This window comes from Arthrobacter sp. R4, from assembly GCF_051365025.1.
Classification (GTDB): Bacteria; Actinomycetota; Actinomycetes; order Actinomycetales; family Micrococcaceae; genus Arthrobacter.
This window is the reverse complement of the sequence record NZ_JBLWIJ010000013.1, coordinates 223900-279528: the sequence shown is the minus strand read 5'-3', so window position 1 is coordinate 279528 and position 55629 is coordinate 223900. Positions and strand designations below refer to the sequence as shown.

The following is a 55629-nucleotide window of genomic DNA, read 5'->3' as shown; positions in this document are numbered from 1 at the left end:
AACCCGGGTTCAGCTCGGCCACGTCGAAATGCAGGAGCTTTCCGCTGTCCGCCACCTGCCGGCACACCGCGCTGATCACCGGCAGGGGCACTCCGTAGGCGGCGGGCGCGCTCACCCCGGGAGCCACCGACGCCGGCAGCACGTCAAGGTCGATGGTCAGGTACAGCACGTCCACGCTGTCCAGGAACCGCGCAACGAAAGCCCCTACCCGTTCGCCGGAGCAGTCCTCATCCAGCAGGTACTCCACACCCAACCGCTCCGCCGTGCCGAAAAGCGCCCGGGTGTTGTTCGGCTCGGAGATCCCGACGACGGCATAGCGGAAGTCGCGCCCCGCGGCAGCTTCCGCCCGGGCCATTTGGAGGAACGGCGTGCCGGAGCTGGGCAGCGGTTCGTCCCGGAGGTCGAAGTGGGCGTCCAGGTTCAGGACGCCCAGCCGCCGGCCGCCACGCACTGCGTCGGAGCCGGCCACCCCCAGATAGCTTGCAAAGGCGGTTTCGTGCCCGCCGCCCAGCACCACGGTGAGCCTGCCGGCGTCGATCATGGCGGCAATAACTTGCCCGGCACGGGCCTGGCCGGTCTCCAGCGCGCCCTCCGCTACCACCACGTCCCCGGCATCGGACACCGCACGGTCCAGGTGGAAGGCCAGCGGTGCCAAGGCAGTTCGGATTGCTGCGGGGGCGAGGGCTGCGCCGGTCCTGCCCTTGTTGCGCAGCACGCCTTCATCGCTCGCGAATCCGAGGAGGACGGCGGGTCGCAGGGCATCGGCCGGCCGCCGGACCTCTGCTGGCGAAAGCGAGGCCGCAGGGTTAACCGAACCATCGGCGTCGCCCTGCATATACGGCGATACCGCCTGCCACCATCGCCGATGTTCGCCGCCGTCGCCGTCGAACCGCCCTGTCCAGGGCTGCGGGGGGACGTCGACGGTGAGTGCGGGGAGTGCCATGTTTCAAGCTCACCGCATGCCAACTGCGAAAGCGAGCCGGACCGCCGTCGTAATGTCTGTAATTCCGGAATTGAGGTTTACCGGGGCCCCGGAACCAGCGATGCCGGCTGCTGTGGCGGCGGGGTGTGGCGGCGGGGGTGCGGCGGTACTGGGGCTAAAGTGGAGCAACCCCTCCACGGGTGCCCCTGTCCGCGGACAGGGGCCGTGGCAGTTACACCGAGTGCAACGAAGCAGGCCGGAACACCATGTTTGAAGCGCCCAGCATCCTCTTCGCCGCGGCAGGCGCCGCGGTTTTTGTTGCCGCAATCCTCCCCAAGGTCCTGCGCAACGCGCCTTTCTCCATGCCTATGGTGTTCCTCGGCGCCGGGATGGCGGCCTTCTCCCTGATACCGGGCCTGCCCGATCCGGATCCGATCGTGCACAGCGATCTTGCCCTGCACCTCTCGGAGATCTGCGTCATCATCTCCCTGATGGGCGCGGGCCTGGCCCTGGACCGGCCCATAGGGCGCCGGAAGTGGTCCACCACGTGGCGGCTCCTCGGGATAGCCATGCCGCTGTGCATCATTGCCCTGACCTTGCTGGGGCTGTGGTTCCTGGGGCTGGGGCTGGGCGCTGCCCTGCTGGTGGCTTCCGCCCTGGCACCCACGGACCCGGTGCTGGCCTCCGAAGTGCAGGTGGGTGAACCGGCTGACGCACAGGAAGAAGAGGACAAGGAGGACGAGGTCCGCTTCGGGCTGACGTCCGAGGCCGGCCTGAACGACGGGCTGGCGTTCCCGTTTGTGTACCTCGCCATCGCCATCAGCGTGGTGGGCGCGTCGCCGTCGGCCTGGTTCCCGCAGTGGATTGGCGTGGATGTGGCCTGGCGGCTGGGCGTGGGGGTCCTCATGGGTTTCCTCATCGGGAAAATGCTGGCCCTGCTGTTTTTCTCGGCCAGCAAGGAAAGCATGCGGCTGGCAAACCACTCCGAAGGGTTCGTGGCCCTGGCGGCAACGTTCCTGGCCTACGGCTTGACCGAGATGGTGGAGGGTTATGGTTTCATCGCCGTCTTTGTCTGCGCTGTGACCATCCGGTCCGCGGAGCATACCCACGGCTACCACCGCGTGCTTCACTCCTATGTGGAGCAGCTCGAACGGCTCATGACCGTGGTGATCCTTGTCCTGCTCGGCGGTGCGATTGCCCGTGGACTCCTGGCGGGCATCGGCTGGACGGAGTTCCTGGTCGCGTTGGCGTTCCTGCTCTTGGTGCGGCCGGCAGCCGGCTGGGTCGGGTTGCTGGGTGGAAAGACCGGCCCGCGGGAGCGCATTGCCCTCTCCTTCTTCGGGATCCGGGGCATCGGCTCCCTGTACTACCTCGCGTATGCCCTGGGCAAAGGGCAGTTCTCGGAGCAGGCCGAGTGGCTGTGGTCCTTTGTGGGGCTTGTGGTGGCCCTGTCCATCGTGATCCATGGGGCCACCACCTCGCCGCTCATGAACCGGCTGGACCGCCTCCGCGAGCGAAAGGCCGTCGCGGAGTCCGGCGATGAGGGCAAGGCCCCCACTACGCCGGTCTGAGCGTTGGCTGCCTAGGGGCCCGCCCGTGAAGCCGCGTTGAACTACATTCCCAGCGCGGCCTCAATCGGTCCTACCGCGAAGAACAGCAGGAAGGCGCCGGCCACCGCCCACATGAGCGGGTGGACATCCTTGGCCCGTCCCTGCACGACGCGGATCAGGACGTAACCGATGAAGCCGGCGCCCAAACCGTTGGCGATCGAGTACGTGAACGGCATCAGGGTGATCGTCAGGAAGGCCGGGAGGGCAATGCCCCAGTCCTGCCAGTCGATCTTTCCCACTTGGGACACCATCATGAAGCCAACAACCACCAGGGCCGGAGCCACGGCTTCGAAAGGCACCAGGTTGATCAAGGGCGTGAAGAACATGGCCACCAGGAACAGCAGGCCGGTGACGATGGAAGCAATACCGGTTCGGGCGCCTTCACCAATGCCTGCGCCGGCCTCCACGAAGATCTGGTTCGAGGAGACCGAGGCGCCGCCGCCGACGATTGCGCCGAGGGCGTCAACCTGCAGGACACGGTCGACGTCGGGGATGTTGCCGTGTTCGTCCACCGTGCCGGCCTCGTTGGCAAGGCCCACCATGGTGCCCATCGCGTCGAAGAAGATGCTGAGCAGTATCACGAAGGCCAGGAGGGTGGCGGCCACGAAGCCCAAGTGCTCAAAGGCGCCGAACGGGTTGGCCTTGCCAATCAGCGAGAGGTCCGGGGCGGCCCATCCCGAGAAAGCGGGAGCAACCAGGGACCAGCCCTGAGGGTTGAACGGCTTGTCCGGGGCGACGCTGGGGCCGATGTGCAGTGTCAGCTCCAGGATTACGGAGATGACGGTGGAGGCGATGATGCCGATCAGGATGGCCCCCTTGACCTTCCGCACCACCAGGGCGATGGTGAGGACCAGGCCGAACACAAACACTGCCGTTGGCCAGCCCAGGAGCTTGCCGTCGAAGCCCAGGCCCACGGGGACCGTGGTTCCGGCGACGTCGGGGATACGGCGGACAAAGCCGGCGTTCACCAGGCCAATCAGGGCAATGAACAGGCCGATGCCCACCACAATGGCGGTTTTGATGCCGTCCGGAACGGCCTTGAACACAGCGGTCCGGAAGCCGGTGAGGACCAGGATCAGCATGGTGACGCCGGAAAGCACCACCAGGCCCATCATGTCCGGCCAGGTCAGGCCCGGGTTGGTGGCCACGGTGACGGCCACGAAGGCGTTGACGCCCAGGCCGGTGGCCAAGGCGAACGGGTGCTTTGCCCAGGCCCCCATGAGGATGGTGAGGATGCCGGCCACAAAGGCGGTCACGGCAGCCACGGCAGGGAAGCCGAGGGAGTTGCCGCTGGAGTCGGCGCCGGAGAGAATCAGCGGGTTCAGCACCACGATGTAGCTCATGGCGAAGAAGGTGGCGAACCCGCCGCGGATCTCGCGGGAGAGGTTGGACCCCCGCTCGGTGATCTTGAAGTACCGGTCCAGTGCAGAGCCTTGCTTAAGCATTAGTCCTCCGGGGGAGTCTGTGGGGATAGTTGAATCCTATGGGCCGTCAGGGCGGCCGGCCGGCAAATTCGCCTAGTCTGTAAGGAAGCCAACACAAGGGAGCAGTCCAAGCATGCGTTCCATCCGCCGCCAGTTTCTGAGCGCCGCGCTCGGTTCGTTCGTCCTCGCCGCCCTGATTCTGGGACTGGCCGGACCGGCCTCAGCCCACGACGCCGCTGAATCCAGCAGCCCCGCCCAAGGCGCTACCGTGGCCACGCCACCGGAAACCGTTTCGGTCACCTTCAACAACAATCCCCTGGGCATTGGCTCGCAGTTCTCCGTGAAGGACGCGGCAGGTGCTGAGTGGGCGGACGGCGCCGTCGAGATCGTCGACAACGTGGCCTCCCAAAAGCTCAAGGCGGGCGCTCCGGCCGGAGCCTACACGGTGAGCTGGAGGGTGGTCAGTTCGGATTCCCACCCCATTGAGGGGACGTTCGGGTTCACCGCCACGGCGGCTGCCGCCGGTGCGGCACCGGGAGCAGGATCGACGTCGGCCCCTGCCGTCCCCGGCATGGCTTCAGCGCAGCCGGGCATCACCGCGAACCCGTTGCCCGCCCAGGACGCATCCGAGCCGTTCCCCTGGAGCCTGGTGATCTTCGCAGCCGTGGCCGTGGGCCTTCTGGCGGCCATCGGCATCCTCGCCAAACGGCGCCTGTCCGCGGGCGGCGACGAAGAAGACAGCCCATAGCGGGCGGATTGCCGCCGGCCCGCCAGACGGGGTTCCCCGTGCGGGTGAGTCAGCGCAGGCTCGGTGAGTCAGCGCAGGCCCTAGGCGGGGAGGACTGCGAAAGTGCCGGTGAGCATGGTGGGTGCGTTCTCCGGGTGGACTTTCGAGGAGATCGCTTGGCCCACGGTCTTTGCCTGGCGCAGGACTTCTTTGGGCGACGGCGTGATCAGGTCGCCCACTCCCACCAGGTAGATGCCGATAGCCCGCATCGCGGCCACCAGGTTGCGTCCCACGGCAATACCGAAATCGCTCAGCATGCGGCGCAGTTGGCTGTGGGCGCAACGGGTGAGGACGATGTGGTCGGCAAGAAGGATGCCGGTGGGCGTGCGTACCTCCCACATGTGCGATGCCGCCCCTTCGGCCGTTGCCTCGTCGGCCATGGCCCCCTGGACCGGCGCCGGGCGGACCATGCTCAGCTGGACGGCGCGGGTGGTGTTGCGGACGTCCACTTGGTGGCTGGCCGCATAATTGCGCAGATGGCGGAGGATTTCGTTCCGCTCCCGAAGGGAGACGGAGTCTGCTGCGTCGCAGCGTTGCAGCGAAGCGGTATTGGCCGGTTGTCCGGCGCCCAGGATGTCGAGCCCGTCCACCACGATTGAGTGCACACCCCTACGGCGCAGTTCGGCGGCCACGGCCAAGCCTGAGAGGCCAGTGCCGATAATCACCGTGGTGGTCTGTTCGGTCCCGCCATTCACAGGCATGCTTGACACTACAGTTTCCTCCTTCGAAGGTGTGGGCAAACGCAGGCATCATCGCCATGCTCTCGCTCCGTTACCCCCAAAGTCCGGTCGCAATAGCTGGCCCGGGACGTTCTGACATAGAGCATCCCGGACCAGCAGTGCCTCGAAGACTACAGAACAAAAAGCTCCATGGATAGCCCAACCGCAAACATTCTTTTCGCGTCGAACCAGGTTTTGAATACGCTTTCCGCCGGCAGCGAAACCGGGTGTGGATAACTTCCCGTTGCAGCCCTGCACATGCTTGCTAAGAGCCTGTGGACCGAGAATAGTGAGAAGTGGAGGCAGGCTTTCCGGATCGGGTGCGTCGCTGTCCGGCAGGTGCACGCGGAACGGCCTGCTTCTGGCAGAATAGCCGCAACATCAGGCAGTATCGCGAGGAGGCGGCCCCCATGGGCGCACAAGAGATGCATCCGGACCCGGCACGGGACAACGGCGAGAGTTCCACCGCTCCTTTGGGAATCGTGGTGGGCGTTGACGGATCGGATCATGGCCAGTGTGCCCTTGTCTGGGCGGCCCGCGAAGCTGAGCGCCGTCGCCGCCCCCTGCATATCGTCACCGCGTACTCCGTGCCGATCTTCGCTGCGTCCGGACTCGACGGCGGTTACGCCACCGTGGACGATTCGGTGATCCGTGAAGGGGCTGAAGCGATCGTCAAGCAGGCCTTGGACAAGGTGTCCGGCTACAACATCGATGTTGATGCTTCGGTTGAAAACGGCGACGCTTCCGGCGTGCTGCTGGAGATGTCCGAGTCTGCTGAGCTGTTGGTTTTCGGGACCCGCGGCCGGGGCGGTTTTGTGGGCCGCCTTCTCGGGTCCGTGAGCAGCGCGCTTCCGGCGCACGCCAAGTGCCCCACCGTGACGGTTCCGCTGATCTGCTCCGACCGGCTGGGGGAGACCACCGAGGACAAAAGGATCAAAGCCGAACAGGCCAAGTCGGGCCACCAGCCCGTGGAGAACGTGGTGGTAGTGGGCGTTGACGGATCCGAGCAGGCACGTGTCGCCGTTTTGGAAGCGGCGTCCCAGGCCGAACGCCTCGGCGCAACACTGCGTGTGGTGTGCGCGGTTCCCCAGTACAGCGGCTCGCTCGCCTGGGTCCCGGCGCCGATGGACCGCAAGGCCCTCTTCGCCGATATCCGGGTCCAGCTGGATGCCGGGATGGCGTGGCTCAAGAGCCACTACCCACACCTGCCCGTGGAATCCGAGCTGAAGGACGGCTCGCCCGTGGATGTCCTCGTGGAAGCCAGCAGGCACGTGGAACTTATCGTGGTGGGAACCCGCGGACGCGGCGGCTTTACCGGAATGCTCCTGGGCTCAACCTCCGACGGCGTACTGCACCACGCGAAGGGGCCCGTCCTTGTTGTCCCGGACCGGGAGGATCCGCGGCTCGCCGACAGGGCAAGCTTCGGTCCCATCCTCGGCGCAGCCTGACGCCCTGCCCACCGCCCAAGTCAGCCGCCAGGTCGGCGGCCTAAGCCAGCGTTCTAAAGCACCGCGTTAAGCCATAGTCCAAAGACACCGCTCGAAAGCTCCGTCTCCAGACTCACGTGCAGGCCTCACGATCAGGAGGCATGGAAATGCCAGACCCCCATGGCCCGGTTCTGGGACTGGAGCATGTTCGTTCCGCGATGGTGGCACTTGTCGGTGGAAAGGCCGCAAACCTTGGTGAGCTGATGTCCGCCGGGCTGCCCGTACCGGACGGCTTCTGCCTCACCACCGAGGCGTACCGCCTGGCAACGGCCCGCGGCGGGCAGGGCCTGCAGGGGGACGGGCAACAGGAACAGTCCGCCGGGCGGTCCCTGGCCAGCGTCCACCAGGCGCTGAACGAGCAGGCTCGGAACCGCCGTGCACGGAACGGCCAGGCCGGGAACGGCACCGCCCATGGCGACCTGCCGGTACTCGCCGCGCTGGCAGGGCGTGCACGGGACCTGATCGGAGAAAACCCGGTGCCCCGTGACATAGCCGCCGCCATTGGGGAGGCGTACGCGGCGCTGGGAGAGAACGTGCCTGTTGCAGTCAGGTCCTCGGCCACCGCCGAGGACCTTCCTTCCGCCAGCTTCGCCGGCCAGCAGGATACCTACCTCAACGTGGTGGGGGCCGCCGCCGTCGTGGAAGCCGTCCGGAACTGCTGGGCCTCGCTCTGGACCGACCGCGCCGTCAGCTACCGCGCCGAACTGGGCATAGACGCCTCCACCGTGGCGCTCGCCGTGGTGGTGCAGCGGATGGTGGACGCCACCACGGCAGGGGTGATGTTTACCGCCAACCCACTGACGGGCCGGCGGCAGCAGGCAGTCATCGATGCCAGCCCGGGCCTCGGCGAAGCCGTGGTCTCCGGCTCGGTCAACCCGGACCACTTTGTGGTGGACCCCGGTACGGGGCAGGTCCTCGAGCGGCGCCTGGGGGACAAACGCCTGGTGGTGCGCCCGCTGCCCGGCGGCGGAACTGAAACCCTGGACGTGCCCAACGCGGGAACGGACGCCTGCCTGACCGACAGCCAGGCGGCCGACCTTGCCCGGCTAGGCCTGCGGGTCGAGCAGCATTTCGGCTTCCCGCAGGACACGGAGTGGGCCATCGACCACGATGGCAAGCTGTGGCTCACGCAGTCGCGGCCCATCACCACCCTTTATCCGCTGCCGGAGAGGGCAGCTGCCCGGGCCGGAACCCGCGTGTACCTGTGTTTCAGCCTGGCCCAGGGCCTTACCCGCCCCATCACGCCGATGGGGCTGGCCGCTTTCAGGCTGATCGCCTCGTCGGTGGCGCGGGCCGCCCGCTTTGACGTGCCGGATCCCCGCAACGGTCCGCCACCGTATGTGGAAGCCGGGCAACGCATTTACTTCGACCTGACCACGGTGGCCCGCAGCACCACTGGCCGGCGGATCGTTCCCCGGGTGTTTGACGTGATGGAGGCCCGATCAGCCGCGGTGCTACGGCGCGTGTTCGAGGACCCCAGGTTTTCGGTGACCAACAGGACACCGATCGGCCTGCTCCGGCACGTGGTTCCGGCGGCAGTGCACGCCCGGGCACCTGAGACGCTCCTCCGTGCCCTGTTCAGGCCAGAAGCCGCACTCAGGCGGGTGAACAGTTTTTCCCGCGAGTTCGGGAAATCCCTGGAGCTCGGGCCCGGGGCCACGCCTGCGGAGCGACTCGAACACGCCGAATTCCTCCTCGGCAACCGCCTCTTCCCGATTGTGCCGGCAGTGCTTCCCCTCCCGGCCCTGGGGTTCGCCATGCTGGGACTGACCGGAAAGCTGCTGGGCGGCCACCGGTGGGACGATCTCCAGAAGGTGCTGCGGGGGCTGCCCAACAACGTGACCACCGAGATGGACCTGGAGCTCTGGCGGCTCGCCACGGTAGTCAGGGACGACGGCGGATCCTCCGCCGTGCTCAGGAACCAGGCGCCTACGGCGCTGGCAGAACAATACAACGCCGGCCAGCTGCCGGCCGTCCTGCAAACCGGCCTTGCCCGTTTTATGGACAGATACGGCCAACGGGCGGTGGCGGAGATCGACGTCGGTATGCCGCGTTGGTCCGATGACCCCACGCACATCCTTGGGGTGCTGGCCAACTACCTCCGGCTGGAGGATTCCTCGCTGGCACCGGACGTGCAGTTCAGCGCCGCCGAGGAGCAGGCGAAGGAAACCGTGGAGCGCCTGGTGGGAGAAGCCAGGAGCCGCGGCCGGCTCCGCGGCATGGTGGTGCGTGCAGCGCTGCGGCGCGCCAGGCTTTTCGCTGGCCTGCGCGAACTGCCCAAGTACCAGATCGTGGTAGGCCTCGCCGAGGTGCGCCACCAGCTTCAGCAGGTGGGGGCGGCACTCGCCGCAGCCGGAAGCATCGCCGATCCCGACGACATTTTCTTCCTGGATTTCAGCGAGGCACGCCAAGGGCTCAACGGACGAAAGACGGGAGCGGCCGGCGGTGACAACGCTGCCGACGCGCAGGACCTGCGCAGCCTCGTGAGACGGCGGAGGGAAGCTTACGCCCTCGAACTGGAACGCCGCCACGTGCCCCGGGTCCTCCTTTCGGACGGTACTGAACCGGAGGCCGTGCCGTCGGGCGGTCAGGGCGCCGCACCAGCGGTGCCCGGGACGCTCAGCGGCAGCCCGGCGTCCGCGGGCACCGTCAGCTCAACCGCGCGGGTCATCCTGGATCCGGTGGGCGCCCATCTGGAACCGGGGGAGATCCTCGTGGCGCCGTCCACGGACCCCGGCTGGACGCCTTTGTTCCTGACCGCGGGCGGCCTGGTGATGGAAATGGGCGGCCCCAATTCGCACGGTGCCGTGGTGGCGCGGGAGTATGGGATCCCGGCCGTGGTGGGTGTCCCGGACGCCACCATCCTGCTGTCCAATGGGCAGAAAATAACGGTGGATGGCGCTGCCGGAACCGTGGTCCCCGGGTAGCCATTGCGCCAAAGACGGGTAGTGTACGGGGCCGTTGGCAGGCGTAACCTGAACCTATGGGCTCCAAGGATGGGGTGTGGTTTGAATGAACCGCGCATGGTTGCGGTGGGTGCCCGCCGCCGCAGTGCCGGCCGTCATTGCCGCCGGAGTGCTGGCGGGTTCTATCCCCGCACGCGCAGGGGACCCGCTGCCTGAGAAAACTGCGGCGCAGGTGCTGGCTCTGCTCGGCGAACACCAGACAAAAACCCTTTCCGGCACCGTAGAGCAAACCTCCGAGCTCGGCTTGCCGGAACTGCCGGAGACCGGTCCGTCGTCCGGACCAGCGGCGGCCGGGGGAGTAGCCTCGATCGCCGAACTGCTGACCGGCCAGCACACCGCGAGGGTATATCTGGACGGTCCTGCGAAGGTCCGGATCCAGCTCGTGGACCGACTCGCGGAGCGCGACGTCATCCGCAGGGACAGCGAGGTCTGGTTCTACAACTCAAGGGACAACTCGGCCGCGCACCTGACGCTTCCGGCCTTCGCCCGGGACCTGCCCCTGCCGGCACCGCCGCCCGAACCGAAGCCGTTGCCCGAACCGCAGGTTGACCCTGCACCGCCGGCCCAGGACCCCGCCGCCCCGAAGCCACCCAGCCCACCGGACAGCGGCACTGCACCTGACATGCCTGTGCCGATGCCGGAGTACTCCGTTCCGACGCCGGAGGAGATAGCTACCAGGCTGCTTGCCGCTGTGGACAGCACTACCCAGGTCACCGTAGGAACGGACGTCGAAGTCGCCGGACGGGCGGCCTACAACCTAGTGCTCGAGCCCCGGACGCAGGGGACCCTCGTGGGACAGGTTGCGATCGCCGTCGATGGTGAAACGGGACTGCCGCTGAAGGTATCGGTGACGGCACGTGGCCACACGGAACCTGCCTTCCAAGCCGGATTCACCAGCCTGTCCCTGGCCGCACCAGAGGATTCGCTCTTCAACTTCGTCCCGCCGCCCGGTGCCACGGTCAAGGAACTTCAGCTGCCGCTTCCCGGCGCGCGGCCCTGGCCGGTCACATCGGGATTCCCGGGATCACCTGGCACGGTTATCACCCCTGACGCGCTTCTGGAGGCCGCCCCCACCCATGCCATGCCTGACGTGGCCCGTCCCACCCTGACCGGCACCGGCTGGGAGACCGTGATCGGGTTCCCGGCGCCACCAACCGGGCAAGGATCCGCGTTGAGTGAATCCTTGCTGGCGGATCCGTTCCTGTCCCAGGCCGCCGTCGTCGTTCCCGGTGGAAGGCTGCTGTCCACCACTTTGGTCAACGTGCTGATTGCCGACGACGGGCGCATCTTCGTGGGTATGGTTCCGCCGGAGCGGCTGCAGGCCGCAGCGGGCGCCGTGGCCAAGTGACAGCCGCTGAGGGCGGCACCGCAACAGGGGCAGGGGCAACCGGGGCGGGGGCCGGAAAAGGCACAGCCGGGTTGACCATCGAAACGCAGGGCCTGACCAAGCGGTTCGGCCATCAGGTCGCAGTGGACGGCGTGAATCTGGCGGTGCCCCAAGGTTCAGTGTTTGGTTTCCTGGGGCCGAACGGTTCCGGAAAAACCACCACCATCCGCATGATGCTCGGCCTCGCGGCGGCGTCGGCCGGCACCGTCAGCGTCCTGGGGCTCGACATGCCGAACCGGCTTCATGAAGTCCTGCCGCGCGTCGGAGCCCTAGTGGAGGGGCCGGCGTTTTATCCCTTCCTGTCCGGGGCCGCGAACCTGCACCGGCTGGACGCCGCGAGCCGCCACGCGCGCCCTGCCACGCGCAGGGCCCGGGTGGGTGAGGCGCTGGAGCGGGTTGGCCTGTCACATGCTGCCGGCAAACGGGTCCATGCCTACTCGCTCGGCATGAAGCAGCGCCTCGGGATAGCGAACGCCCTGCTGTCCCCGCGCGAACTCCTGGTTTTGGACGAGCCCACCAACGGGCTGGACCCGCAGGGCACCCGGGAAGTGCGGAACCTGGTCCGCTCGCTGGCCGCCGACGGCGCCACCGTGTTCGTTTCCAGCCACCTCCTGGCCGAAGTGGAACAAATTTGTACGCACGCCGCCATCATGAGTACCGGCCGCCTCGTTGCCCAGGGCCCGCTCTCGGAACTTCGGCAGGCTGGCGAAGCCAGGATCCGCCTGTTAACGCCCGACGCCGGGACCGCCTTTGGTGTCCTGGCTCGGCTGGGGATGACTCCCGTGGCTGGCAGCCCCGAAGCCGACGGGGAGGTGGTCACCGCAACGACGTCGGTCACGGCAGGCCGAACGTTCACGGCAGGGCCCGGTGGTGACGGGCCCGGTGCAGAAGTGTCCGGTGCAGAAGTGCCCGGCGCAGAAGTGCCCGGCGCAGAAGTGTCCGGTGCTGAGTTGTCCGGTGCGCTGGCACCGGAGGAGATCGTTGCCCGGCTGGTGGAGGCCGGGGTGCGGGTGCGCGGATTTTCGGTTGAGCGCGAGAGCCTCGAAGACCGTTTCGTGGCGCTGACGGGGGAGGGGTTTGACGTTGCCCAGTAGCGTGCCCGGCGAGTTGCCCAACAGGCTGCCGCGGCGACAGTCCGGCGGTCAGGTCCGCGGAGTCTCTGAGGGCCTCACCGCACCGGACCGCGCCGCGTCCAGCATCCCACTCCTGGGTTCCGAACTGGGTGTCCTCTTCAGGCGCCGCCGAACCTGGGCCCTGCTCCTGGCACTGGCCGCGATTCCGGTGCTGATCGCCGTCGCGGTCCGGATCTCATCCAGCGTCCCGGCGGGCCGGGGGCCCGCCTTCCTGGACCGGATTGCCCAGAACGGACTCTTTGTGGCGGTCACTGCGATGCTGGTGTCCGTCCCGTTGTTCCTTCCCCTCACCGTGGGGGTGGTTGCCGGGGATACCATCGCCGGGGAGGCGAGCCTGGGTACGCTCCGGTACTTGCTGGTGGCACCGGCTGGCCGAGTGCGGCTTTTGCTGGTGAAGTATGCCGGCGCGCTGGCTTTTTGCCTGGCGGCGCCTGTCACGGTTGCGTTGGCCGGGGCAGCCATTGGTGCATCGCTGTTTCCCATTGGGCCGGTCACCCTGCTGTCCGGCGACGTGGTCCAGCCGCCGGAAGCTGCCCTCCGCCTGGTACTGATCGCGGCGTACCTGGCGGTGTCGCTGGCAGGGCTGTCAGCGATCGGCCTTTTCCTGTCCACGCTGACGGTTGTCCCGGTGGGGGCGATGGCCGCCACGGTGGTCCTGTCAGTGGTGTCCCAGGTCCTGGACCAGTTGCCCCAGCTGGAATGGCTGCATCCATGGCTGTTCAGCCATTACTGGCTTGGATTTGGGGACCTGCTGCGGCAGCCGGTGCTGTGGGATTCCTTTGCCAGCAATGCGCTGCTGCAGGCAGGCTACGTGGCCGTGTTCGGTGCGCTCGCGTACGGCAGGTTCGTCACCAAGGACGTCCTGTCCTGAGGTTCGCTGCCCAGTGTGCCAAGCCGGTGCGGCCAGCACATGTCGCGTCGGTAACCCGTGGCGTCAGTAGCGGGCTGCGTACGGGTACAACTGCATGGCGGCCATACTGCTCAGTGAGGTGACGCCGATCCCTTCCTGGGGGTTGAGCGCCTGCACCACCTGGCCGTTTCCGAGGTAGATGGCTACGTGATAGAAGTTCGGCGCGGAGCCCCACACGAGCAGGTCACCGCGCTGGGCCTGCGAAATCGGGACATGGACCGGCGCCGAAGCGTACTGCTGCGCGGCCGTGCGTGGGAGGTACTTGCCGGCCGCGGCGAAAGACGTCTGGACCAGGCCTGAGCAGTCAAAGCCGTACGGGCCGGTGCCGCCCCATTGGTAGTAGAACGGTGCACCAACCTTGGTCATGGCCACCGAGATGGCGGTTTCGTTGGAGCCGCTTTGTGAGGGCGCTGGTGCGGGAGCAGGTGCCGGCGCTGGAGCGGGCGCTGGTGCTGGTGCGGGAGCAGGTGCCGGCGCTGGTGCGGGAGCGGGCGCTGCGGGCGCTGGAGCAGGTGCGGGCGCTGCGGGTGCGGCCGGTATGTTGCCTGCTGAGCCCTGTCGGGCAGGAGCCTGCTCAGCCGCAGCCTGTTCGGCGGCAGCCCGGTCGGCCTCGGCGCTGAGGGCAGCGAGCCTTGCCTCCTCACGCTGCCGGTCCAGTGCGTCAACCCGGGCCGATTCGAGGGCCACCGTAGTGTTTCGCAACTGGGCAAGCTGGTCCACCAGGACCGTCCGCTGTGCGGCTGCATCGGCCACAGTCTTGGCTTGGGCGGCGTTGGCCTGTTCGGCCTCGGTCTTGCGGGCCTCGGCGTTCCGGGCTGCATCGTCTGCTGCCCTGTTGGCGTCCTGGGCCGCTTCCGTCAGCGACGTGGCCGCCGACGCCGCGTTCGCCGCGGATTCGAACGCACGGCTCCGGCTTGCCGAGATGGCTTCAAGGGTCGCAGCTTGCCCCAGGACGTCCCCGCCGCCCGTGACGAAGGTGGTCAGGGCAGGGTTCATGCCGCCGTTGCGGTAGAGGTCCCCGGCCAGTTGCCCCACCTGCTTGCGGGTCTTGTCTTGCTCCAGCCCCGCGGACTTCGCCCGGGCGGTGGCGGCTTCGGCGGTTGCTTGCCGCGACTGAAGTTCCACGAGCGCGTCGCTGTAGGTGTTGTTTGCCTGCATCGCTGCGGCGAAGGTGACCGCCTGGGCACGGGCGGCGTCGGCCAGGAGGCGCTCAATGGCGGTGACCTGGTCCGCCGTCGCGCTTTCACTGGCTTTTGCCGCGGCGATGTCTTCAGGAGACGGGACCTCCGGCGTTCCCGGCACCCGGGCAGCCGGCAACGCGGCCGCAGGCAGCGCAACCGTATGGGCCGGCGGTGCAGGGACAGCCTGGGCCGGAGCTGGGATGCCTGCAAGAAGTACGATGGCGAGGCCAAGCAGGGCGGTCTTCGGACCGGATCCGGGTGAAGCCATTCGCAGAACCTCGCAGCATCGTTGGGCTGGGGAGCGAGGCCTGGTGGACGGCACCCAGTGCCCCTCTGCCGATCCCTCAGCATTCAGAGGCTACGTGAGCCATTGCACTTTGGCAACACTGGTCACATCAATAACATAAACAACAAGCGCGGCCTGCGAGTGCATTTCGTGGCGGCGTGTCGTGGATGATGCCGGTTGTCCACATGGGGAGTTCACGCCATGTCCTACCGCGGCACCGGGACCGTAGCATTGGTGGCAGGACGAGTAACGGGGGGAACTGGGCATGGAACCGACATGGGGAATCGAGGGTCCTGACTTTTTGGGGTGGTACCTGACGGCGGGGTGTTTGCTGGCAGCTTCCGTCTTTCTGCTTCGGCTGTTCACCGGCGGGCTTCTTCCCCTCTACCGGAAGGTAGATCCGCATACCCTCGCGCCGCTGGATCTGGCCTACCTTAGCGGCGGTCCGTTCCATGCTGTTTCCGTCAGCCATTGGGTCTGGACCCACCAAAGCAGCGGGCAGCCTTCCACGGAGGAACGTCGCTTCCTGGACGCCAACTGGCAAGATCCCCTGCTCCAGGCTGTCGCCGGGACAGCCAGATACCCCGGGTCCACGCCCAAATCATGCATGGCGGAGGCGTCTGTCCAGGGCCAGCTTCGCGACCGCCACCGGCGTCTTGCCCGGCTCGGGCTGGTCCGCGGCCGCGGAGTGATGCTCGGCCTGAAGGCCCTGAAATGGGCCATCATGCTGCTATTGGCGCTGGGAGTGGTGCGCATCATCGCTGGCATGCTCAACGGCCGGGACTTCATCAACCTGGTGGGCGCAGTCATGGCAGGCATTTTCGCCTTTGTTGTCCTCACGGCGAAGATCCCCGCCATCACCCAGCCGGGGATCCAAATTCTCCGTGAACTGCGGCGGGAGAACCAGGACCTCCGGCCGGACAAGACGGCCGGTTACGCCGGTGTTGCTCCCTTCCGGCTTGCGGTGGGGGCAGCGCTCTTTGGCGCCGCCGGCCTGTGGACGGCCGCGCCCGCCTACGCGTCGGCCATGGGTGTTCCAGCCGCCGGGGCTGGTGCCAGCGGTGGCACGTACTATGGGGATCCGGTCTCTACGTCTTCATCCTCATCGTCGGGCAGCGGCGGCAGCTCTTCCTGCAGCGGTGGCGGTAGCTGTGGCGGCGGCGGTTGTGGTGGGTAGCAGTGGCCTGCTTTCGCCTGGCGTGGGCATTGGCTGGCGGCCGGGGCTGGCCGGACCCATTGCGCGCCTGGCCGGCCTTTCCTTTGCCGAGGTAGTGGCCGAAAACCTGCACGATCATGGCCACGGCATTGACGTCCCGGCTCCCCTGCAGGAGCTGATCGACGGTGGCCTGACCGCCGTCGCACACGGAATCTCGCTGTCCCTTGGGTCAGCCGCCGAGGTGGACCAGACCCGGCTCGCGCACCTGAGGTCGGCGGGCGAAGCAATCAATGCCCCTCTTGTCAGTGAACACATTGCCTTTGTTCGGTCCGGCGGCGAGGTCCCAGCCGGCGCACCGCACGCAGACCTCCTCGAAGCCGGACACCTGCTTCCCGTACCGCGGAACCATGACTCACTGCTCGTGCTGGCCGCGAATGTCCGCCAGGCGCAGGCCGGCCTTGGCGTTCCGCTGGCCCTCGAGCCCATCGCGGCGCTGGCGGAATGGCCGGATAACTCCATGACCGAAGGCCAGTTCCTGTCAGAGTTGCTGGACCGCACCAGTGCCCTCCTGGTGCTCGATGTGGCCAACGTCTACGCCAACGCTGTAAACAATGGGCGCGAGCCCTTGGCCGCACTCCTTGAATTTCCGCTCGAGCGGATTGCCTACTGCCATATTGCCGGGGGACAGGTGCTCGATGGCCTTTACCAGGACACCCACCAGGAACCGGTACCCGTGGAAGTGCTGGAGCTGGCCGCAGAACTCGTTCGCGTGGCCGGTCCGCTGCCGCTGATGTTGGAGCGCGACGGCAACTTCCCGCCCGAACCAGCCTTCTTCGCCGAGCTGGACTCGATCGCGGATGCCGCAGGCATGCCACGCGTCACGCCTGGGGCTGCAGCACGGGGCGCCGGCTGATGGGACCGGCGGAATCCACGGCAGGCAACGCTCCCGACGCCGAACCCGGCCTGTCCGTGGCACGTTCCGTGCTTGCCGCGCGGCAACAGGAGCTAGTGGCCGCGCTGGTGGCCGACGGTCCTGTTCCCGACGGATTTGATCCCCAACGGTTGACCGCTGTCAGGCTGGGCCTGGCCAGGAAACGGCTCGGCGGCATCGGGCAGCATTTTCCGGCGCTGGCGGCCGAAGTCCGCTCAGACCCCACGCTTTGGGAGCTGTATTTCAACTGGCATCTTTCGCACCCGCCCATGCCGCGGGCTGGCTCCTTTGCCGACGGCGCCGCGCTGGTTGACTTCCTGGATGATGAAGGCCGGCTGCCCACAGCGGCCACCCGTGAAGCATTGATGCTGCGGATGGACACCTCGCCTGCGCCGGACGGCCGCCGGATCCCGGCCCGCTGGTTCGGTGTCAGGCTCGTGCGGGTGGGTGCAGGCCGCTGGTGGGCTGCCGGAAGCCACCGTCGCTGGGTCTGGGTGCGCGGTCCCCGCTGACCATCTGCACAGGCCCCGTCTCTCCGTGAGCCGTGTGTTTTCCTGCATCGCGATGCCGCCTGGCAGCGGCCCGGGCACCGCGCCGGTGGCAGCTAGGCGTGCTGCTGCGACTCGTGCTCCGAGTGGCTGGCAGGTTCAAGTTGGAACGTGCAGTGCTCAGTATCGAAGTGGGAACCAAGGCATGTGGTCAGCTTGTCCAGCAGTTGGTCCGCGCCGCGGGCGTTGAGTACCCCGTCCTCCACCACAACGTGCGCCGAAAATACCGGCACCCCCGAGGTGATGGTCCAGATGTGGATGTCGTGGACGTCGGACACGCCGTCAACCGAAAGAATGTGCTCGCGGATCATCTTCACCTCAACCCCTTTCGGGGTTGCTTCAAGGAGGACATCCACCACGTCACGCAGCAGGGTCCAGGCTCGGGGCAGGATCATCAAGGCGATCACCACTGAGGCTATGGTGTCGGCGGCTTGATAGCCGGTGAGCAGGATGACCACTGCCGCGACGATGACGGCGATGGACCCGAGCAGGTCCCCGAGCACCTCCAGGTAGGCGCCCCGGACGTTCAGGCTTTCCTTGTGCCCACCTTGCAGGATCACCAGGGACACCACGTTGGCCACCATGCCCAGGATTGCAGCGAAGAGCATGATGCCGGTTTGGACCTCGGGCGTCGATCCAATACGCCTGATGGCTTCGGAGAAGATGACGACGGAAATCACAATCAGGATCAGGGCGTTTGCCAGCGCCGCCAGGACTTCGGCGCGCTGGTAGCCATAGGTCCGCTGGTCGCTCGCGGGGCGGCCCGCAATCCAGGCGGCCAGCAGCGCGATGGTCACCCCTGCCGCGTCAGAGAGCATGTGGCCGGCGTCTGCCAGCAGCGCCAGAGATCCGGACAGGGCCGCACCCACCACCTGGACCATCACCACAGCCAACGTTATGGCCAAGACAGCAATCAGCCGTTTGCGGTGCCGGCCTGTTGCGGTCATCCCGTGCGAATGGTGGTGGTCGTGTCCCATGCCTACAAGGCTAGTCCGTGGGGTACTCAAACATGGGACCGCTAATCCCACCCGAGTTCATGCAGCCGCTCGTCGTCGATGCCGAAGTGGTGGGCAATTTCGTGGATGACGGTCACAGCCACCTCTTCGACCACCTCGTCGCGCGACTCACAGATGTCCAGGATGGGCTGGCGGAAGATCGTGATCCGGTCCGGCAGGGAACCGGCGTCCCACCAGGAGTCACGCTCCGTCAGGGGGACTCCCTCGTAGAGTCCCAGCAGGACGGTGTCCGGATCCTCATCGGGCCCGGGAACGTAGTCGTCGTCGATGAAGACCGCCACGTTGTCCATGGCCTGGGCGATCTTGGGCGGGATCCGGTTCAGGGCGTCGCTGACCGCTGACTCAAATTCGTCGTCGGACATTGAGAACGGAGGGGTCTCCTGCGGGCCGTCCGGGATGATGGGAAGTCCGGGCGGGAGGTGTGCGGGCATACTCCGACTCTAGCGGGAAACCCCTAGGCAGCGTTTCGGGGTCCGCGGGACCGACGCCTCGTGAGGCCCACGCCCACCAGGCAGACCACGCCTCCCACGAGCCCCCAGATCGTGGGGATTTCGCTGAGCACCAGCCACGAGATCAGGATCGTGGCCCCCGGCACCAGGTAGGTAGTGGCGGCGAGTTTGCCGGCGTCGATCAGCGACAGCGCATACGCCCAGGTGGTGAAAGCGATGGCTGTGGGGAAAACGCCCAGGTAGAGCAGCCCCAAGGTTGCCGGCAGCGGGGCGGACTGCAGCTCTGAGACGAGCTGCCCGGTGAACGGCAGGCAGCAAGCGGCTCCCACCAGGATTCCGAACAAGGTGGCCTGGCCGGCCGGGAATTTCCGGAGCACCGGCTTCTGGATGATGACGCTGACGGCGGCGAGCACGGCGGCCAGGAGGCAGAGCAGCACTCCCGCAACGTCCGCCGTCGAACCGTCCCCTGAACCCGAACCCGAGCCAAACGCGATCAGCGCCACCCCGCCGAACGCCACGAGACTGCCGATAATCAGCCACCGCGGGAAGCCTTCCTTGAGGAAGACGCCGGCGAGAACGGCAATGAGAATGGGAGAGACATTGATCAGCATGGCGCTGGTGCCGGCGTCCAGCAGGTGCTCGGCGGCGTTCAGGGCAACGTTGTAGCCGCCGAACCACATCACGCCGTAGGCCAGGATCGGCCACCACTCCCGCCCTTGCGGCAGCTTCCTGGACTTCAGCAGCTGCGGCAGCACCACGGCGCCAAGCACGACGGCGGCAACCGCCAGCCTGCCCAGCGTCAGGGAGCCGGGGGAAAATGTGGGGCCGATCGCCCGGATGCCCACGAACGCCGACGCCCAAAGCACCACAGTGACGGCCACGGCCGCGATGCCGAGGGCATTGATGCGGCTGGGGGAGGCAGAAGGCGTCGCTGAGGTCACAGAGTTGGTGCGGGAGGTGGTTGCCATGCTGCCCAATCTATCCGGGTCACGATAACCGCGGCTGGCGGAAATCGGCCACGTCTAGTCGAGTTCCTGCCAAAGGCGCGCCCGGGGATGGCTGGGACCTCGATTAGGATGCGTTTCATGGTCTCAGCTGCAACATCGTCGCCGGACACCGCTAAGCGAATACGCCTTGTCATCTGGATCCTGCTGGCCGTCATCGTGGTTGGAGGCGCGGCTTGGTATGCGGTGTTGACAACGAACAAGCCGTCACAGGATCCGCCGGTGGCCGGCAACGGGGAGGCCAGCAGCGAACAGCTTGTCCGGACTGACAGCCACCGGCTCACCACTCCGGCAGTGGAAAAGGCGCAACTCGTGGAGTTCCTGGACTTCGAATGCGAGGCCTGCCGTTCCATCCATCCCTTCGTGGAAGAACTTAAAGAGGAATTCGGCGACAGGATCACCTTCGTCAACCGGTACTTTCCCTTGTCATCGCACCCGAACTCAGGACAAGCTGCCCTCGCAGTTGAAGCCGCCGCACGGCAGGGCAAGTTCGCAGCGATGCAGGCCAAGTTGTTCGAAACCCAGGACCAGTGGCATGGACAACCCGAATCCCAGGCGCCCCTTTTCAGGACGTTCGCCGCGGAACTGGAACTGGACCTGGCTGCATTCGATGCTGCAGTCGCAGACGACAAAACCAAGCAACGCATCCGGGCTGACATCACGGACGGGATTGCCTTAGGCGTGACCGGTACGCCCACGTTTTTCCTCGACGGCGAAAAGCTCACCCTTAGCACCAAGCAGGAGTTCCGGCAGAAACTTGCCGACGCCGTGAAGTAGCGGAGTGGCGGAGCGGCTGCCTTTTTCAGGCCGTCCGGGCCCACTCCAGAACCCGGTCCAGCGGCCAGGTGGTGATGATGCGCTCGGCTGGCACGCCATTGCTGGCCGCCCGAGCCGCGCCGTACTGCAGGAAGTCCAGCTGCCCGGGGGCGTGCGCGTCGCTGTCAATGGAGAACAGGCAACCGGCGTCGAGGGCGAGCTGGATCAGGTCGTCCGGTGGATCCTGCCGCTCCGGCCGCGAGTTGATCTCCACGGCCACGTTGTTTTCCGCACAGGCGGCGAACACCTTCTTGGCGTCGAACTCTGACTGCGGACGTGTCCCGCGCGATCCTTCCACCAGGCGGCCGGTGCAGTGGCCCAACACGTTCGTGTGTGGATCGCGGATGCCCGCCAGCATGCGCCGGGTCATGGTGCTCCGGTCCGACCGCAGTTTTGAATGGACACTGGCCACCACAATGTCCAGCCGGTCCAGCATTTCGGGAGCCTGGTCCAGCTCACCATTCTCCAAGATGTCCACCTCGATCCCGGCGAGGAGGGTGAAGCCGTTTTTGCCGGTGCCGGCGTTGATCCCCGCCACCACGTCGAGTTGCTCAGTGAGGCGTTCGGCACTGAGCCCGTTGGCAACCTTGAGGTTGGGGGAGTGGTCAGTGAGCGCCAGGTACTCCCGACCCAGCACCTGCGCGGCCTCAGCCATCAGCGAGATGGGGGATCCGCCGTCGGACCAGTCGCTGTGGCTGTGGAGGTCACCGCGGAGGGATGAGAGAAGTTCGTTGCCGCCCTCCGCCAGCGTTCCTGTGCTGCGCTGGCGCAGGTCCTCCAGGTAGTCCGGCACTTCGCCATTCACGGCCTGGCGGATCACTTCGTACGTCCGGTCGCCGATTCCCTTCATGCGCTTGAGCCTGCCATCGTGCGCCCGCGCTTCCAGTTCGGCGGGCTCCAGGTCAGCGATGATGCCCGCTGCCTTCCGGAAAGCTTGGACCTTGAACGTGGCGGCGCGTTCGCGCTCCAGCCAGAAAGCAATTTCGTTGAGCGCGGCGACGGCATCCATCTGTCCATCTTCGCCGCTTCCGGGTGCTTTGGTCAGGTGCGTGGGGGTCGATTTTGGATTATCCCGGCGAAGGCCCTATAGTTTTAGAGTCCAGTTCGGAGGAACTGCGAAGGACAAAGACTGACAGCCTCGGCTCGAAGCCTTTTCTTTTTGCTCCGAACGGGTTCTGGCCCCCATCGTCTAGCGGCCTAGGACACCGCCCTTTCACGGCGGCGGCACGGGTTCGAATCCCGTTGGGGGTACGCAAGGAACTGGTCAGGCAGGCATAAAAAGTCTGGTAGGCTGGAAGCCTTGAAAAAACGCGGTAGCGATACTGCGGAAGCAAGAAATGCAAGGCCCTGTAGCGCAGTTGGTTAGCGCGCCGCCCTGTCACGGCGGAGGTCGCGGGTTCAAGTCCCGTCAGGGTCGCTCTGATTGCCAGAAGAAATTCCGGCGGTCATGGTGACATGTCACCTAGGCTCTGTAGCTCAGTTGGTAGAGCGTTCGACTGAAAATCGAAAGGTCACCGGATCGACGCCGGTCGGAGCCACCACTGGGAAGCATCAGTTCTTCGGAACTGGTGCTTTTCTTCTTTAACGGCTGCGCTCCTTGGTGGCGCCACGGCCCCGAGTACTCGCTCCCCGCAGCTTCTCCCCGACGCTTGGACAATTCCCCCTGGAGTTTCAAGGGGATTAGTCCGTTTCTGGGGGAGTGGCCAAAATTAGCCGTTGACATGATCCAACTAACGCGCGTAACCTAAATCACACAGCGCAAGTAACGCGCGTTAGTAGCCCAGATGCCCGGTCAATAGGCCGGCCCCAGACAGAAATTCCGGAGCATTCAATGGCGAACAGCACCCCACCCGCACCCGCTGCGGAGGCAGGCGCAGCCAGGCGAACGACGACGGCGGTCCCCATCAACCGTGGTGTCACCATGGCGGACGTTGCCAAGGCCGCCGGAGTGTCCCGAACCGCCGTTTCCTTCGTCCTCAGCAACCGGGAAAACTCCAGCATCTCCGAAGACACCAAGCACCGCATCCTCGAAGCTGTCCAGACACTGGGCTACCGGCCCAACGCCGGCGCGCGGGCCCTGGCTTCGCAGCGGAGTGACTGGTACGGACTGGTGACAGAGATCGTCACGGCACCCTTCGCCGTCGACATCATCAAGGGCGCCCAGGACCAGGCCTGGCTGGACCGCAGGTTCCTGCTCATCGCCCCCTCCGACCAGGCCGATGCCGTAGGACCCAACCAGGGCATGGAAGATGCCGCCGTTGAAAAGCTGCTGGAACAAAGAGTGGAAGGGCTTCTCTACGCGGCTACCTACCACCGGGGTGTGCACGTTCCCCAAAGCGCCCACGAAGTGCCCACCGTCCTCATCAACTGCTTCGACGCGGATGGGAAGCTGCCCTCGATCGTCCCCGACGAACGCGCCGGCGGCCGCGTCGCCGTCGAACGTTTGCTCCGGGCCGGACACTCCCGGATCGGCGTCATCAACCTGGATCCTGACATCCCCGCCGCCGTCGGGCGCTTGGAGGGTTGCCGCGAAGCACTCGCCGAAGCAGGCTTGGAACTCGATCCTGAACTCATCGTGTCGGGCCACGCGACGGCAGATGGCGGCTACGAGGCCGCCTGCGAAATCCTTGACAAATTTGAAGCGGGGGCAGGTAGGCCAACTGCCCTGTTCTGCCTCAACGACCGGATGGCCATGGGCGCCTATGACGCCATTAAGGAGCGCGGGCTCGCCATCCCCCAAGACATCGCCGTGATCGGCTTCGACAACCAGGAACTCATTGCGGCCTACCTTAGGCCAAAACTGACCACGGTTGCGTTGCCCTTCGAGGAGATGGGTGCGCTGGGTGTCCAGACACTCGCAAGCCTTACAGCAGGACAGCCGATCACTGCACATCAGCAAATGGTCGACTGTCCGCTGCTAGAACGCTATTCAGTCTGACGGCAAATCAACTACTGAACAGCAAACCCCAACCACACCTTCACCTTCAGCGATGAAGAGAGGAAAGAGAACTCCATCATGACACAACAGCGATTCCTTCGGCCTGCCCGGATCACGGCGGCCACCCTGGCAATAGGTGCCCTCCTGCTCACGGGCTGCTCGGCCAACCAGGTCAGTACAGGCGCCAGTGGCGGCTCGTCAGAGAGCGCACTACTCACGATCCCGCGTGAGGACATGGGCACGTTCGTCCAGAACTTCAACCCGTTCGCACCCACGCTGAACCCCATGGTGCAGCAGTCGATCTACGAGTCCCTGCTGATCTTCAACCCGGCCAATGGCGAAACCACTCCGTGGCTCGCCACGGAGTGGCAAGCAGCAGAGGACGGCAAGTCCATCACCTTCACACTGCGCGACGGTGTGAAGTGGTCCGACGGGCAGCCGCTGGTGGCCGAGGACATCGCTTACACTTTCGAACTCCAAAAGAAGATCAAGGGCGGCTACGACTACCTCGAAAACGTGGCCCCCGAGGGCACCAACAAGGTGAAGTTCAACTTCAGCAAACCGTGGTCACCGGCCCTCTACGACCTGGGCCAGCTCACTATCCTGCCCAAGCACATCTGGTCCGCACTGGCCGATCCGGAGAAGGACGCCAACGCCAAACCGGTCGGCACCGGCCCCTACACGGAGGTGGACAGCTTCCAGGCCCAGTCCTTCGTGCTGAAGAAGAACCCCAACTACTGGCAGCCGGAAAAGCAGAAAATCGCCGGCATCAAGATGCTCGCCTTCGCGGGGAACGACGGCGCCAACCTCGCCGCCGCGAACGGCGACGTGGACTGGGCCCCGCAGTACATGCCCAACATCGAGAAGACCTTCGTTTCGAAGGACCCCGAACACCGCCAGTACTGGTTCCCGGCCACGGGCGCGATGATCAACTGGCAGCTCAACACCGCCAAGGCACCCTTCAACGACGTAGACGTCCGCAAGGCACTCAGCATGGCCGTGGACCGCGACCAGGTGACCAAGATCGGCATGAGCGGCTACGCCAAACCGGCCGACTGCACGGGTCTTTCCGGCAACTATGAAAAGTGGAAGAGCGCCGACGTCAAGGACAGCTGCACCTGGACGAAACTGGACGTGGACGCTGCCAACGCGCTGCTGGACAAAGCCGGCTACGCCAAGGGAGCCGACGGCAAACGCACGCTGAAAGACGGCAAGCCTTTCGAGTTCAAGATCTCCGTAGGAGCTTCCTCGTCCGACTGGCTGTCGGTGGCCAACGTCATTTCCCAGAACCTGGCTGAGATCGGCGTGACGGCCAAGGTTGATTCCCCGGACTGGGCCGCGGTGGTAGCCAGCTATGAGACGGGGGACTTCGACTCGGGCATCGTGTGGAGCGCCAACGATCCCAGCCCTTACAAGTACTTCAACACCTCCATGGGCACCGCAACGGTCAAGCCGGTGGGGACTAAAACCTTCGACAACTACCACCGCTTCGGGGACGCCGAGGCAGACGCGCTGCTGGCCGAGTTCGCGGCGGAGGCCGACGAGTCCAAGCAGAAGGACATCGCCGTCAAACTCCAGGAGGAGTACAACGACGCCGCGCCATTGGTGCCACTGTTTTCCGGACCGGTCTGGGGCGCCTTCAATGACACCCGTTTCACGGGCTGGCCCACGGAGGACAACCCGTACGCGACGCTCTCGGAACGTTCACCTACCACGGTCCTGGTCCTGACCTCGCTGGAACCGCGCAAGTAAGCGCGTACAAAACCGCGTACCTCCAAGAGGCCCGCGCTGCTCCTATCAACGCAGCAGCGCGGGCCCGCCATCAAACTTTCCGCAATTCCCGAATGGAGGGAAACCGTGCGCTTTATCCTGCGCCGCCTGGGTTTCTACCTGATTGCCTTCTGGGTGTCCATCACCCTGAATTTCCTGCTCCCGCGCTTTATGCCCGGCGATCCCGTCTCCCGGATGTTCGCCCGGACCCAGGACCGGATGCAGCCTGAACAGATCGAGCAGCTGCGAAAGCTGCTCGGCGTGGACGACCGGCCCCTCTGGGAACAGTACATCGGCTACCTCCACAACATGCTGACCGGGCAGATGGGCGTTTCCATCTCCCGCTTCCCGGCCCCCGTTACCGAGGTGATCGGCTCACAAGTGGGCTGGACGCTCCTGCTGGGCGGAACCGCACTGGTGATTGCCGCCGTCGTGGGTAACCTGCTGGGAATCCTGGCCGCATGGCGGCGCGGGGGAGCCGTTGATTCGGCACTTCCGCCGCTGCTGATCTTCATTGGATCCTTCCCCTACTTCTGGCTCGCCATGGGCGCCCTTTACCTGTTCGGCGTCACGCTGGGCTGGTTCCCGATCCGGCACGCCTTCAGCGACACCATCACCCCGGGCTTCAGCTGGGAGTTTGTGTCCGACGTCGGCATGCACCTGGTGCTTCCGGCCCTCACCATCGTGCTGGTCTCCCTTGGCGGCTGGATGCTGGGCATGCGCAACACCATGATCGCCACGAACGCGGAGGACTACATCACCATGGCCGAGGCGAAGGGTTTGCGTCCGGGCCGGATCATGTTCCGCTACGCCGCCCGCAACGCCATGCTGCCATCCGTCACAGCCTTTGGCATGAGCCTGGGCTTCGTCGTGGGCGGGGCACTCCTGACAGAGGTGGTGTTCGCCTACCCCGGCGTCGGCTACCAGCTCCTGGCCGCCGTACAGGGCCTGGACTACCCGCTCATGCAGGGCCTGTTCCTGACCATCACGGCCGCCGTGCTGCTGGCCAATTTCCTGGTGGACATCCTCTACGTCCGCCTCGACCCGCGCGTGCGCAGCAACTAGGACTGATCATGACCACTTCCATCGCAAACACCGCTTCCAGCCTGCCGGGCGAGACCCGCGCGGCGGATCCGCTGACCGGCAAAATGCCCGACGGCGGCACCGGACTTCCGTCCGGAGGCTCGGCCCGCAGGCCCAACCAGGGCCTGCTCCACGGCCTGCTGACCAACAAAAAGGCCATGACCGGCGCTGCCATCCTCCTCGTGTTCATCGCCCTGGCGCTCCTGGCCCCGGTGCTTTACCCGGACAACCCCTCCAAGATCAGCGGCATGGCGTCCCAGGAACCGGACGCTGAGTTCTGGCTCGGGACCACGGCGAAGGGCCAGGACGTCCTGGCACTCACTATCCACGGTGCCCGCAGTTCCCTTTTTGTGGGCCTGACCGTGGGGTTCGCCTCCACGTTTATCGGCATCCTGGTGGGTCTCGCTTCGGCGTACTTCGGTAAGTTCATCGACGAAGCCCTGTCCCTCACCACCAACGTCTTCCTCCTGCTGCCAGGCCTGCCATTGCTGGTGATCCTGGCCGCGTTCCTTCCCCCCGGGCTTGGCACCGTCATCCTGGTCCTGGTGGTCACCGGCTGGGCCGGCTCCGCCCGGGTGTTGCGTTCGCAGGCGCTGTCCATCCGGTCCAAGGACTTTGTGGCGGCGGCCGTAGTTACCGGCGAGCGGCCGCTGCGGATCATGTTCGGAGAAATTCTTCCGAACATGGCCTCGATCGTGATGGGCACACTCCTGGCGTGCATCATCTACGGCATCGGCGCGCAGGCCGGCCTCGAATTCCTCGGGCTGGGTGACGTCAGCACTGTCTCCTGGGGAAACAACCTCTACTGGGCCGGAAATGAAGGGGCCCTGCTGACAGGCAGCTGGTGGGTTTTTGTCCCCTCCGGCCTCTGCATTGCCCTCGTGGCATTCTCGCTGGCGCTGATCAACTACGCGGTGGACGAGGTTACCAACCCCCGCTTGCGGAAAATCAAGAAAACCAAGCCCCTCCCCACCGGAAAGCGAGCAGCGGAATGACCGTTTCCCAGACCTCCCTCGGCTCGTCCCTGCCCGTCCTGGAGATCAAGGACCTCACCGTTAAGTACCGGAGCGACACCAGGTCCATTACCGCCGTCGACCGCGTCTCCTTCAGCATTGGCGCCGGCGAAATCTTCGGCCTGGCCGGCGAATCCGGCTGCGGCAAGTCCACCATCGCCAACACCATCATGCGGTTGCTGCGCGACCCCGCGGAGGTCGCCGGCGGAAGCATCCGCTTTGGCGGCAGGGACGTACTGGCAATGGGCAAGGAGGAGTTGCGCCGTTTCCGCTGGCAGGACGTGGCCATGGTTTTCCAGTCGGCGATGAACTCGCTGAACCCGGTGATGACTATCGGCGACCAGATCGTGGATATCTACACCACCCACGCTGGCTATTCGCGTCAGGAGTCCCTGCGGAGGGCTGCCGAACTCCTGGAACTGGTCCGGATCGACCCGGCACGGCTGAAGGCGTACCCGCACCAGCTTTCGGGCGGGATGCGCCAGCGCGCGGTCATCGCGATGGCTGTGGCGCTGAAGCCCTCGCTCCTGATCCTTGACGAGCCCACCACGGCCCTGGACGTAGTGGTGCAGCAGGAGATCATGGCCCAGATCAAGGACCTGCAGCACCAGTTGGGTTTCTCCGTCCTGTTCATCACGCACGACATGTCCCTCATGGTGGAGCTATCGCACCGGATGGCGGTGATGTACGGAGGCAGAATCGTGGAAACGGCCAAGGCCAAGGACATCCACTCCGCCCCGCGCCACCCGTACACCCAAGCCCTCATGGGAGCTTTCCCACCCCTGACAGGGCCGCGGGTACCGCTGACCGGACTGGCCGACGGCGTGAAGTTCAGCAACATCGCAGACCTCCAGGAAGAGGCGCCGGGACATTTCGTGGCCCCGGTTTCCCCGGACCAGATTGCCCAGAACCAGCCTGCCCTCGAAGGAGCACACCCGTGAGCAAGCACAGTGACACACCAGCCCCGGAGGTCCCAGCCCTTGAGGTAAGAGGCCTGTCCAAGGATTTCCACAGCGGAGGCTTGTTCGCCCGTGCCACGGTGCGTGCGCTCGGCGGGGTGGACCTCAGCATCGGCAGGGGCGAAATCGTGGCCCTTGTGGGGGAGTCAGGCTCAGGAAAGAGTACCCTCGCCCGATGCATTGCGCGGCTGGAAAAGCCGCGTGCCGGGCAGGTCCTGCTGGACGGAACGGACGTCCTAAAGCGGGACCGGTTCCAGGCGTCCAAGGGGTACCGGTCACGGGTACAAATGGTGTTCCAGGATCCGTTCGGCTCGCTCAACCCGGTCCACCGGATCGAACATTTCCTCACACGTTCCTTGGCCCTTCACCGTAAGGCCGGGACGCCCGCGGGGCTTCAGACCCGGTTGGAGGAGCTGATGACCACGGTGGGGCTTACGCCGGACATGCTCAATTCCTACCCGCACGAACTCTCCGGCGGCCAGCGCCAGAGGGTGGCCATCGCCCGGGCACTGGCGGTCGAACCCGACGTAATCCTCGCCGACGAGCCCACCTCTATGCTGGATGTCTCGGTCCGGATCGGCATCCTCAACCTGCTGCGCGGACTCCGTGACCGGCAGGGCATCTCCATGCTGTACATCACCCACGACCTCGCCTCCGCGCGTTATCTCGCGGATCGCATCGCCGTGATGTTTGCCGGTGAACTGGTGGAGGAAGGCGAGTCCCTGGATTTGCTGGCGAATCCGGCGCACCCCTACACCCGGCTGCTGGTATCGGCAGTTCCGGACCCTGCCCGCACCGGATCCTACGATCCATCCGCCCGGGCGGCGCTTCGGGCGGCGGTGATGGAACCGGCGTCGTGCGAGTACGACGGCGACCCGCAGCAGCGGTGTTCAGCCTCCACGCCGGTGCGGCACCAGGTGGGCGATGCCGCCAATCGGCATTGGGTCCGATGCCACCTGTACCGGCCGACGGCCGCCGCAGCGGGCCACGCCCTGGCAACCGAACCCCTGGATGAAGTGGTTTCCGCATGACCGGCCTGTCCCACCCCCTGGCCATCGTGCCGCAGGACGAACTCGTGGCACGGGCCGAGGCGGATCCGCACAGGCCCCGCTTCCACTTTGTTTCGCCGGCGGGCTGGCTCAACGATCCCAACGGGGTGAGCCAATGGAACGGCACCTACCACCTCTTCTACCAATACAACCCCGAGGGCGCCTTCCACCACCGCATCCTCTGGGGCCATGCCACCAGTCCGGACCTGGTCAACTGGACGGACAAGCCGGTGGCCCTGGAACCCTCCGACGGGCCGGACGTTGACGGCTGCTGGTCCGGGGTGCTCGTGAACGACGGCGGCACGCCCACCCTGGTGTATTCAGGCCGCCTGGGCGAACGTGAACTTCCCTGTGTGGCCGTCGGCTCACCTGACCTGCTCAGCTGGACCAAAGCCCCGGAAAATCCGGTGATTTCCGGCGCTCCCACCGGAGTGGACATCACCGCGTACCGCGACCATTGCGTGTGGCGTGAAGGCTCCGGCTGGCGCCAGCTGGTGGGTTCGGGCATCCGCGGCCGGGGCGGGACGGCCTTCCTCTATGAGTCCCATGACCTCCGGAACTGGGACTACATTGGGCCGCTGTTCATCGGCGACGCCTCCGCCGGCGACCCCGCGGCGACGGACTGGGAAGGCACGATGTGGGAATGCGTGGACCTCTTCCGCGCCGGTCCCGGGGTGCTTGGAGATGCTGCAGGGCCGCTGGAGGAGGGGAATGCAGGCCCTGACGTACTCGTCTTTTCCGCATGGGACGACGGCGACACGCGGCACCCGCTGTACTGGACCGGACGCTACGCGGGAGACTCGTACAGCCCCTGGCAGCTGCGCCGGCTGGATTATGGCGGCCGGTACTTCTACGCCCCCCAGTCGTTCGCTGACGATAGGGGCCGCCGCGTGATGTTCGGGTGGCTGCAGGAGGGCCGGACGGATGAGGCCATGGTGGAGGCGGGCTGGTCCGGCGTGATGAGCCTGCCGCGGGTGGCCACCTTGGACGCCCTAGGGGAACTGGTGTTTGCGCCTGTGGCGGAGATCGAGTCACTTCGCCGGGACCACGTGCGGATCGGTCCGAGGGAGGTGGCCGGCAGCGAGGTCCTGGCCGGGGTTGGCGGGAACCAACTGGACCTGGAACTTGACCTTGACGTGGAGCCGGGGAGCGTTTTCCGGCTCGGGATACTGGGCTCGGGTGCCTGTTCCAGTGGCGCCGGGACCGAGGAGACGGTTATCGAAATCCGGCGCAATGCCGGGATCAGTGGGGATTCGTTCGTGGCCTTGGACCGCTCCCGCAGCAGCCTGGACCTGTCGGTGGACAGTGAGGAAAGATCCGGTCCGGTAACCCTGCCCGGTGGAAGGCTTCGGCTCCGCGTCCTGGTGGATCGCTCCGCCGTGGAGATCTTCGCGAACGGCAAACCTTTGACCGCCCGGGTGTATCCGACGCTCGGCGGGACCGCCGTGCGCCTGTCCGCCGAGGGAGCGGTTCGCCTTCGGCAGTTGGATGCCTGGCGGATGGAAGGGATCTTCAGCGGCCCACGTCCGCTTTTCCCCTGACGCACTCTCCCCCCGGCCACGCGCGGAACTTTGCGTGAACCTGGGGTTGCCGCAGCGTGACATTTCCCACGGTTGAGTATTTCTGATGAAACATTTGACTCAGCCAAACCGTTATGGCACGCGCGCGGTTTGGTAGATGTAAGCGCTTGCATAAAATGTCTGACATGTGGCGTTTGGGTGATGAAACACGGTTTGAAAAGCCCTCCGGGGGCTGCCTAGCGTAGAAGCAGCTCAGGAAAATAACGATTTGTCCTGCGCCACTTACGGGGCCCCACCCAAGTCCCGTTACCCCTCGATACAACGGCGTCCTCGATGACGCTGCGGTGTTGTTGGGCTCGCCGGAGTATTCGGGGCACCAGGGCATACGCCCGTCTTCCACGAATAGTTTCAACTCCGCGAGAAGAGCAAAAATGCACAAGCACCCCCAAACTCCCCGGATGCTGCGGTGGCGTCCCGCTGCCGCAGCACTGGCGGCAGCTGTTGCGGCCTCGGCCTTCCTGGCCATCCCGTCAGCACAGGCCAACGAGCCGGCGGATCCGCCGGCAGCCGAGCAGATGCCGGCCCCTACCCCGGGCTTCCCCCTGCCCACCAAGCACAGCCAGCAGGCCCACGACCCGGCGTCGGACTTCACGTCCAAGTGGACCCGCGCCGATGCCAAGCAGATCATGGCGCAGAGCGATTCCACCGTCGCTCCCGGTGAAAACTCCATGAGCCCGGATGTCACCATGCCGGAAATCCCCGAGGATTTCCCCACCATGAATGACGACGTCTGGGTCTGGGACACCTGGTCCCTCACGGACGAAAACGCGAACCAGATCAGCTACAAGGGCTGGGACGTCATCTTCTCGCTCGTGGCCGACCGCCACGCCGGATACGGCTTCGACCAGCGCCACTGGAACGCCCGGATCGGTTACTTCTTCCGCAAGACCAACGCCGATCCGGCCAAGGACAAGTGGAACTACGGCGGCCACGTCTTCGCCGACGGTGCCTCAATCGGCAACACTGAGTGGTCCGGCTCCACCCGCCTGATGCAGGGCAACCAGGTCAACGTGTTCTACACGGCCACCACCTTCTACGACGTGGCAGAGCGGAATGCGGGCGGCGGTGGAATCGCCCCGGATGCGGCCATTGCCAAGGCACTGGGCAAGATCCATGCAGATGAGAACGGCGTCACCTTCGACGGCTTCGAGCACACCAAGCTGCTGGAACCCGAGGGCAAGATGTACCAGACGAAGGAACAGAACCCGGGCTTCGCCTTCCGCGATCCGTACACCTTCGCTGACCCGGCGCACCCCGGCAAGACCTTTATGGTCTTCGAAGGCAACACCGGCGGCACCCGTGGCGAGTACCGCTGCGAGGAGGAGGACCTCGGCTACCAGCCAGGCGACCCGCACGCTGAGAACCTGAATGAAGTCAACAGCACCGGAGCCTACTACCAGACCGCCAACGTTGGCCTGGCCGTAGCGGACAACAAGGACCTGACCAAGTGGTCCTTCCTGCCCCCGATCCTGTCCGCCAACTGCGTCAACGACCAGACTGAGCGCCCGCAGATCTTCATCCAGAACGAAAACGGCAAGAACAAGTACTACCTGTTCACCATCAGCCACCAGTTCACCTACGCGGCAGGCATGCGCGGCCCCGACGGCGTCTACGGCTTCGTGGGCGACGGCATCCGTTCCGACTACCAGCCGATGAACAACAGCGCCCTGGCCCTGGGTTCCCCGACGGACCTGAACATGCCGGCCAACGCTCCGGAAGGTCCTAACCCGCTCCAGAACGGCCGCCAGTTCCAGGCCTACTCGCACTACGTGCAGCCCGGTGGCCTGGTGCAGTCCTTCATCGACAACGTCAACGGCGTCCGCGGCGGATCCTTGTCGCCGACGGTGAAGATCAACTTCCAGAACGGCATCTCCCAGGTGGACCGCAGCTTCGGCCAGAACGGCCTCGGCCCGTTCGGCTACCTGCCCACCAACCTCCGCGTCGGCGGAGAGGGCCACTACAAGTGACCCGCGCCTAGCGGAAGCTGATCCAAAACCTTCCGCAGATGGAGGCGGGGATGTCCGGCATGGCCGGGCGTCCCCGCCTCCTGCCGTTAAGCCGCAGGCAGGGGATAGGGTTGGGAACAACAGAAGGGGGAGTGCCTGATGGAATACCAGAACCCACAACCCGATGCGGGCGTCCAAAACCATAGCGCCGGAAGTTTGGTGCCCGGCCACGGCCGGACCGTCATTTCTGAAACTGCCGTTGCGAAAGTTGCCGGCATCGCCGCCCGTGCTGTCCCGGGGGTCTATTCGCTCGGTTCCGGGCCCTCGCGCGCCCTCGGCGCCATCCGGGACGCCGTCGGCAGTTCAGACCACGCGGCCGGAGTGCACGCCGAGGTCGGCGAGACCCAGGTGGCGGTGGACATCAGCCTCGTGGCAACCTACGGCACGCCCCTCCATTCACTGGCTGACCAGGTCCGGTCCTCCGTGTACCGGGCAGTCGAAGACCTGGTTGGCCTGCAGGTCATTGAAGTGAACGTCGAAATCACCGATGTCTATGTGGCCCCGCCTGTGAAAACGTCAGGTCCGGCCATCGCAGAAAGAGAGGCCCTCCTGTGAATCTGACCGTTGTGGGAATCGGTGTGGGCGCCTTCGTGGCGTTTATGTCCTTCCAGTTCGGGCTGTGGGGCTTTCTGGTGTCGCTGCTGTTTATGGGTATCGGAGCCCTGCTGGGCCGCGCTGCGGAAGGAAAACTGGACCTGCGCGGCGTCCTGGATGCCATCATCGGCCGGCGCTCCTCGTCATGAGTTCGCCTGCACCGGCCCTTCGAGGCCAGGTATTTGGCGGCCACAACCGCATCAGCACGCAGGCCTTGACCAGCCTGGCGAAGGCCGCCGCAGCAGAAGCACTGGACGTGCCTGCCCAGGACGTCCGTGCGGACTGGTCCGACGACGACGGTCTGCTGGCATTGTCCCTCGTGGCACCCATCAACGTTCCGCCGCTGAAGGCAGTTGCTGCCAACGCCGGTAAGGTGGCGGCCTTCGGCGGGTCCATCTGGGACCGGACCGTCGCCGCGAAGGCACGGATCCTGGCAACCGTGACGGCACTGAGCGGCGCCCGGCTGAGCCGCGTGGATATCCGGATCAGCGGGGTCCGGATCAGTGAAGGCGGGCGGGTGAAATGAGCCAACCGGACAAGCAGCCGGACAAGCAGAGGATCCTCTACCGGGAGACCCACTCCTCCCGCGCTGTGGTGGCAACGCTCGTAGCAGTGCTCGTTGTGGTCCTGTGCGCTTATGGCCTCCTGGAATCAGCGGTCCACGCGATTGGCCAGCCTGCCTGGCTGATCGAACCGCAGAGGGCGGCGGAACGCATCGTGGCATTGCCTTCCGGAATTTCGCCGTTGCTGCTCGGCGCCCTGGGTGCCGTGCTTGCAATGATCGGCCTGTTCTTCCTTCTGAACGCTGTCCTTCCCGGCCGCCGTGCCCGGCATGTGCTCAATGGCCAGGGGGCTGACTGGAGCAGTCCTGCGGTAGTGGTGGACGATGAAGTCATAGCGTCCGCACTGGCCCGACGTGCCCGGCTCGCCGCCAACGTCACACCGGAACAGGTGATGGTTGTGGTGTCCCGGCGCCAGATCGTGGTGAATGTCCGCCCCACGTCCGGGGTGCCGGTGGATGAGGCGGCAGTCCTTGAGGCCGTGCAGTTCGAACTTGGCGAGATGGCGCTGGTTCCGGCTCCCGAGGTCCGGGTCAACCTGTCTTCGGCAGGGGTGATTGGCGCGTGACGAGCACCCCTGTACTGCTTAACAGGATCCTGGTGGGGATCTTGGGTATCAAGCTGTTCGTTGTTGGCCTCTTCCTGGTCCTGCTGGCCACCGTTCCGGCCGTCGCCTCGTGGTGGCATTCGTGGTCGGCGGACGCCTGGCAGGGAGTAAACCAGGCTTTCAACAACACGCGCTTTCCCGGCCGGCCCGAGAGTTGGCTCTGGATCGTGCTGGTCCTGGTGACCTTGTTGCTGATCGGACTGATGGTGGCCTGGGTGGCCCAGCAGGGCAAAGGACGCACCAATTTGCTGGTTTCAGACGACGACGCCGGAGACGTCGCGGGCGATGTGCGGATTGGGGGAGGGGTGGCCGAGCAGGCGCTCAAACACGCCCTTGCTGAACGGCCGGACCTCGCGGGCGCAACGGTGGCCACCTACGCGGTCAACGGCAGCCCGGCTTTGAAGATCCGGCTCCTCCCGCGCCAGGGCGTCGCCCCGCATCTGCTGGCTGCCGAAGTGGCAACCCTGGTTGAGGCCCTGAACGCGGTGGTTGGCAAACCCACCCCTGTGCTGATTCACATTGGCGCCGGTGCGCGGACGCGGTTCGGCCGGGCCGAACGCGTCCGCTGACGCTCAGCGGGTCAGGTAAACGCTGCAGTTCGGCGGGACTTCTGGCACAGAACCTGCCGCTTGCGTTGACGTTGTCAGCGACACCGTGAACCCGGGGGGTGCCGGGACTGCGGCTGACCCAAAGTTGCAGAGAACCAGCACGTCGCCATTGTGGAATGCCAGGACGCCATCCTGTGGCTGGTGGACGTCCGCCCACTGGAAGGACCCGGATCCAAGCCCCTGGGCGGACCGGAACGCCAGCGCCGAACGGTAGAGCTCCAGCGTGGAACCCGCGACGCCGTCCTGCCGGTCTGCGGCCAGCTCCCGGAATGACTCCGGCTGGGGCAGCCACGGTGCTGCGGGCATGCGGCCGTCACTGCCGGCGTCGGGCGTTGCGTTTGGGGTGCCCCCCAAGCCCGCGGTGAACGCCTCGGCGAAACCGTAACCCGGCTCATCCGCTTTCCACGGAAGCGGAACGCGGCAGCCGTCACGGCCGATCTCCGCGCCTTGAGTGCGGAAGAATGTTGGATCCTGCCGGGCTTCGTCCGGGAGCGTGGTGTGCTCGGGAAGTCCCAGTTCCTCACCCTGGTACAGGTAAACGGAGCCCGGCAGCGCCAACGCGACCAGTGTGGCGGCACGCGCCCGCTGCAGTCCCAGAGCAGGGTCTGGTTGTTCGTCGCGGGCCCCGATGCCCTTGGGGAAGGTGGTGGGATCCTTGAGCCCAAATCGCGTGGTGTGGCGCACGGTGTCGTGGTTGCTTAGGACCCACGTGGATGGTGCCTCGACGGAAGCCGCGGCCAGGAGCGAGGCTTCAATGGCTTCCGCCATGCGCACGGCGTCCCAGCCGGCCAGGAGGAAATCGAAGTTGAACGCCTGCTGCATTTCGTCCTTGCGGACGTACCGGGCCAGCCGTTCAGCGGGTTCCACCCAGGCTTCGGCCACCATCATGCGATCGCCGTCGTAGGCGGCCAGCACACGGTTCCAGTCCCGGTAAATGTCGTGCACCCCCTCCTGGTCAAAGAACGGCGACGGCGGGTACACCGGCGATACGGCGCGGTGCGGTTCCTGCGCCTCGGTATGAGCGCCGGGAGCATCACCGGGCGGGGTGTGCCCGGAATCCGGCGCCGGTTCTACCGTGCCTTCCACCATTGCCGCCACGCCGTCCCAATCCGGCAGCCCTGCTTCCTTGACCATGCCGTGGGCAACATCCACACGGAATCCGTCCACGCCCCGGTCCAGCCAAAAGCGCATCACGGAGCGCATTTCCTCCTGGACCTCGGCATTGTCCCAGTTCAGGTCCGGCTGTTTGGTGTCGAAAAGGTGAAGGTACCACTCGCCGGGGGTGCCGTCCGCTTCGTCGATCCTGCTCCAGGCGGGGCCCCCGAAGATGGATCGCCAGTTGTTGGGTGCAAGGTTTCCGTCACCGGAACCAGGCACTTCGTCTTTGCCGGCCCGGAAAATGTAGCGGTTCCGCTCGCGGGAGCCGGGAGGGGAAGCCAGGGCTTCCTGGAACCACTCATGTTCGTCCGAAGTGTGGTTCGGCACGAGGTCAACGATGACCTTCAGGCCGAGGTCGTGAGCAATTCGTAACATAGCGTCGAAATCGGCCAGCGTTCCGAAAAGAGGGTCAACCTGCCGGTAGTCAGCAACGTCATATCCGCCGTCCGCCTGCGGTGATTTATAGAACGGAGATAGCCAGACTGCGTCCACTCCAAGCCGTTGCAGATAGGGTAAACGGGCTGTAATTCCGCGGAGATCACCCATTCCATCGCCATTGCCGTCGGCGAAGGAACGCGGATAGACCTGATAGACGGCGGCGCTTGCCCACCATGACTTTACCCTTGAGGCGGGGGTGGGAACGGGTGAGTGGTGCATTTGGTTCCTCTCAGGTAACTTTTTGATGTAAACGCTTGCATTTCTTCCGGCAACGTTACTAGTGTGATGGTCACCACATCAACCGCACTCTCTACTTTCTTGTCACTCAGCGAGGAGCCTCAAGCGATGAAATCCCGTAAGTTCTTACTCCCGGCAGCAACTGCCGGCATTTTGGCCCTGACGCTCTCCGCCTGCGCCGGCGGTGGCGGCGGGGGCACCACAGGCGGCGGCGATGCCGAAGCCAACCTCGAGGGCCGCGGCCCCATCACGTACGTGCAGGGCAAGGACAACAGCAACGTTGTCCGTCCGCTTCTGGACAAATGGAACGCAGCCCACCCCGACGAGCAGGTGACGTTCAAGGAACAGACCGATCAGGCCGACCAGCAGCATGACGACCTCGTCCAGAACTTCCAGGCAAAGAACGAAAACTATGACGTCGTCAGCGTGGACGTTGTGTGGACGGCCGAGTTCGCGGCCCGCGGCTGGCTGCAGCCGCTCGAGGGCGACATGGCAATCGACACCGCCGGCATGCTTGAGCCCACGATCGAAGCCGGCTCCTACCAGGACAAGCTCTACACCGCTCCCGTCTCCTCGGACGGCGGCATCCTTTATTACCGCAAGGACCTGGTCCCCACACCCCCCAAGACCTGGGACGAAATGATGGAGATGTGCTCCATCGCCAAGGCTAACAACATCGGTTGCTACGCCGGTCAGTTCAAGCAGTACGAGGGCCTGACGGTCAACGCCTCCGAAGCCATCAACTCCGCCGGTGGTTCCGTGCTGGACGACGCAGGAAAGCCGAGCCTCACTACGCCTGAGGCCGAGGAAGGCCTGAACAACCTTGTTGAGGCGTTCGCGAACGGCAACATCCCGGCCGAAGCCATCACGTACCAGGAGGAAGAAAGCCGCCGCGCATTCCAGGACGGCAACCTGCTCTTCCTGCGCAACTGGCCCTACGTTTACAACCTGGCCACCACTGAAGGCTCCTCCAAGGTGAAGGACGTCCTGGGCATGACTGCCCTGCCGGGCAAGGATGGCCCCGGCGCTTCGTCCCTCGGCGGCCACAACGCAGCCGTCAGTGTCTACTCCAAGAACAAGGCCACGGCACGGGACTTCGTGAAATTCCTGATCGAAGAAGAGCAGCAGAAGTTCTTCGCCACGCAGGGCTCGCTGGCTCCGGTCCTCGGCGCACTGTATGAGGACCAGGAACTGGTGGCGAAGCTGCCGTACCTGCCGGTGCTGAAGACTTCCATCGAGAACGCCGTGCCCCGCCCGGTTACCCCGTTCTACCCCGCAGTCACCCAGGCTATCCAGGAGAATGCATACTCTGCACTGAAGGGTGAGAAGTCCGCGAAGCAGGCTCTGGCCGATATGCAGAGCTCCATCGAGTCCGCTGGCGCGGGATCGTAACTTCGTTATGGCAACCGAATTGGGCCCGACGCCGGTAAAAGGGCCGGCGTCGGGCGGTACCCCGATCCACCACGCACCCAAGGGTGTGGGGGAAGACAATAAGATCCTGAGCCAGGGCAAGTGGGCTTCCTGGCTCCTTGCCCCCACCATCATCGCGCTGGGCATTGTGATCGTTTATCCGATCATCAGCGCCATTGTTATGTCCCTCCAAAAGGACGCCGGCCTGGATCCCGCCACCGGGCTGTTCACGGCCGGCGGCCCGGCCGGCATTCAAAACTATGTGAACTGGCTTGGCCAGCAGTGTGCAGCCCCAGGCGGCGGAACCGTCGCCTGTCCTCCGGGAACCTTGGGCGGACAGTTCTGGACGGCAACGGGAACCACGTTCTTCTTCACGGTTGTCACCGTGACATTTGAGACCGTTCTTGGCTTCTGGATGGCGATGATCATGGCCCGGACCTTCAAGGGGCGGAGCATTGTCCGTGCAGCCGTTCTGGTGCCATGGGCCATCCCCACGGCCGTGACGGCCCAGCTGTGGCTCTTCATCTTCGCGTTCGAAGGCATCGCCAACAAACTGTTCAACGCCTCCATCCTCTGGACAGGCAGCGAGTGGCCGGCCAAATGGGCTGTCATCATCGCGGATACGTGGAAGACCACGCCGTTCATGGCCCTGCTGATCCTGGCAGGCCTGCAGATGATCCCGGCCGATGTCTATGAGGCTGCCAAGGTGGACGGCGCGTCAGCATGGCAGCGGTTCCGCATGATCACCCTTCCGCTGGTCAGGCCGGCGCTGATGGTGGCCATCCTGTTCCGGACGCTGGATGCACTGCGCATGTTTGACCTGCCGTACATTCTGACGCAGGGTGCGAACAACACCACCACGCTGTCCATCCTGGTGATTAATCAGATCAGGCAAGGCTTCAACTCGGCCGCTGCCTTGTCCACGATTACGTTCATCATCATCTTTCTGGTCGCTTTCATCTTCGTCCGCTTCCTCGGCGCGAACGTTGTGGAACAAAGCGGCGCAACCGGTAAGGGGAAGAAATGACCTCGGCTACAGCCACGGAGTTGCGTGCCCGGCAGGACAAGGGACGCAAGACCGCCCAGAACCGGGAGAAATGGGCGCAGGGGCGAACGTACATCAGCGCCGCCGTTATTTTGATCTGGTGCCTGGCCCCGGCGTACTGGATGGTGGTGACCGCGTTCCGGGAGGTGGGCTTTACTTACGACACGTCGATCCTTCCCACCCACGTCACGATGGACAACTTCGCGACGGCGTTCGACACGTCCTTCGGCAACCGCTTCGGGCAGGCACTGCTCAACAGCGTAATCATCGGCACGGTGGTCACCGTGGTTTCGTTGGTGATCGGAGTTTTTGCCGCCTATGCACTTGCCCGGCTGAATTTCCGGTTCAAGTTCCTGGTGCTGGGCTTCATCCTGGGCGCTTCGATGTTCCCCGGCGTCGCCCTGATCACCCCGCTGTTCCAGCTCTTCACCAACATTGGCTGGATGGGTACATACCAGGCGCTGATCATCCCAAACATCTCGTTTGTGCTTCCCCTGACCGTTTACACGCTGACTTCCTTCTTCCGCGAAATGCCGTGGGAATTGGAGGAATCAGCCAGGGTGGATGGCTGTACGCAGGGTCAGGCGTTCCGCAAGGTGATCATGCCGCTCGCCGCACCGGCCATTTTCACAACGGCAATCCTGGCCTTCATCTCCTCGTGGAATGAATTCCTGATCGCCAGCCAGCTGTCCAACGAAGCGACCCAGCCTGTGACAGTGGCCATTGCCAGCTTTGCAGGGGCACAACCGAACCAGATCCCCTACACGGCGATTATGGCCGCGGGAACCATCGTTACTATTCCCTTGGTGATACTGGTGCTGGTACTCCAGCGCAAGATCATCGCCGGCCTGACGGCAGGTGCCGTCAAGTGACGCAGTCTTCAGGGCAGGGCGGGCCGAACGAGGGTCTCGTCCGCCCTGAGCGCCGGCGCGCCCGGTCCGGCGAGGACTTTGACATCATCATCGGTTTCCTGGGTTTCTGGGCCGTGGTCCTGGTCGTGGTCACGGTCTGGCTGGAGGTAACCGGACAACCCGCACTGTGGTGGGCCCTTGGCCTGCTGGCCACACTCCTGGCGATCTACGGAATGGTGCGGCTCCGCAGGAAGCTGCCGGACCGGAGGTAACGCCCCACGGTGATTCCGCCGCCGGCTGTCCCTTTGCTCAGGTAACACTGCGAAGCAGGGCGGCGGTCAAAATACTATGGCGTGGGGGTATCGCACTAGAGCAGGGGCGTACTCCTGCAGGGAGTACATGAGGGGACACCGTGGCACGCACATCTGAAAGGTCCCAACGGGGCGGCCACAGTGGCGTCAGCATCGAGGATGTGGCAGCCGCAGCGGGAGTGTCCACAGCCACCGTCTCACGGGCGGTGCGTGGACTGCCACGGGTGTCACCCGCCACCCGCGAGAAGATCCTCGAAGTGGCCGGCGAACTCGGCTACGTGGCCTCATCTTCGGCATCCGGGCTCGCCACCGGACGCACCAAGACCATCGGGGTGCTGGCGCCCTTCGTGAGCAGGTGGTTCTTCTCCAAGGCCATCGAGGGCGCCGACCGGGAACTCCACGCCCGCAACTACAACCTGTCCCTGTTCAACCTGGGCGGCCACGGCAGCAATCGGGAGCGGCTTTTCAGCAAGACCATGGTCTACAAGCAGATCGATGCGCTGCTGGTGCTGTGTATGGCCCTCACCCATGAAGAACTGGACCATTTGCAAAAAATCGACATCCCGTTGGTGGTGGTGGGCGGCCATGTTGAAGAATGCGCCTATATCGGCATTGATGACTACGCCGCCGCCTCCACTGCCGTCCGGCACCTGATCGACCTGGGGCACCGCGACATTGCCTTAGTCCACGGCGACGACGAAACCGACCTGAACTTCGACGTTCCCCGGGTCCGCATCCTGGCTTTTAAGGACGTAATGCAGGGCGCCGGCCTGCCCACCCGCCCCGAATGGGATGAATGGGGGGACTTCACCGTCCGCAGCGGCCAGGAGGCTTTCCGCCGGCTATGGGCCCGTCCCGGGGACAAACCCACTGCCATCTTCTGCGCCTCGGACGAAATGGCCATGGGTGTCATCTTCGAGGCGGCCCGGCTGGGGGTCCGCGTTCCTGAAGAGCTCTCCGTCGTGGGAATCGATAACCACGATTTCGCCGACGCAATGGGCCTGACCACGGTGGGCCAGCGCCCGGACGAGCAGGCTGAGCTTGCCACCAAAATGCTGCTGGACGAACTCGACGGCGTGACGGGGGCGGTGCGCTCCGCCGTGGCACCGCATGAACTCATCATTCGGAGAACGACGGCGCCGCCGCGCGGCTAGGAAGCCCTGGCCAGCTGCCTGATGGGGATCCACCGCGACGCCAGCCGACGGTATGCTGCCGCTGCGCCGGTCATGTCACCCTCGGCGAGGCACTCGATTCCCAGCCTGATATCCATCGGTGACTCGTCCGGATACACTTTATCCGCCACGGCCCCGTAATCCAGCTCCACCATGGAATTGACGTGAAACAGCTCAAGCCACTCCGTGAGCTGGGCGAGATCGTCCAGCATGTCCAGGTCCGGGGCCGCCAAGGCAAGGTTGGCTACAGCGTAGCGTGCCCGTTCCATGGCGTCGGTGATGGGGGCCCAGACGCGGACGGTGAGGATCCGCCCGCCGGACTCCACGACGTCCTTGCGGTCGCCTTCCATAAACAGCGAGAACCAGCTGAACGGAATGCCCCAGGTTGAAGCGCGGGTATGGACCCGGATGGATCCGTCGCGGGCCTTGACGAGGTCGATGCGTTCCTGGTGCTTGTCCCGCTGTTCTTCCGGAATCAGCATTTCAGCGAGGGGGCCGTGGATGCCTTCCATCAGGGCGTTGGCTGCCAGGCCGGCCCGCAGCACCAGCTGGCTGGGGCAGTAGAGCAGCACGGGGTCCGCACCCGCACTTGGCTGAGCGCCAGCGCCGCCGTCGGACGTTCCCGTTGCCGGGGCATCTTCGGGCAATGCCGGCGGCGGCACGCCGGGAGCGGTGGTGACCCGGACCAGGTCGGTGCGGCCAGTGGGGAAAGGATCGCCGCCGGCCCGGGTGATCCGGCCAAGGGACGCGAGCAGCTCGGCGTTTTCCACCGCTGCGCGGGAGGCGGTGCGGGCGCCAGCCGCCCGGATGGCCTCGCGCTGGTCCTCGGGAAAGGCGTCCAGGGGTTCGTAGACGCGCAGGGTGGAGGAAAAGGGCAGGCCCGCCTGGCCACGGTAGAGGTTTCCGGTCATCGTTTCCCCCTTTCGGCGGTCCATGGCTGCAGCATCAGTCTGCCAGATCCACCAGCACGGGTGCGTGGTCCGAGGCGCCCTTGCCTTTACGTTCCTCGCGGTCGATCGAAGCGCCGGTCACCCTCGCGGCCAGTGCCGGGGAGGCCAGGATGAAGTCGATCCGCATGCCCTCCTTTTTGGGGAAACGCAGCTGCGTGTAGTCCCAGTACGTGTAGACGCCGGGACCGGGGGTGTAGGGGCGTACGACGTCGGTGAAGCCAGCCTCTTCAAAAGCATGGAAGGCCGCGCGCTCCGGCGGGCTGACATGGGTGTACCTGTTGTTCACGAAGAGGTCGATGTCCCAGACGTCGTCGTCAAAGGGTGCGATGTTCCAGTCACCCATCAGGGCAACCTGTGCGTGGGGGTCGGCGGTGACGAGGCCCTGCGCGTGGGTCTTGAGGCTTTCGAGCCACTTGAGCTTGTACGGCATGTGCTCGTCGTCGAGCGACCGGCCGTTAGGGATATACAGGCTCCAGACCCGAACGCCGCCGCACGTGGCAGCCATGGCACGGGCCTCCTGGACGGGATCCTTTCCGGCCTTGCCGAATGCAGGCTGGTCCAGGAATGTCCGTTCCACGTCTTCGAGGCCCACACGGGAGGCGATGGCCACGCCGTTCCACTGGTTCACGCCGAAGTGGGCCACCTCGTAGCCCATCCGCTCGAACAGTTCCCACGGGAAGTTCTCGTCCTTGCACTTGGTTTCCTGGATGGCCAGGACATCGCAGTCAGTGCGCTGCAGCCACGCCTCGACGCGGTCGGCGCGGGCACGGAGAGAATTCACATTCCAGGTAGCAATCTTCACAGTCCTAACTTACCGAACTTGGGCGCCCGGCATAGCCCACGACGGCCGAGCGCTGCTGGCTATGCCGGGTCGGCTGCAATCTGCATAGACGGGGTACTAGGGCGCGGACACGCCGTTGCCTTGCTCCAGGGTGGTCCACTTGCACCGGCACGGTGCCCCGCGACGGCGGTGCCACAGCGAATGACAGCGGCGCCGCACGGCCTCCGGGCGTGCTCTGGAATTTAGTAGGAAGTCCGAGTATATTCGCTTGCAGAGATGACCTGGATCACAATGCGAAGGAGCATTCAGCCATGGTGCGCGAACTTTCCCATTACGTAGCCGGCCGTAGGATCGGCGGGACATCCGGCCGTTACAGCGACGTCTTTGATCCCTGCGAGGGTAAAGTCCAGGCCCGCGTGCCACTGGCCAGCCGGGAGGAAGTGCAGAACGCGGTTGCCGCCGCGGAGAAGGCCCAGCCGGAGTGGGGCGCCATGAACCCGCAGCGACGCGGCCGGATCCTGCTGAAGTTCGTGGACCTGGTTAACCAGAACCTGGACGAGCTCGCCACCCTGCTCTCCTCCGAGCACGGCAAGACCCTCGCCGACTCCAAGGGCGACATCCAGCGTGGCATCGAAGTGGTGGAGTTCGCGGCCGGTGCCCCGCATCTGATGAAGGGCGAATTTTCCGAGGCTGGCGGAGACATCGACGTCCACTCGCTTCGCCAGCCCCTGGGCGTCGTCGCGGGCATCACGCCCTTCAACTTCCCGGCCATGATTCCGCTGTGGAAGTCCGGACCGGCCCTCGCCGCCGGAAACGCCTTTATCCTCAAGCCCTCCGAACGGGACCCGTCAGTGCCCCTGCGCCTGGCCGAACTGTATTCCGAAGCGGGCGTCCCGGACGGCGTGTTCAACGTCATCAACGGAGACAAGGAAGCCGTTGACGCCCTCCTTGAAGATCCGAGGGTCAAAGCCATCGGCTTTGTGGGCTCCACACCCATCGCCCAGTACATCTACGCCACCGCCGCCGCCCACGGGAAACGCGCCCAATGCTTCGGCGGGGCCAAGAACCACATGGTGATCATGCCGGACGCCGACCTGGACATGGCCGCCGACGCCCTGATCGGAGCCGGCTACGGCTCTGCCGGCGAACGCTGCATGGCCATTTCCGTGGCCGTCCCGGTGGGGGAGGAAACGGCCAACATGCTGGTGGCTAAACTCCAGGACCGCATCAAGGGGCTCAAAGTAGGCCACAGCTTGGCCAAGGACTCGGACTTCGGCCCGGTCGTGGCGCCGGGCGCCAAGGACAGGATTGAGGGCTACATCCGGTCAGGAGTTGAGGAAGGCGCCACCCTGCTGGCGGACGGACGCGGCCTCACCGTGGATGGCTACGACGACGGGTTCTGGCTGGGCCCGACGCTCTTTGACCACGTCACCAAGGACATGAAGATCTACCAGGAGGAGATCTTCGGGCCGGTCCTGAGCGTGCTCCGCGCCACCGACTACGACGAAGCACTGCGCCTGTGCAGCGAGCACGAGTTCGGCAACGGCGTGGCCATCTTTACCCGCGACGGTGATGCCGCGCGGGACTTCGCCAGCCGCGTGGAGGTGGGCATGGTGGGCATCAACGTCCCCATCCCGGTCCCGATCGCGTACTACACCTTCGGCGGCTGGAAGGCCTCCGGCTTCGGCGACCTCAACCAGCACGGCGCCGACGCTTTCCGTTTCTACACCAAGACCAAGACCGTCACCACGCGCTGGCCTTCCGGGATCCGCCAGGGCGCCAGCTTCGTGATGCCGGAAGGAAGCTGATGGCCGGTTTGCCAGGAGCGGAGCAGGGATCCGGTCACGAGGTCCTGTTCGAGAGGCGCGGCCATCTGGGCGTGGTCACCCTCAACCGCCCCAAGGCCGTCAACGCGCTGAACGCCGGCATGGTGGCCGCCATGCTGGATCAGCTCACCGCCTGGGCGGCCGACGACGGTGTGGCCACCATCCTGGTGCAGGGCGCCGGGGAGCGGGGCCTCTGCGCCGGAGGCGACATCGTCGCCATCTACCGGGACATCCTCGCCGGAGGCACGCAGACCGCCGCCTTTTGGCAGGACGAGTACCGCCTGAACTCCCTTATTGCCGGCTACCCGAAGCCCTATGTGGCCTTCATGGACGGGCTGGTGCTCGGTGGCGGTGTGGGGATCTCGGCCCACGGCTCCCTCCGCGTGGTCACCGAGCGGACCCGGACCGGCATGCCCGAGACCACCATTGGATTTGTGCCCGACGTCGGCGGGACGTGGCTGCTGGCGAAGTCACCGGGGGAAGGGGGTACCCATGCCGCGCTGACAGGCGCGCACCTCAGCGGCGCGGATGCCCTGTTTTTGGGCCTGGCGGACCATTATGTCCCCTCGGAGAACCTTTCCGGACTGGCGGTGGCGCTTGAAAGCGAAACCGCGGAAGCCGCCGTCGTACGGTTCAGCCAGCCGGCCCCGCCCTCGGAGCTGGAGGCACAGCGCAGCTGGATCGACCCCTGCTACGCCAGCAATGACGCAGAGGAGATCCTTCGCCGGCTCCGTACCCTGGGCGGGGATACCGGGGGAGAAGCGGCCGCGGCCACCATTGAGGCGAAGTCGCCCACTGCCGTGAAGGTGACTTTGGAGTCCCTCCGCAGGGCCAATGGATTGACCTTGGATGAAGCACTGGCACAGGAATACCGGGTGGGTCTCAGGTGCCTGGCCGGTCCTGACTTCCGCGAGGGGATCCGGGCGCAGGTGGTGGATAAGGACCGCACCCCGCGCTGGAAGCCCGCCACGCTCGCGGAGGTGCGCGCGGCCGACGTCGAACGATTCTTTGCGCCCCTGGGCGACCTTGAACTCAACCTTCAGCCAAAGGAGACTGACCATGTCTGAGAACCCCACCGTCGCCTTCCTGGGCCTGGGCCACATGGGCGGGCCAATGGCCGTGAACTTGGTCAAGGCCGGCTACGGCGTGGCCGGCTACGATGTGGTGCCCGCAGCGCTTGAGGCCGCGGCAGCCCACGGCGTCCCCACTGTTCCCGGCCCTTTGGACGCAGTGGCCGGAGCCGACGTCGTCCTGACCATGTTCCCCAGTGGCCAGCATGTCCTGGACGCCTACCGCGGGGTGGACGGACGGCCCGGACTGCTGGTGGCAGCCAAGCCGGGAACCCTGTTCCTGGACTGCTCAACCATTAACGTGGACGAGGCGCGGGAAGCCGCCTCGCTCGCCGTCGCCGCCGGCCACCGCTCGGTGGACGCCCCTGTCTCCGGCGGCGTGGTAGGCGCCGAGGCGGGCACGCTGACGTTCATGGTGGGCGGCGAAGCGGAAGATTTCGAAGCCGTGCGGCCGCTGCTTGAGGTGATGGGCAAACGCGTGGTCCACTGTGGCGGACACGGCGGCGGCCAGGCCGCGAAAATCTGCAACAACCTCATCCTCGGGGTCTCCATGATCGCGGTGAGCGAGGCGTTTGTCCTGGGCGAGAAGCTGGGACTCACGCATCAGGCCCTGTTCGACGTCGCCTCCGCGGCGTCAGGACAGTGCTGGGCGCTGACCACCAACTGCCCGGTTCCCGGTCCGGTCCCCACGAGCCCTGCCAACCGCGATTACCAGCCGGGCTTCGCCGGGGCACTGATGGCGAAGGACCTCAAACTGGCACTGAATGCCTTGCAAAGCACGGGCGTGGCGGCCCGGCTGGGTCCACTCGCCTCGGAAATCTACGATACGTTTGCCGCTGAAGGCGGAGCAGGCCGGGACTTCTCCGGGATCATCACGGACATCCGCGACAAGTCCCAGGGAACCCCAAACGACGGGAGTCAGGCATGACGGAATACACGAACATCCTGGTGGAACAGCGGGGCCGGGTAGGCCTGGTCACGCTCAACAGGCCGGAGGCCCTCAACGCCCTGGACAAAGCCACCATGGAGGAGCTCGTGGCAGCAGTCACCGCCATGGACGCAGACCCCGGCGTTGGAGCGGTGGTGATCACCGGCTCCGGCAAGGCCTTTGCCGCCGGCGCCGATATCAAGGAAATGGCTGCGCAAGGTTACATGGAGATGTTCGCCGCCGACTGGTTCCGCGGCTGGGAGGACTTCACGCGGCTGCGCATTCCCACTATTGCCGCAGTCTCCGGCTTTGCGCTGGGCGGCGGGTGCGAACTGGCCATGATGTGCGATCTCATCATTGCCGGTGACAACGCCAAGTTCGGCCAGCCGGAGATCAACCTCGGCGTGCTGCCGGGCATGGGCGGCTCCCAGCGCCTCACCCGCGCCGTGGGCAAGGCGAAGGCCATGGACATGATCCTGACCGGACGCTTCATCGGCGCGGAGGAGGCTGAACGCTGCGGACTCGTCTCACGCGTGGTTCCCGCCGAGAACGTAGTGGAGGAGGCCCTGAAAGCTGCCGAAGTCATTGCGTCCAAATCCAAGCCGGTGGCCATGCTGGCGAAGGAAGCCGTGAACGCCGCCTTTGAAACCGGCCTGGCCCAAGGTGTCCTGTTCGAACGCCGGATCTTCCACTCGTTGTTCGCCAGCGAGGACCAAAAAGAAGGCATGGCCGCCTTTACGGAGAAGCGCCAGCCCGACTTCAGCCACCGCTGACGGGCAGTTACGGAGCCACCGACATGGATTCACGGTAGGCGGCGACGTCGGCCGCCAGCTCCTCCGCCATGAGGTGGTTGTTGATCACGACGGCGGTCCATGCCCCTGCCGCCGCGGACGCCAGGACCTGGGCGCGCATGTCCGTCACGTTGCCCGCAGCCCACACGCCCGGGACGGCGGTGGCGCCGTCGGCGTCGGTCTCGAGGTAGTCGCCCACCCCCATCGGATGCGGTATCGCTGCCAGGCCCAGGCCGACAAAAGCGTCCAACCTTGCCCGGACCTGGGGTCCAACCACCACGGCGTCAACTCCGACCTCGGGCCCGCCGGCCAGGGCCACACCGCGTAGCTTGTCCTGCTCTATCCGAAGTGATTCGACGGCGCCGGCCACTACTTTGATGCCCCTGGCCGCCAGTTGCTCCAGCTCGTCCCCGGTTGGCTCGGTGAGGTCGTTCAGGAAAAGGGTGATGTTGCCGCTCCACTGCCGAAACAGCAGGGCCTGGTGGACGGACCACGGTCCGTTGCCCAGGATGCCGATGGCTTGGTCCTGCACCTCCCAGCCGTGGCAGAAGGGGCAGTGCAGCACATCCCTCCCCCAGCGCTCGCGGAGCCCGGGAATCTCCGGAAGTTCGTCCACCAGGCCGGTGGTAATCAGGAGGCGCCGGCCGCGGATCACCCTGCCATCGGCCAAGGTCACGTCGAAACCGTCTTCAGTGCTCCCCGCTGCCGCCACGGCTTGGTCCTGGATGATGCGGACGCCGTAGTGCTCGGCTTCGGCACGTCCGATCTTCAGGAGTTCGGCCGGGCTGGCGCCGTCGCGGGACAAGAACCCGTGGACACCCTGGGCAGGGGCGTTACGGGGTTCACCGGCGTCGACCACAGCCACTGAGCGGCGTGAGCGGCCCAGCATCTGTGCGGCACTCAGGCCCGCCGGCCCGCCACCGATGATCAGGACGTCGTAGGAAGTGTCATTTTCTGTGCTCATGCCTCAATGCTCTGCGGTGGGTGGAAGAACTGGCAAAGGAATTTGCTGGAATGGCAAACTGGAGGCATGGAAGACCAATTGGACGATGTCCTTGCGGCCGTGGGTCCGCGGCTTAGGGCGCTCCGCCTCAGCAGCAACACCACGCTGGCAGTGCTCGCCGAAGCCACCGGGATTTCGGTCAGTACGCTGTCCAGGCTGGAATCAGGGCAGCGCCGCCCCAACCTTGAGCTGCTCCTGCCGCTGGCCAAAGCGCATCGTGTGCCGCTGGATGAGTTGGTGGGTGCTCCGGCCACCGGGGATCCGCGGCTGCACCTGCGCCCGATCGTCCGCCGGGGCATGACTATTATTCCGCTGACGAGGCGGCCCGGCGGCATCCAGGCCTACAAGCACATCCTCCCGGCCGGCCAGACGGAGGCGCCGAATCCCCAGGTCCACGAGGGGTACGAATGGTTGTATGTGCTCAACGGCAGGCTCAGGATGGTACTGGGCGGCCAGGACCTCGTCATGGAACCTGGCGAAGCAGCTGAATTCGATACCCGTGTTCCGCACTGGTTCGGCCGGGCGGATACGGGGGCGGTGGAGTTCCTCAGCCTTTTCGGAACCCAGGGGGAGCGCATGCACGTGAGGGCCCGGCCCGGTTCCTCCTAGACTCGAAGGAGGCGGGGATCCCCGCTTGAACAGATGGCTGCCCAGTGGAATGGGGAATTGGCATGTGGGGAACGGGCGTCGCCGACTCTGGCTCGACGGACAACCTGGGCGGCCTCGTGGGGTTCGCGGCGCGGGGGATCGAGACCCTTGGCGAATGGGGCGTGGGGCTCTTCACGCTAGCCGAAACCGTCCTTCCGCCCATTCCCAGTGAGGTCATCCTCCCGCTGGCCGGGTATCTTGCCAAACTGGGGTCCCTCAACCTGGTCCTCGTGTTCATCACCAGCACGCTGGGTGCCTACCTGGGTGCGCTTCTGCTGTACTGGCTCGGAGCCAAGCTGGGGCTCGAGCGGTCCATCCGGGGCCTGTCGAAGCTCCCGCTCGTGGACCGGGAGGATTTCGAGAACGCAGCGGTGTGGTTCCGCCGGCACGGCAGGTCGTCGATCTTCTTCGGCCGGCTGCTCCCAGGAATACGGAGCCTCATTTCCCTGCCAGCCGGAGCCTCCAACATGCGCCTGGCCACGTTCAGCCTCTACACGCTTGCCGGGACCGGGCTGTGGAACGGTGCCCTGATAGGACTCGGCTACGCGCTGGGCACGCAGTACCAGGTGATCGAGCAGTATTCGCGCTTCCTCAACTACGCCGTGTACGCCACGCTGGGCCTGACGGCGGCGTGGCTCGTGGTCAGGAGCGTCCGGCGCAGCAAGGCTGCCAAACGCTAGGATCCGTCAGTCCGTGAAATCCCCGGCGTTCCGGCGGAAGCTGCCCAGGATCCGGATGAGCTGGTCCAGGTCCTCCTGGGCGAATCCCGACTGGCCGAACACTTCGGTGTTGAGCACCGCCGTCGCGCTTTTTGCCACGGTGCGTCCTTCCGCGGTGAGTTCGATCAGTGTGGTCCTGCCGTCGGTGGGATGCGGCGAGCGGGCTACCAGCCCGGCGCTTTCAAGGCGGTCGACGGCGTTGGTCACCGAGGTGGGATGGACCTGGAGTAAGGCGCTCGCCTTGTTCATGGGCAGCGCCCCGCTGCGGGCGAAGCTCAGCAGGGCCAACAACTCATAGCGTGCAAAGGTCAGGCCGAACGGTTTCAGGGCGCCTTCGATCCGGGCCAGCAGGATCTGCTGGGTCCGCATGATGGCCGTGATGGCTGCCATGGGCGCGGCGACATCGGCCCAGCCGTGTTCCTCCCAGTTGCGCTGGGCATCGGCGATGGGATCTCGCGGCAACGGGGCGATCATCCTTCAGCCTTTCGCCGGATGCGGTGGCCGGCGTCGGAATGGCAGGCCAGCGCGTGCTGCGTGGAAGTCGACGGTGACTGTCATGGTGGCCCTTTCGTCACGTGATGCGCATCACTGATATCCAACTCTGTGCAATATACTAGGACATCCAAGGGTTCGGAAGAGCGAAGGGACGTTAGCCCGTGCCGCCACAACGACGTGATGAAGGCGTTTTGGCCGCCCCGGTGGCGGCATCCACGGCCAAGCTGCCATTTCCGGACGCGGACCTGATGTACATCGTGGACCTGCTTCCCGAGACGGAGAAGGAACGCTACCTGGAAATCAGGGAGTTCCTGCAGGGCTCGGTGCGGCAGGCTTCCATCGAGTATTGGAACCGTGAGGAGTTCCCGTTTGGCCTCCTTGCGGAGATGGGCAAGCGGGGCCTGGGCGGGCTGCAGACGGACGGCAGTTCCAAGCTGTTCAAGGGCCTGATGTATGTCGAAGTGGCCCGGGCAGATGTATCCCTGTCGGCGCTGGTGGGCATCCACAACGAGCTGATCGTGGGGATGATCCACGAACTCGGCTCCGAGGAACAGAAGGACCGCTGGCTTCCGGGCCTGACGTCCTTTTCCCAGCTGGGGGCCTTTGCCCTGACCGAGCCGGATCACGGCTCGGACATTGCCGGCGGCCTGGCGACTTCTGCACGCCTGGAGGATGACGAATGGGTCATCAACGGCGCGAAACGCTGGATAGGGGCGGGAACCATTGCCGACTTCGCGCTGGTCTGGGCCCGCGACGACGCGGACGGGCAGATCAAGGGCTTCATAGTTGAGACGGACCGGCCCGGGTACTCGGCCACCAAGATTTCCAACAAAATCGGCCTGCGGATCATGCAGAACGCGGACATCGTCCTGGATAACGTGCGCATTCCGCAGTCCAACCTGCTGCCGGGCGCCACCGATTTCTCGAAAGCCAACGACCTCCTGCGGGATTCACGTGCCTGGGTGGGCTGGCAAGGTGCCGGCATCCAGTTGGCGACCTTCGACGTCGCCCGTTCCTACTCGCTGGCTCGGAAGCAGTTTGGCAAGGAACTGGCACGCTTCCAGCTGATCCAGCAACAACTGGCCGAAATCCTGGGCAACGCCTCCGCTGCGCTGGCCCTGATGGCACAGCTGGCCCGGATCCAGGAGGACGGCAAACTGGAAATGGTGCAGGCCGCCATGGCCAAGTCCACCTGTACCAGGCTGGCGCGGGCGTCGGTGGCCATGGGCCGTTCCATCCTGGGCGGCAACGGAATCAGCCCGGATTTCGAGATGGGAAAGCTCTTCGGCGACGCTGAAATCCTGTATACCTACGAGGGCAGCTACGAAATCAACTCGCTGATCGTGGGCCGCGGCGTCACAGGAGTGTCAGCCTTCGTTTAGCTGCACACGCGAAAACTCCCCCGTCAGTGCCCGAAAGCACCGAGGGGGAGTTCCCTTCAGACGTTACAGCGGGCGGATGTTCTCTGCCTGCGGGCCCTTGGGACCCTGGGTCACATCGAATTCGACTTTCTGGTTCTCATCCAGGGAGCGGTAGCCGCTGCTGGCAATTGCCGAGTAGTGCGCGAAAACGTCAGCGGATCCGTCATCCGGAGCGATGAAGCCAAAGCCTTTTTCGGCGTTGAACCATTTAACTGTGCCTGTTGCCATTGCTATTGCTACTTCCTTTGTAACCCTTTTCTGGTCCTGCTCCAACGGCAGGCAGAGACGGAGACTATCCCCCGCTGTTTCCAACCTAGGGGGCGGAGGGTGGGCGTGCAATAGCTGGAGTCATCAACTATTCAAGCTGTAACCTGCCGGAAACGGAGGTTACGGCCTCAAGAGCACCTTGATGGCCCGGCGCTCATCCATCGCTTTGTACGCTTCGGCCGCGTCCTCAAGCGGCATTTCGACGTCGAACACGCGGCCGGGGTTGATGCGTGCGGCCAGTACGTCCTCGAGCAGTTCGGGGATATAGGTCCGCGCGGGCGCCATGCCGCCAGACACTGTGATGTTCCTGTCGAAGAGGTAGCGCAGTGGAATCTCGGCGCCGCCCGTGGGCACTCCCACAAAGCCCAAGGCGCCGCCGGGCCGGACCGAGTGCAGCGCCTGTTCCATTGATTCCTTGGTCCCCACACACTCAAGGACAGAGTCCGCGAGCACACCACCCAGCAGGTCACGGACCTTCGCCACGCCGTCATCCCCGCGTTCTTCCACTATGTCCGTGGCACCGAATTCGCGGGCGAGGGCCTGCCGGTCCGCGTGGCGGGACATGGCGATGATCCGCTCGGCGCCCAGCCGCCTGGCGGCCAGCACGCCACAAAGTCCCACGGCGCCGTCGCCCACCACCACAACGGTCCGGCCGGGGGAGACCTGGGCGGAGAGCGCTGCGTGGTGGCCCGTGGCCATCACGTCGGACAGGGTGAGCAGGTTCTTCCGGAGGTCGTCGTCAGGATCTCCGGCGAGCGGCACCTTGACCAGGGTGGATTCGGCCAGGGGCACGCGGACGGCCTCGCCCTGGCCGCCGTCGATCTTCACTCCGGAGTCGTCCCGGCCGCCCCAACCGGCCAACCGGGCACAGGCAACGGTCACGCCGTTGAGGCACTGAGGGCATTCACCGCAGCTGACCACAAACGGGGCGATGACAAAATCGCCTGCCTTCAGCGCTGTGACGTCGGCGCCGGTGTTCTCCACCACGCCGATGAACTCGTGGCCTATGGCCGAAGGACGGCGCGTGGGCTTGACGCCGCGGTAGGGCCACAGGTCCGAGCCGCAGACGCACGACGCCACCACTTTGACCACCACATCCGTGGGCAGTTGGACCGTTGGATAGTCGCGGTCTTCCACCCTGATATCACCGGGGCCGTGGATGATGGTGGCGCGCATGACTGCTCCTGTCGGGCATGGACAACGGGGATACCGAGTCTATCCCTGGGAGCTAGCGCATACCCTCCCGGCGGATGGCCGTCGCGATCGCCGCGGCACGGGTCTCCACCCCGAGCTTGGCGTAAATGTGAGCCAGATGCGTCTTGACGGTGGCCTCGGAAATGAAGAGCCGTTGGCCCAGCTCCCGGTTGCTGAGCCCCTGGGTCAGGAGGCTGAGCAGTTCCGCTTCCCGGGGCGTCAGGACCTCGTCGGGATTCCTCAGTTGCTGGAAGAGCCGCGAGGCCACGGGTGCACTCATCACGCTTTTTCCCTGGACCGCACCGCGGAGGGCCGCAAAGATTTCGTCCGGCGCGGCGTCCTTGAGGAGGTAGCCCATGGCGCCGGCATCCACCGCCCGGACAATGTCCGCGTCCGAGTCGTAAGTGGTAAACACCAGGATGGGTTGCCTGCTGTTCCGCTGCCGCAACTGCCTGATGGCCTCGATCCCGTCCATTCCGGCCCCCATGGCAAGGTCCATTACCACCACCGCAGGTGCATGCAGGTCCACCAGCTCCAGGGCCTCCTCGCCGGAAGCTGCCTCGGCCACCACGCCAAAGTCAGGCTGCGTGCCCAGCAAGGCCCTCAGGCCGCTCCGGACCACTAAGTGGTCGTCCACCAGGAGGACGGTGATGGCACTCATGCGTCGTTCCGATCTGTCTTCTGCGGCAGGCGGGCCGGCACCTGTGCAGCCACGATGGTCCCCTCGCCGGGTGAACTTTCCACTGAGAATACGCCGCCCAACTGCTCCACCCGCTGGCGCATCGCCCTCAGGCCGTAGCCGCCGGCGTCCGACGGCGGTGCTGCCGCCGACGGGTCGAAGCCCGTTCCGTCGTCGTAAATGTCCAGGGTGACGGAATCGGGAAGGAATCCGAGGGTCAACGATGTGGTGGCCGCGTCTGCGTGCTGCTGGATGTTCGCGGCGGCGCTCTGGACCACCCGCAGCAGGGTGTGCCGCACTTCTGCCGGGACGTCCCTCGGTTCGCCGGTGACCAGGAGTCGGGCGTGCGGGACGTACTGGGCGGCGGCCTGGTGGAGGGCCTCGGGCAGCGGCGCAGCGTCAAGTCCCGGGGACGCGAGCTCGTGGACCAGGCTGCGTGTCTCGGAGAGGTTTCGGCGCAGCAGGTCAGTGGCCTGGTTAAGGTCTTGCCGTGATTCCTGGCCGGGCCACGCACGGTCAGCGGCCTCCAGGAGCAGGAGGCTGCTGGCAAGGCCCTGTGTCACGGTGTCGTGGATCTCGCGCGAGACTCGCTCGCGTTCGGCGATGGTTCCGGCCCGGCGCTCGCTGGCCGCCAGCTCTCCCTGCACGAGCGAAACCTCGGTATGAAGGCGGCGCTGCTGCGCGGCGTCGTGCTCGATCCGGTCGTAGATCAGCGTGAGCATTACGCCCACAGCCA

53 protein-coding genes and 3 tRNA genes (2 of these 56 cut by a window edge) are annotated in these 55629 nt (G+C 65.4%); 39 read left to right on the top strand and 17 right to left on the bottom strand.

From position 1 onward, the window contains the following. A protein-coding gene (gene hutG / locus ACLKOZ_RS09805; protein WP_436474701.1) for a formimidoylglutamase crosses the window boundary here: on the bottom strand, positions 1-943 show its 5' portion. Its footprint begins 62 nt before the window's first position; the window shows 943 of its 1005 coding nt (coding positions 1-943); it begins with the start codon at positions 941-943; its stop codon lies beyond the left edge, outside the window. 245 nt (positions 944-1188) lie between these two features. Between hutG and ACLKOZ_RS09800 the strand changes: the two genes are divergently transcribed. Continuing rightward, positions 1189-2493 (top strand): cation:proton antiporter, encoded by a 1305-nt coding sequence (locus ACLKOZ_RS09800; protein WP_436474699.1) that lies wholly within the window; start codon positions 1189-1191, stop codon positions 2491-2493. 41 nt (positions 2494-2534) lie between these two features. Here ACLKOZ_RS09800 and ACLKOZ_RS09795 read toward each other — a convergent pair whose 3' ends face one another. After that, positions 2535-3977, bottom strand: coding sequence for an NCS2 family permease (locus ACLKOZ_RS09795; RefSeq protein ID WP_436474697.1), 1443 nt, complete (start codon positions 3975-3977; stop codon positions 2535-2537). A gap of 112 nt (positions 3978-4089) precedes the next feature. Here ACLKOZ_RS09795 and ACLKOZ_RS09790 point away from each other — a divergent pair, with 112 nt between their 5' ends. Continuing rightward, entirely contained in the window at positions 4090-4704 is a 615-nt protein-coding gene (locus ACLKOZ_RS09790; protein WP_436474695.1) for a copper resistance CopC family protein, read from the top strand. Positions 4705-4784: 80 nt separating this feature from the next. Here the strand turns inward: ACLKOZ_RS09790 and ACLKOZ_RS09785 are convergent, their stop codons facing one another. Then, the gene (locus tag ACLKOZ_RS09785; protein WP_337351963.1) at positions 4785-5444 is read right to left on the bottom strand and encodes an FAD/NAD(P)-binding protein; all 660 of its coding nucleotides are present in this window, start codon (positions 5442-5444) and stop codon (positions 4785-4787) included. A gap of 428 nt (positions 5445-5872) precedes the next feature. Here ACLKOZ_RS09785 and ACLKOZ_RS09780 point away from each other — a divergent pair, with 428 nt between their 5' ends. The 5 genes from ACLKOZ_RS09780 to ACLKOZ_RS09760 all read left to right on the top strand — a co-directional run bounded on the left by ACLKOZ_RS09780 (position 5873) and on the right by ACLKOZ_RS09760 (position 13306). Next, on the top strand, positions 5873-6910 hold the full coding sequence (locus tag ACLKOZ_RS09780; RefSeq protein ID WP_436474693.1) for a universal stress protein: 1038 nt from the start codon (positions 5873-5875) through the stop codon (positions 6908-6910). Positions 6911-7050: 140 nt separating this feature from the next. Continuing rightward, positions 7051-9876 carry a PEP/pyruvate-binding domain-containing protein gene (locus ACLKOZ_RS09775; RefSeq protein WP_436474691.1) on the top strand — a complete coding sequence of 942 codons (2826 nt, stop codon included), beginning with the start codon at positions 7051-7053 and terminating at the stop codon, positions 9874-9876. An 85-nt stretch (positions 9877-9961) separates the two neighbouring features. Then, positions 9962-11263, top strand: coding sequence for a LolA family protein (locus tag ACLKOZ_RS09770; protein ID WP_436474689.1), 1302 nt, complete (start codon positions 9962-9964; stop codon positions 11261-11263). Beyond that, positions 11260-12396 carry an ABC transporter ATP-binding protein gene (locus ACLKOZ_RS09765; protein ID WP_436474687.1) on the top strand — a complete coding sequence of 379 codons (1137 nt, stop codon included), beginning with the start codon at positions 11260-11262 and terminating at the stop codon, positions 12394-12396. Before ACLKOZ_RS09770 ends, ACLKOZ_RS09765 begins: the two co-directional genes overlap by 4 nt. A 103-nt stretch (positions 12397-12499) precedes the next feature. Then, complete coding sequence (locus ACLKOZ_RS09760; RefSeq protein WP_337351964.1) at positions 12500-13306, top strand: ABC transporter permease; 807 nt, start codon at positions 12500-12502, stop codon at positions 13304-13306. 63 nt (positions 13307-13369) lie between these two features. Here the strand turns inward: ACLKOZ_RS09760 and ACLKOZ_RS09755 are convergent, their stop codons facing one another. Then, positions 13370-14794 (bottom strand): C40 family peptidase, encoded by a 1425-nt coding sequence (locus ACLKOZ_RS09755; protein ID WP_436474686.1) that lies wholly within the window; start codon positions 14792-14794, stop codon positions 13370-13372. 283 nt (positions 14795-15077) lie between these two features. On the opposite strand from ACLKOZ_RS09755, the gene ACLKOZ_RS09750 reads away from it, so the two are divergent. The 3 genes from ACLKOZ_RS09750 to ACLKOZ_RS09740 are packed head-to-tail and all read left to right on the top strand — an operon-like array spanning position 15078 to position 17411. Beyond that, positions 15078-15989 carry a TIGR04222 domain-containing membrane protein gene (locus ACLKOZ_RS09750; RefSeq protein ID WP_436474684.1) on the top strand — a complete coding sequence of 304 codons (912 nt, stop codon included), beginning with the start codon at positions 15078-15080 and terminating at the stop codon, positions 15987-15989. Continuing rightward, a complete protein-coding gene (locus ACLKOZ_RS09745; RefSeq protein WP_436474682.1) occupies positions 15952-16881 on the top strand; it encodes a DUF692 domain-containing protein in 930 nt (309 codons plus the stop codon). Before ACLKOZ_RS09750 ends, ACLKOZ_RS09745 begins: the two co-directional genes overlap by 38 nt. Continuing rightward, positions 16881-17411, top strand: a complete 531-nt coding sequence (locus tag ACLKOZ_RS09740; RefSeq protein ID WP_436474680.1) for a hypothetical protein — start codon at positions 16881-16883, stop codon at positions 17409-17411. Before ACLKOZ_RS09745 ends, ACLKOZ_RS09740 begins: the two co-directional genes overlap by 1 nt. 92 nt (positions 17412-17503) lie before the next feature. Here the strand turns inward: ACLKOZ_RS09740 and ACLKOZ_RS09735 are convergent, their stop codons facing one another. Genes ACLKOZ_RS09735 through ACLKOZ_RS09725 form a run of 3 tightly spaced genes read right to left on the bottom strand, consistent with a single transcriptional unit; the run spans position 17504 to position 19880 of the window. Then, complete coding sequence (locus ACLKOZ_RS09735; protein ID WP_337351795.1) at positions 17504-18424, bottom strand: cation diffusion facilitator family transporter; 921 nt, start codon at positions 18422-18424, stop codon at positions 17504-17506. Between the two features lie 41 nt (positions 18425-18465). After that, complete coding sequence (locus ACLKOZ_RS09730) at positions 18466-18894, bottom strand: metallopeptidase family protein (RefSeq protein WP_337347095.1); 429 nt, start codon at positions 18892-18894, stop codon at positions 18466-18468. Between the two features lie 23 nt (positions 18895-18917). After that, positions 18918-19880: a DMT family transporter gene (locus ACLKOZ_RS09725; RefSeq protein ID WP_436474677.1), complete on the bottom strand. Its 963-nt coding sequence runs from the start codon at positions 19878-19880 to the stop codon at positions 18918-18920. Positions 19881-19997: 117 nt separating this feature from the next. Between ACLKOZ_RS09725 and ACLKOZ_RS09720 the strand changes: the two genes are divergently transcribed. Beyond that, on the top strand, positions 19998-20693 hold the full coding sequence (locus ACLKOZ_RS09720) for a DsbA family protein (RefSeq protein WP_436474675.1): 696 nt from the start codon (positions 19998-20000) through the stop codon (positions 20691-20693). Between the two features lie 25 nt (positions 20694-20718). Here ACLKOZ_RS09720 and ACLKOZ_RS09715 read toward each other — a convergent pair whose 3' ends face one another. Beyond that, a complete protein-coding gene (locus tag ACLKOZ_RS09715; protein WP_376044692.1) occupies positions 20719-21741 on the bottom strand; it encodes a PHP domain-containing protein in 1023 nt (340 codons plus the stop codon). A 169-nt stretch (positions 21742-21910) separates the two neighbouring features. On the opposite strand from ACLKOZ_RS09715, the gene ACLKOZ_RS09710 reads away from it, so the two are divergent. From ACLKOZ_RS09710 to ACLKOZ_RS09635, 16 genes are all read left to right on the top strand, one after another. Continuing rightward, positions 21911-21983 (top strand) — tRNA-Glu (locus ACLKOZ_RS09710). Positions 21984-22075: 92 nt separating this feature from the next. Further along, positions 22076-22149 (top strand) — tRNA-Asp (locus tag ACLKOZ_RS09705). A gap of 48 nt (positions 22150-22197) precedes the next feature. Beyond that, positions 22198-22273: transfer RNA gene (locus ACLKOZ_RS09700), tRNA-Phe, on the top strand. A 290-nt stretch (positions 22274-22563) separates the two neighbouring features. After that, complete coding sequence (locus tag ACLKOZ_RS09695) at positions 22564-23670, top strand: LacI family DNA-binding transcriptional regulator (RefSeq protein WP_436474672.1); 1107 nt, start codon at positions 22564-22566, stop codon at positions 23668-23670. A gap of 78 nt (positions 23671-23748) precedes the next feature. Continuing rightward, positions 23749-25422: an ABC transporter substrate-binding protein gene (locus ACLKOZ_RS09690; protein WP_436474670.1), complete on the top strand. Its 1674-nt coding sequence runs from the start codon at positions 23749-23751 to the stop codon at positions 25420-25422. A gap of 105 nt (positions 25423-25527) precedes the next feature. Beyond that, the gene (locus ACLKOZ_RS09685) at positions 25528-26505 is read left to right on the top strand and encodes an ABC transporter permease (RefSeq protein WP_436474668.1); all 978 of its coding nucleotides are present in this window, start codon (positions 25528-25530) and stop codon (positions 26503-26505) included. An 83-nt stretch (positions 26506-26588) separates the two neighbouring features. After that, positions 26589-27518, top strand: a complete 930-nt coding sequence (locus ACLKOZ_RS09680; RefSeq protein WP_436474766.1) for an ABC transporter permease — start codon at positions 26589-26591, stop codon at positions 27516-27518. After that, on the top strand, positions 27515-28477 hold the full coding sequence (locus tag ACLKOZ_RS09675; RefSeq protein ID WP_436474666.1) for an ABC transporter ATP-binding protein: 963 nt from the start codon (positions 27515-27517) through the stop codon (positions 28475-28477). The genes ACLKOZ_RS09680 and ACLKOZ_RS09675 overlap by 4 nt, the downstream gene beginning before the upstream one ends. After that, positions 28474-29526: an ABC transporter ATP-binding protein gene (locus ACLKOZ_RS09670; protein ID WP_436474664.1), complete on the top strand. Its 1053-nt coding sequence runs from the start codon at positions 28474-28476 to the stop codon at positions 29524-29526. The genes ACLKOZ_RS09675 and ACLKOZ_RS09670 overlap by 4 nt, the downstream gene beginning before the upstream one ends. Further along, positions 29523-31085, top strand: a complete 1563-nt coding sequence (locus ACLKOZ_RS09665; RefSeq protein WP_436474662.1) for a glycoside hydrolase family 32 protein — start codon at positions 29523-29525, stop codon at positions 31083-31085. Before ACLKOZ_RS09670 ends, ACLKOZ_RS09665 begins: the two co-directional genes overlap by 4 nt. Before the next feature lie 410 nt (positions 31086-31495). Continuing rightward, a complete protein-coding gene (locus ACLKOZ_RS09660) occupies positions 31496-33091 on the top strand; it encodes a glycoside hydrolase family 68 protein (RefSeq protein WP_436474660.1) in 1596 nt (531 codons plus the stop codon). A gap of 138 nt (positions 33092-33229) precedes the next feature. Next, complete coding sequence (locus tag ACLKOZ_RS09655) at positions 33230-33685, top strand: Asp23/Gls24 family envelope stress response protein (protein WP_436474658.1); 456 nt, start codon at positions 33230-33232, stop codon at positions 33683-33685. Then, the gene (locus ACLKOZ_RS09650; RefSeq protein ID WP_337347041.1) at positions 33682-33873 is read left to right on the top strand and encodes a hypothetical protein; all 192 of its coding nucleotides are present in this window, start codon (positions 33682-33684) and stop codon (positions 33871-33873) included. The genes ACLKOZ_RS09655 and ACLKOZ_RS09650 overlap by 4 nt, the downstream gene beginning before the upstream one ends. Then, positions 33870-34250, top strand: a complete 381-nt coding sequence (locus ACLKOZ_RS09645) for a hypothetical protein (protein ID WP_436474656.1) — start codon at positions 33870-33872, stop codon at positions 34248-34250. Before ACLKOZ_RS09650 ends, ACLKOZ_RS09645 begins: the two co-directional genes overlap by 4 nt. Next, positions 34247-34852, top strand: coding sequence for a DUF6286 domain-containing protein (locus tag ACLKOZ_RS09640; protein WP_436474654.1), 606 nt, complete (start codon positions 34247-34249; stop codon positions 34850-34852). Before ACLKOZ_RS09645 ends, ACLKOZ_RS09640 begins: the two co-directional genes overlap by 4 nt. Next, on the top strand, positions 34849-35460 hold the full coding sequence (locus tag ACLKOZ_RS09635; protein ID WP_436474652.1) for a hypothetical protein: 612 nt from the start codon (positions 34849-34851) through the stop codon (positions 35458-35460). The genes ACLKOZ_RS09640 and ACLKOZ_RS09635 overlap by 4 nt, the downstream gene beginning before the upstream one ends. A 3-nt stretch (positions 35461-35463) precedes the next feature. Here the strand turns inward: ACLKOZ_RS09635 and ACLKOZ_RS09630 are convergent, their stop codons facing one another. Continuing rightward, entirely contained in the window at positions 35464-37314 is a 1851-nt protein-coding gene (locus ACLKOZ_RS09630; RefSeq protein ID WP_436474650.1) for a glycoside hydrolase family 13 protein, read from the bottom strand. Between the two features lie 126 nt (positions 37315-37440). Here ACLKOZ_RS09630 and ACLKOZ_RS09625 point away from each other — a divergent pair, with 126 nt between their 5' ends. From ACLKOZ_RS09625 to ACLKOZ_RS09605, 5 genes are all read left to right on the top strand, one after another. Further along, positions 37441-38724, top strand: a complete 1284-nt coding sequence (locus ACLKOZ_RS09625; protein ID WP_436474648.1) for an ABC transporter substrate-binding protein — start codon at positions 37441-37443, stop codon at positions 38722-38724. Positions 38725-38731: 7 nt separating this feature from the next. Then, complete coding sequence (locus tag ACLKOZ_RS09620; protein ID WP_436474646.1) at positions 38732-39769, top strand: carbohydrate ABC transporter permease; 1038 nt, start codon at positions 38732-38734, stop codon at positions 39767-39769. Continuing rightward, on the top strand, positions 39766-40659 hold the full coding sequence (locus ACLKOZ_RS09615; protein WP_436474644.1) for a carbohydrate ABC transporter permease: 894 nt from the start codon (positions 39766-39768) through the stop codon (positions 40657-40659). Before ACLKOZ_RS09620 ends, ACLKOZ_RS09615 begins: the two co-directional genes overlap by 4 nt. After that, a complete protein-coding gene (locus ACLKOZ_RS09610) occupies positions 40656-40910 on the top strand; it encodes a hypothetical protein (RefSeq protein WP_436474642.1) in 255 nt (84 codons plus the stop codon). Before ACLKOZ_RS09615 ends, ACLKOZ_RS09610 begins: the two co-directional genes overlap by 4 nt. A gap of 140 nt (positions 40911-41050) precedes the next feature. Next, a complete protein-coding gene (locus tag ACLKOZ_RS09605; protein ID WP_436474640.1) occupies positions 41051-42103 on the top strand; it encodes a LacI family DNA-binding transcriptional regulator in 1053 nt (350 codons plus the stop codon). Here the strand turns inward: ACLKOZ_RS09605 and ACLKOZ_RS09600 are convergent. Together ACLKOZ_RS09600 and ACLKOZ_RS09595 are read right to left on the bottom strand one after the other, a co-directional pair. Next, on the bottom strand, positions 42100-43032 hold the full coding sequence (locus tag ACLKOZ_RS09600) for a hypothetical protein (protein ID WP_436474638.1): 933 nt from the start codon (positions 43030-43032) through the stop codon (positions 42100-42102). The genes ACLKOZ_RS09605 and ACLKOZ_RS09600 overlap by 4 nt on opposite strands. A gap of 34 nt (positions 43033-43066) precedes the next feature. Then, positions 43067-43873 carry an exodeoxyribonuclease III gene (locus tag ACLKOZ_RS09595; protein WP_337347031.1) on the bottom strand — a complete coding sequence of 269 codons (807 nt, stop codon included), beginning with the start codon at positions 43871-43873 and terminating at the stop codon, positions 43067-43069. Positions 43874-44163: 290 nt separating this feature from the next. Here ACLKOZ_RS09595 and ACLKOZ_RS09590 point away from each other — a divergent pair, with 290 nt between their 5' ends. The 4 genes from ACLKOZ_RS09590 to ACLKOZ_RS09575 are packed head-to-tail and all read left to right on the top strand — an operon-like array spanning position 44164 to position 48449. Beyond that, positions 44164-45660: a CoA-acylating methylmalonate-semialdehyde dehydrogenase gene (locus ACLKOZ_RS09590; RefSeq protein WP_436474636.1), complete on the top strand. Its 1497-nt coding sequence runs from the start codon at positions 44164-44166 to the stop codon at positions 45658-45660. Next, on the top strand, positions 45660-46745 hold the full coding sequence (locus ACLKOZ_RS09585) for an enoyl-CoA hydratase/isomerase family protein (protein WP_436474634.1): 1086 nt from the start codon (positions 45660-45662) through the stop codon (positions 46743-46745). The genes ACLKOZ_RS09590 and ACLKOZ_RS09585 overlap by 1 nt, the downstream gene beginning before the upstream one ends. After that, positions 46738-47676: a 3-hydroxyisobutyrate dehydrogenase gene (gene mmsB / locus ACLKOZ_RS09580; protein ID WP_337347028.1), complete on the top strand. Its 939-nt coding sequence runs from the start codon at positions 46738-46740 to the stop codon at positions 47674-47676. The genes ACLKOZ_RS09585 and mmsB overlap by 8 nt, the downstream gene beginning before the upstream one ends. Beyond that, positions 47673-48449 (top strand): enoyl-CoA hydratase, encoded by a 777-nt coding sequence (locus ACLKOZ_RS09575; RefSeq protein WP_337351812.1) that lies wholly within the window; start codon positions 47673-47675, stop codon positions 48447-48449. Before mmsB ends, ACLKOZ_RS09575 begins: the two co-directional genes overlap by 4 nt. Positions 48450-48456: 7 nt before the next feature. Here ACLKOZ_RS09575 and ACLKOZ_RS09570 read toward each other — a convergent pair whose 3' ends face one another. Further along, positions 48457-49431, bottom strand: a complete 975-nt coding sequence (locus ACLKOZ_RS09570) for an NAD(P)/FAD-dependent oxidoreductase (RefSeq protein ID WP_436474631.1) — start codon at positions 49429-49431, stop codon at positions 48457-48459. A gap of 66 nt (positions 49432-49497) precedes the next feature. On the opposite strand from ACLKOZ_RS09570, the gene ACLKOZ_RS09565 reads away from it, so the two are divergent. Both ACLKOZ_RS09565 and ACLKOZ_RS09560 read left to right on the top strand, forming a co-directional pair. Next, a complete protein-coding gene (locus ACLKOZ_RS09565; protein ID WP_337347025.1) occupies positions 49498-50079 on the top strand; it encodes a helix-turn-helix domain-containing protein in 582 nt (193 codons plus the stop codon). Between the two features lie 62 nt (positions 50080-50141). Next, a complete protein-coding gene (locus ACLKOZ_RS09560; RefSeq protein WP_337351966.1) occupies positions 50142-50798 on the top strand; it encodes a DedA family protein in 657 nt (218 codons plus the stop codon). Between the two features lie 6 nt (positions 50799-50804). On the opposite strand, the gene ACLKOZ_RS09555 is transcribed toward ACLKOZ_RS09560, so the two are convergent. After that, positions 50805-51311, bottom strand: a complete 507-nt coding sequence (locus ACLKOZ_RS09555) for a MarR family winged helix-turn-helix transcriptional regulator (protein ID WP_337347024.1) — start codon at positions 51309-51311, stop codon at positions 50805-50807. Positions 51312-51580: 269 nt separating this feature from the next. Between ACLKOZ_RS09555 and ACLKOZ_RS09550 the strand changes: the two genes are divergently transcribed. Next, positions 51581-52714, top strand: a complete 1134-nt coding sequence (locus ACLKOZ_RS09550) for an acyl-CoA dehydrogenase family protein (RefSeq protein ID WP_436474764.1) — start codon at positions 51581-51583, stop codon at positions 52712-52714. Between the two features lie 63 nt (positions 52715-52777). Here the strand turns inward: ACLKOZ_RS09550 and ACLKOZ_RS09545 are convergent, their stop codons facing one another. From ACLKOZ_RS09545 to ACLKOZ_RS09530, 4 genes are all read right to left on the bottom strand, one after another. Then, a complete protein-coding gene (locus ACLKOZ_RS09545; RefSeq protein WP_013599688.1) occupies positions 52778-52981 on the bottom strand; it encodes a cold-shock protein in 204 nt (67 codons plus the stop codon). Between the two features lie 159 nt (positions 52982-53140). After that, positions 53141-54196, bottom strand: coding sequence for a zinc-dependent alcohol dehydrogenase family protein (locus tag ACLKOZ_RS09540; RefSeq protein ID WP_436474628.1), 1056 nt, complete (start codon positions 54194-54196; stop codon positions 53141-53143). 52 nt (positions 54197-54248) lie between these two features. After that, positions 54249-54875, bottom strand: a complete 627-nt coding sequence (locus tag ACLKOZ_RS09535) for a response regulator (protein ID WP_436474626.1) — start codon at positions 54873-54875, stop codon at positions 54249-54251. After that, a protein-coding gene (locus ACLKOZ_RS09530; RefSeq protein WP_337351818.1) for a sensor histidine kinase crosses the window boundary here: on the bottom strand, positions 54872-55629 show its 3' portion. Its footprint extends 472 nt past the window's final position; 758 of the gene's 1230 nt are visible here — the last part of the coding sequence; its start codon lies off the right edge, out of view; it ends in the stop codon at positions 54872-54874. The genes ACLKOZ_RS09535 and ACLKOZ_RS09530 overlap by 4 nt, the downstream gene beginning before the upstream one ends.

Bases quoted from the DNA above. Each gene is read 5' to 3' on its own strand.
- ACLKOZ_RS09730 (WP_337347095.1), bottom strand. From the start codon at position 18,894: ATGCCCGCACACCTCCCGCCCGGACTTCCCATCATCCCGGACGGCCCG.
- ACLKOZ_RS09690 (WP_436474670.1), top strand. From the start codon at position 23,749: ATGACACAACAGCGATTCCTTCGGCCTGCCCGGATCACGGCGGCCACC.
- ACLKOZ_RS09620 (WP_436474646.1), top strand. From the start codon at position 38,732: ATGGCAACCGAATTGGGCCCGACGCCGGTAAAAGGGCCGGCGTCGGGC.
- ACLKOZ_RS09645 (WP_436474656.1), top strand. From the start codon at position 33,870: ATGAGTTCGCCTGCACCGGCCCTTCGAGGCCAGGTATTTGGCGGCCAC.
- ACLKOZ_RS09585 (WP_436474634.1), top strand. From the start codon at position 45,660: ATGGCCGGTTTGCCAGGAGCGGAGCAGGGATCCGGTCACGAGGTCCTG.
- ACLKOZ_RS09535 (WP_436474626.1), bottom strand. From the start codon at position 54,875: ATGAGTGCCATCACCGTCCTCCTGGTGGACGACCACTTAGTGGTCCGG.
- ACLKOZ_RS09750 (WP_436474684.1), top strand. From the start codon at position 15,078: ATGGAACCGACATGGGGAATCGAGGGTCCTGACTTTTTGGGGTGGTAC.
- ACLKOZ_RS09540 (WP_436474628.1), bottom strand. From the start codon at position 54,196: ATGCGCGCCACCATCATCCACGGCCCCGGTGATATCAGGGTGGAAGAC.
- mmsB (WP_337347028.1), top strand. From the start codon at position 46,738: ATGTCTGAGAACCCCACCGTCGCCTTCCTGGGCCTGGGCCACATGGGC.
- ACLKOZ_RS09625 (WP_436474648.1), top strand. From the start codon at position 37,441: ATGAAATCCCGTAAGTTCTTACTCCCGGCAGCAACTGCCGGCATTTTG.
- ACLKOZ_RS09795 (WP_436474697.1), bottom strand. From the start codon at position 3,977: ATGCTTAAGCAAGGCTCTGCACTGGACCGGTACTTCAAGATCACCGAG.
- ACLKOZ_RS09550 (WP_436474764.1), top strand. From the start codon at position 51,581: ATGTACATCGTGGACCTGCTTCCCGAGACGGAGAAGGAACGCTACCTG.
- ACLKOZ_RS09695 (WP_436474672.1), top strand. From the start codon at position 22,564: ATGGCGAACAGCACCCCACCCGCACCCGCTGCGGAGGCAGGCGCAGCC.
- ACLKOZ_RS09570 (WP_436474631.1), bottom strand. From the start codon at position 49,431: ATGAGCACAGAAAATGACACTTCCTACGACGTCCTGATCATCGGTGGC.
- ACLKOZ_RS09615 (WP_436474644.1), top strand. From the start codon at position 39,766: ATGACCTCGGCTACAGCCACGGAGTTGCGTGCCCGGCAGGACAAGGGA.
- ACLKOZ_RS09735 (WP_337351795.1), bottom strand. From the start codon at position 18,424: ATGGGACACGACCACCACCATTCGCACGGGATGACCGCAACAGGCCGG.
- ACLKOZ_RS09675 (WP_436474666.1), top strand. From the start codon at position 27,515: ATGACCGTTTCCCAGACCTCCCTCGGCTCGTCCCTGCCCGTCCTGGAG.
- ACLKOZ_RS09775 (WP_436474691.1), top strand. From the start codon at position 7,051: ATGGAAATGCCAGACCCCCATGGCCCGGTTCTGGGACTGGAGCATGTT.
- ACLKOZ_RS09715 (WP_376044692.1), bottom strand. From the start codon at position 21,741: ATGGATGCCGTCGCCGCGCTCAACGAAATTGCTTTCTGGCTGGAGCGC.
- ACLKOZ_RS09660 (WP_436474660.1), top strand. From the start codon at position 31,496: ATGCACAAGCACCCCCAAACTCCCCGGATGCTGCGGTGGCGTCCCGCT.
- ACLKOZ_RS09780 (WP_436474693.1), top strand. From the start codon at position 5,873: ATGGGCGCACAAGAGATGCATCCGGACCCGGCACGGGACAACGGCGAG.
- ACLKOZ_RS09790 (WP_436474695.1), top strand. From the start codon at position 4,090: ATGCGTTCCATCCGCCGCCAGTTTCTGAGCGCCGCGCTCGGTTCGTTC.
- ACLKOZ_RS09800 (WP_436474699.1), top strand. From the start codon at position 1,189: ATGTTTGAAGCGCCCAGCATCCTCTTCGCCGCGGCAGGCGCCGCGGTT.
- ACLKOZ_RS09575 (WP_337351812.1), top strand. From the start codon at position 47,673: ATGACGGAATACACGAACATCCTGGTGGAACAGCGGGGCCGGGTAGGC.
- ACLKOZ_RS09655 (WP_436474658.1), top strand. From the start codon at position 33,230: ATGGAATACCAGAACCCACAACCCGATGCGGGCGTCCAAAACCATAGC.
- ACLKOZ_RS09565 (WP_337347025.1), top strand. From the start codon at position 49,498: ATGGAAGACCAATTGGACGATGTCCTTGCGGCCGTGGGTCCGCGGCTT.
- ACLKOZ_RS09555 (WP_337347024.1), bottom strand. From the start codon at position 51,311: ATGATCGCCCCGTTGCCGCGAGATCCCATCGCCGATGCCCAGCGCAAC.
- ACLKOZ_RS09560 (WP_337351966.1), top strand. From the start codon at position 50,142: ATGTGGGGAACGGGCGTCGCCGACTCTGGCTCGACGGACAACCTGGGC.
- ACLKOZ_RS09600 (WP_436474638.1), bottom strand. From the start codon at position 43,032: ATGACCGGAAACCTCTACCGTGGCCAGGCGGGCCTGCCCTTTTCCTCC.
- ACLKOZ_RS09725 (WP_436474677.1), bottom strand. From the start codon at position 19,880: ATGGCAACCACCTCCCGCACCAACTCTGTGACCTCAGCGACGCCTTCT.
- ACLKOZ_RS09680 (WP_436474766.1), top strand. From the start codon at position 26,589: ATGCCCGACGGCGGCACCGGACTTCCGTCCGGAGGCTCGGCCCGCAGG.
- ACLKOZ_RS09755 (WP_436474686.1), bottom strand. From the start codon at position 14,794: ATGGCTTCACCCGGATCCGGTCCGAAGACCGCCCTGCTTGGCCTCGCC.
- ACLKOZ_RS09740 (WP_436474680.1), top strand. From the start codon at position 16,881: ATGGGACCGGCGGAATCCACGGCAGGCAACGCTCCCGACGCCGAACCC.
- ACLKOZ_RS09785 (WP_337351963.1), bottom strand. From the start codon at position 5,444: ATGCCTGTGAATGGCGGGACCGAACAGACCACCACGGTGATTATCGGC.
- ACLKOZ_RS09545 (WP_013599688.1), bottom strand. From the start codon at position 52,981: ATGGCAACAGGCACAGTTAAATGGTTCAACGCCGAAAAAGGCTTTGGC.
- ACLKOZ_RS09640 (WP_436474654.1), top strand. From the start codon at position 34,247: ATGAGCCAACCGGACAAGCAGCCGGACAAGCAGAGGATCCTCTACCGG.
- ACLKOZ_RS09630 (WP_436474650.1), bottom strand. From the start codon at position 37,314: ATGCACCACTCACCCGTTCCCACCCCCGCCTCAAGGGTAAAGTCATGG.
- ACLKOZ_RS09590 (WP_436474636.1), top strand. From the start codon at position 44,164: ATGGTGCGCGAACTTTCCCATTACGTAGCCGGCCGTAGGATCGGCGGG.
- ACLKOZ_RS09770 (WP_436474689.1), top strand. From the start codon at position 9,962: ATGAACCGCGCATGGTTGCGGTGGGTGCCCGCCGCCGCAGTGCCGGCC.
- ACLKOZ_RS09665 (WP_436474662.1), top strand. From the start codon at position 29,523: ATGACCGGCCTGTCCCACCCCCTGGCCATCGTGCCGCAGGACGAACTC.
- ACLKOZ_RS09720 (WP_436474675.1), top strand. From the start codon at position 19,998: ATGGTCTCAGCTGCAACATCGTCGCCGGACACCGCTAAGCGAATACGC.